The sequence below is a fragment of the Pseudomonas lactis genome (genome assembly GCF_001439845.1).
Taxonomy (GTDB): Bacteria; Pseudomonadota; Gammaproteobacteria; order Pseudomonadales; family Pseudomonadaceae; genus Aquipseudomonas; species Aquipseudomonas lactis.
Window position 1 is genome coordinate 1 of sequence record NZ_JYLO01000010.1, and the last position, 55441, is coordinate 55441.

The window sequence follows — 55441 nt, forward strand, 5'->3', positions numbered from 1 at the left end:
TCGATCTCGGCGATCTGCTCGTCGATCAGTGATTTAACCGGTGCGGTACTCATGCTGCGGCCCTCTTGAGCTGCTCGTTGCGCTCGACGAACTTGGCGTCCAGCGCATCGCGGTAACGGTTGGCGGTGGCGGCGTCGACCAGATCGGCGAACTCGGCCATTTCGATCATGCCCATGACGAAGGTGCGGTCCGGTACCGGGGTGCACGACTTCTTCATCTTGGCGATTTCCAGGCCCAGGCGGGCGAGGGCGGTAGGCGTGCTCATAGTTCGTCGTCCTCTGCCTGGGCGATCAGTGCGTCACTGACCAAGGGCTTCAATAGGGCCTCGGCGAGTTCGCCAAGCTTGCCGAATGGGTGGTCGCTGTGGCCCAGAAGCTCGGCGGCGGCCTCTTTGTCAGCCCGTCCGCAGTTATTGGCGATCATCAGCCAACCGAGTGCCGGTGTGCCGATGTCACAGTTCGCCTGTCGAGCGCTCACCAGCTCATCAGCTGCCAGTGCCAGTTGAGCGACCGTGACGCCCTGTGGCCTTCTCAGGCGCCGCTGGAACTTCACGTCACAGCCGAAGCGCACTAGTTGCTCCGTGGCGTTGTAAAGCCACTCAGCACGCGCCAGTTCCAGTGGGCTTTCGCTGACTGGAGGCGGCAGACGGTTGTCGAATTCACTTTGTGCAAGCGCTGTTGCGTTCATGCTGCCTCCAGGATGGCGTTATTCGGTGGGTTCGGTTGTTTTCCCAATGCCCACCGCTCTGGATGGGCATCAGTGAAAAGGTCCGTCATGCTGCCTGTGGGGTTGGCGTGAAAACTTCCCACCAGTCAGGCAATTCACCAGCAGCCTCAAGCGCTGCTATCGCCTTCTGCGCCTCTTCTGCGCTTTCGTACACATCGTCTGAGTAGCGGATAACGCCATCGGCATCAGTAAACAAAATGTCGTGGACGCCTTCGTTCTCGCCTTCCGGGTCGATCTTGTGAAGATCGCGCACTTGGAATTTCGAATTGCTCATGGTCTTGCCCTCCGTTGATTTCCAATGCCGCCTCATAGAAGCGGCATCAGTAAATCTGTGGGTGTTCTTCTCCACCACGCGCATCGCCCGATTCATATCTCTGGCCAGGTCACACATTTCGTGTCCGGTGTTCTTCCTGGCTGGCTTGCGTGGTTTCGCGTACTCACATGAGGGAGTACGGCAGCTATCCAGAGGCTGCATGGGCGGCGGTTTAGCTTCTTCCGACCCAGGTAATTGCCTGGGTACGTCGCGGTGGTCACGTCTGGTTGTTAAAGAGCGGTTGGCCTCATATACAAGCAGACTTGCATTAATAAAAGCATGCTTGTGTCTCATATGCAAGTAACCTTGTGTATTTTCTTCGGGACGAAAAAAAGCCCGCTCAGTGGCGGGCCTCTAATCTTTGCTAATTACTTGGTGGGGAAGCAGTCGCGCTGGCTGACTTCAAATCTGCCAATCGCAGATCCGTTTTCTCGCGAGTAGACGTAGGCATAGGTTAAGCCGAGTGAAAGAGGCGACTTTCCACCGCTACCTTTTTTGTTGCAGGCATTTTGAGTTGCAGCCAATTTGACTCTATCTAAGCTGAAATCCTTGGCGTAGGAGTCGTAGTTTTCTAGCGTGTAATAAGTCGTCAGCTTGCTGCCCATCGTTGCCTCTGCCCGAACGAGGGTCGTAATTTCATCAACCTTCTTAGGTGCCTGGGCGTTGATCTGGGCAGCTGCCTGGGTTGTCAGCTTTCTTAAGGTTTCAGCCTTGCTTGGCTTGAAGATCTCGCCGCCGAGCTGCTTGCCTATAGACCCAGCGATCACTACGAGAAATATACCGACAGTCCAATAAATTGCCTTCCTTGCTTTCTTCCACATCTCACAGCTTCCTTGCGTTCCACGCCAGCAGCACGCGGGCGTGAATGATCATGTCTGCAAGCTCTGCGCCCTTGATGTCGTAGGGCGGGAAAGTCTCATTGTCCGAAATCATGCGCAGCATCTTCGGCAGGCGTTGTAGGCGCTTGATGTACAGCATCCCATCGAGCGTAAAGACGTAAACACCGTCAACCACAACCTCGTTGATTCCCTGGTCAACGATTAATGGGTCACCGCTTGAAAATGTAGCGCCCATGCTTTCGCCGAAGCCGGTAATCACTGAAAGGTTGTCACCGTGGGTATAGGTGATTCCCTGTTCCCGCAGGTACTCGGTACGAACCGTAATATTGCGCACGGTCTCGATGTATTCCTTGGGTAAAACCTGGCCTGGTCCCATTGATGCCACAACATCATATTGGGGGATTGAAAGCTCATCTTCCTTTGGCTGGCGGGTGAAATCGCCTATCACTACGTTGTCCATGGCACGCCTCGGTGGTTCGCCAGCGCCATCCAGCAGCCAGTCGACCGTGGTATCCAGTCCCCGAGCCAGCGCCAGCAGGTTGTGGTTTTTTATATTCCCGGTGTCCCCGGCGAACCATTGGCGTACAGCCTCATAGCTCACGTCGCAAGTCGTTGCGATGAGCCGCTTTACGCCACGTACGCCGGTTTCAGGCTTCCGTGCCAATACAAGTTTCGTCATTCGATCTGTGATGTTCATTTGCCAAATCTACAAGTTCGCTTGGCAAGCATGCTTGCTTATTAAATACAAGCATGCTTGAATTTGGCGTAACAGCATTGGAGGTGCCTATGAAACGCCAGACAGCGATTGATTATTACGGCTCCATCCCCAAGCTGGCGCAGGCCCTCAAGATTACTTATGAGGCCGTGCGGCAGTGGGGGGATGAAGTCCCAGAGTTACGCCAGTACCAACTGGAAAAGCTCACCGATGGCAAATTGAAAGCCGGCCAAAAAAGCCGGCCTCAGTCGGTGGCATGACCATGTCCACGAGCCCATTAAGCCAAGAAGGCGATGAAACCGCACGGGAGACGGAAACCCTGATCTTGCAGCGGGTTTTGTCTGTCGGCCAGAAAGAGATAGCCCGTGAAACCGGGTTGAGTGAGTCGACGGTCTCGCGCTGGAATGAGGGCGAGTACGCAAGATGGGCCAAGGTGCTTTCGTTCCTGGGCCTGCGTGTCGTTCCTCAGTCAGCCATGCTCGTGACGCCGGCCTACCTGCACTCCCTGGAAACCCTGGCTGAAATCGGGTTGAAGGCCGAGAAGAAGCGGCCCGGCCCGCTGGGGTGGGACTGATCATGCAGTACACCGTGACGATCAATCAGGCCAAGGCGCTGGAGTGGGGGTTGAACGCTCAACAGGCGCTGCTGTTCGCGTTTGTCTACGAGTGCCCGAGCTGGGCCAACAAAGTCAAGACTGACGGCGGGGAGTTTTTCGCCCTGAGCAAAGCCAAGATCGTCGAGGAATTACCGCTACTGACGGACAAGCCTGATACAGCCTATCGCCTTCTGATTGCCCTGCGTGATGCGGGTCTGATCGATCTTTCCAGCACTTCCAATATCACCTTGATACGTCTGACGGTGAAGGCGAAAGAGTGGAACCGCAAGCTTGATGGGTCGGAAAAATATCCGACCTCAGATAAGGCAGAGGGTCGGAAAAATCTCCGAGGTAGGTCGGAAAAAAATCCGAGCAAGGTCGGAGAAAAATCCGAGCAGGGTCGGAAAAAAATCCGAAGAGGGTCGGAAAAATCTCCGACAAATCAGGTTACCAGTAATCAGGGTACCAATCAGGTAACCAGTAATCAGGATTTGCCGGAAGGCTCTGACAAGCCGAACCAAGCCGGCACGCTGGTGCTGGTGGTGGATCAAGCCAGTGGCCCCCGCGTCGAGATTCCCGCCGATATGCCGGGGCCGAAAGACCAGACCTGTAAAACGTTCAAGGCTTGGGCGAACTACGCCATGGCTTACCGCAAGCGTTACCAGTGCTGGCCGGTGTGGAACGCAGCCGCCGGCGGAATGCTCGGCAAGCTGGTTGACCTTCTGGGGGCCGACGTTGCCCACAGCGTGGCCGCGTACTACCTGACGATCAACGACGCTCGGCTGATCAACGATTACCACAGCCTGAAAACCCTCATCGCCAAAGCAGGCGCGTACCACACCCAGTGGATGACCGGCCGGCAGATGAACTCCCGCACTGCCCGCCAAATTGAAGACACCCAGGCCAACATGAACGCCGCGCAGGAAGCTGCCCGGGCAATTCTCGATGGGGAGAAACGTAATGCTTTCCTCTGAAAACCTCGCAGAACTGGCCGCAGGAATCTGCGCCACCGCCGAGACGCTAGGCCAGACCATCAGCGCCACCGCCGCCAGGCTGATGGCCGAGGATCTGTCTGTGTTCCCGCCGCAGGACATCCGCAAGGCCCTGCAATCGTGCCGCCGGGAACTGACCGGAAAGTTCACCCTGGGGGCTGTGATGCAGCGTATCCAGGCTGAGGACGGGCGCCCAGGCAAAGACGAAGCATGGGCAATCGCTGTCATGGCCAACGACGAATTCGAAACCGTGGTGATGACCGACGAAATCCAGCTGGCCCTGACCGCTGCCCGTCCAGTGCTGGAGTCTGGCGACAAGATCGGCGCCCGCATGGTGTTCATCAACGCCTACGAGCGGTTCGTACTCCACGCCCGCGAGGCCGCCAAGCCGGTCAACTGGCACGTTTCCATTGGCTATGACGCCAACCGCCGCGCAACCGCCATCGAGAAGGCGGTGCAGATGCAGCGCATCCCACACGAACACGGCCAGAAGTACCTGGCAGACCTGCGCATTGCGCCAGTCACCGAAGACGGCCGCGCCCTGGCCGGGCTGATCACCGGCACCGTTACAAGGCCATCGCCAGACGTTAGCGAAAGGCTACAGGGCGTCAAGGAATCCATGTTGGCAGTGCGCAAGGCCAATGCAGACCGCAAGCAGCAGATCCGCGAAGAGGCCGAGCAGCAGTTTGCCGAACGCCGCGCCGAGCTGATGCGCCAGGTTGAACAGCTGCAATCCCAGGGAGCGATCCAATGACCAAAAAACAACCGACGTGCGATGTCTGCGGGAATCGTAACTGTAAGGGATGGCAGGAGGGCGAAACGGTTCACGAGTATCGCGGCAAGGGAAGCTGGAACCTCGGCTGCCATTGCGCGGGCTGTACCCAGGCTCGCAACGAGTCCGGCGGATTCTTCGGCGCTCTCGCTGATGCGCTCAACCCTGGAAATAAGGGGGCTAACCATGGCTGAACTCGCATTGATCCGTACAGCCCAGGGCCTGGTGCCAGCCACCGAGGCCGACCGGGAGGTAACCCAAAAATGGAAGCTTGGCCAGGTAGTCCACGGCAAATTCACCCGTATGCGCAATGCCAAGTTCCACGGCAAGTTCTTCTCGATGCTGGATCTGGCGTGGGAATACTGGGAACCGGTGGGTGGCCTGGTGCCGCGTCAGGAAATGCGCGGCATTCTTGGGCTCGCCAAGTTCTTTGAGGCCGCCAGCGGCAAGCCACGTCAGCTATCGGACGCCGTTGCTGCGTACATCGCCCAATTGGAAGCCGAGCGCGCCGAGCGATTCCCAGCCGTGGACAAGTCCCGCGAGGCTTTCCGTGAGTGGGTGACGATTGAGGCCGGCCACTTCCACCTGGTGCGCACTCCCGATGGTGTACGCAAGGAAGCCAAGTCGATCAGTTGGGCATCCATGGACGATACAGCCTTCGAACCCCTTTACCGCGACGTGTTCAACGCCTGCTGGCGCCTGGTCCTGTCCGCCCACTTTGAATCAGAAGCGGCGGCATTGAGCGCTGCTGACCAGATCGGGAGCTACGCATGAAGCGCACGCCACTACAGCGCAAAACCCCGCTTACGTCAGGTGGCCCCCGCCGCAAGCGCTGCCCGTCCTGCCGGGTGATGTTCGTGCCTGCTCGCGACAAGCAAGCCGTGTGTGGGGAGATTGAGTGCGCCATTGCTTACAGCAAGTCGGAGAAGGGGCAGGCAACCGCTCGAAAGGCTTTTGCCGAACTGGGCCGCAAAGAGCTGCGAGCGTCCAAGGAGCGCATTAAAACGAGAGGGCAATACATGCGTGAGGCTCAGGCTGCGTTTAACGCCTGGGTGCGCGCCAGGGACGCCAGCCAGCCATGCATCAGCTGTGGTCGGCACCATGAAGGCAAGTACGACGCCGGGCATTACCGCACCGTGGGCAGTAATCCCGCGCTGCGCTTCGAGCCACTCAACTGCCACAAGCAATGCGTCCCGTGCAATCAGCACAAATCTGGCGACATTGTGAATTACCGCATGAGCCTGGTGCTGCGCATAGGCCAGGACAAAGTTGATTGGTTGGAAGGTCCACACGAGCCACAGCGCTACACCATCGAAGAGCTGAAAACCATTCGGTCCGAATACCAAGCAAAGACCAAAGCACTTAAAGGGGCCAGAGCATGAACTATGACGCCGAAGAGCTTCTAACTCAGTGGGGCAGGTGGGTATGGCAAGGTGCTGGTGTTCCTGGTTATGGGGTGTCCCAAATCTACGCAATCATCCGGGACAATGTGGAGCAGCCTACGTCAAACCTTCCCGCTGCGATTACCGATGATGAAGCGCTGATGATCGATAGGGCTGTTGCTGCGTTATGGAAACGTTACCCCACGACGGCTGATTGTCTGAGGATTTATTACTGTACCGGCATGACCATGCAGGGCGTGGGTAACATGCTCGACTTGACCAGGTTGAAGGTGCGCGAAATGATCATTGCCGGGAATAACTATGTTCAGGCCTGCTTGGATATGAAGGTCGCGGCTTAATTTCTTGACGTGTTAACACGGTAGTGGCACATTAGCGCCAGATTGCGGTTTTACCGCTTAGGAACAAGCCCGGCCATTGAGTCGGGCTTTTTTGTGTCCTTAATTCAACCTTTAGCCTCGCCACTGTGCGGGGCTTTTTGCATCTGGAGGCCCGAATGGCAGCCCCAGGCAGGAGCAGAAGTATGGCCAACCCGACGCCCGAGAGCATCGTAGAGGTGGTGGGTGCGTCAGTGGCCAATAAGGGCATGATCGTCGGCGGCGCTGCTGGCATGGTGGGTTGGCTGTCGCAAGTCAACTGGATAGGTATCGCCGGTGTGGCGGTGGCGGTGGTGGGCCTGCTGATCAATCTGTTCTTCCAGGTCCGCAAGGATCGCCGCGAGTCCATCGAAAGCGCTGCACGCTTGGAAGCCCTGAAAGAGCGGGCGCGGGCATGAATCCCCAACTACGCCAGCGCATCGCCGTCACGGTGTTGAGCCTGAGCGCCGCCGGCTTCGCCACCTGGCAGGCAAGCGAAGGGTTTACCCCTGTTGCCGTGATCCCCACCAAGGGCGACGTGCCCACCATCGGCCACGGCTCCACTCGTTACGAAGACGGCTCGCCGGTCCGCATGGGCGACACCATCACCCCGGCCCGCGCCGAAGTCCTGGCCCGCAACCTGAACAGCCAGGCGGAAAAGCAGTTCGCTGCATCACTCCCAGGCGTGAAGCTTCATCAGGTCGAGTTTGATCTGTACATGGACTTCGTGGGCCAGTACGGCATTGGCACCTGGCTCAAGGGTTCGCCTCGTCGTGACCTGCTGGCCGGCAACTACGCCCAGGCTTGCAATGACTTGCTCAAGTATCGCTATGCCGCTGGCTTCGACTGCTCGACACCGGGCAACAAACGCTGCGCCGGCGTCTGGACTCGCCAGCTTGAGCGTCACGCCAAGTGCATGGCCGCGCAATGAATCCCCCAACCCCCGAGGCAATCACCGTGAACGACCAAGCAATCGAACAGGAAATCCAGGCCAAAGGCTTGACCGCACCGCGTGTCACCCCCGCCGACCTGCAAGCCAATATCGCGCACGAACACTACTTCACCGCCGCAGACGGCGTTCAGGCTGCTGGTGCTGTGCATCTGCCGGCGGGTGAGGGTTGGACGCTGGGTTCGCTGCAACTGCTGACCATCTGTGTCTTGGTGCTGCGCAATGGCTTCACTGTCACCGGTGAGAGCGCCTGCGCCAGCCCGGAGAACTTCGACGCCGAAATGGGCCGCAAGATTGCCCGCGACAATGCTGTCGCCAAGGTTTGGCCGCTGATGGGCTACGCGCTCAAGCAGCAACTGCACGAAGCCAAGTAAGGAATCCAGCCATGACCCGCTACCTGATCGCCGCCATTGCTGTTCTGGTGATCGTGGCGGGCATCCAAACACACCGTCTGGATAACGCGCAGACCGATCACGCGCAGTACGTTGCCAACATCGCCACCCAGGCCCAGGAGGCCAGCGAGAAGGCCCGCCAGGCCGAACAGCAACACCAACGAATAATTGACCAGGTACGCACCGATGCAGCCAATCAAAAGATCAGTGATGACGCTCACGCTGCTGAGCTTGTTGCTGTGGGTGTCAGCCTGCGCGAGCAACAAACCAGCCTGCTTGCCGACCGCGCCGCCCTACGTGCCCGCCTTGCCGCAAGAGGCAAGACAATCGACGACCTTAGCGATTTGCTCGCCGAACTGCGCACAGAAGCTGACAACCATGCGGGCGAACTGGCAACAGCGCTTGACGCAAGTCGCCGGGCCGGATTTGCCTGTGAACGTTCCTACGACGCCATGAGGGCATCCAAATGATTAAGTACCACGTCAAATCGGCCGGCGAAGTGCATGAAGTAATGGCTTCAACGTTCGTGCAGGGCAACGATCTGCGCCTTATTGGCGATGGCGGCGCAGTTGTAGCCATCTTCGGTTCATTCGAATGGCTCAAGGTTGTGCCTGTTGTGACTGCGCCAGTCGTGGAGGGTGAGCCCTCTACCGAAAAGCCCGAACTGGTGGGTGAGCAATGACTGATAAGCAGCCAACCGACTGGGAGCGCATTGAACAGCTCTACCGTGCCGGCCTGCTTTCAGTGCGTGAAATCGCTGCAACGTGTGGTGTGTCCCATACCGCGATCAATAAGCGGGCCAAGGCTGGTAGCTGGGATAGAGACCTGAAAGCGAAGATCCAGGCCAAGGCTGATTCGCTGGTTTCCAAAGCCGAGGTTTCCAAAGAGGTTTCCACGCAAGCACTGGCAACCGAGCGCGGGATCGTTGAAGCCAATGCTCAGGTCATTGCAAACATTCGCATTGCCCACCGAACTGACATTGGCCGCTCACGTCGCCTGGCCAACAAGCTGCTGGATGAGCTGGAAGGGCTGACCGACAACCGCGACCTGTTCGACCGGTTGGGAGAGTTGCTGCGTGATGAGGACGACAAGGGCCAGGACAAGCGCAACGACTTGTACATGAAGGTCATTGATCTGCCCGCCCGCACCAAGACCATGAAGGAACTGGCCGAAACGTTGAAGAACCTGATCGCCCTGGAGCGCCAGGCTTATGACGTTGGCGCCGAGAAGCAAGGCGATGACCGCAGCCAACTGACGGAAGAAGAACTTGATCGCAGAATCGCCAAGCTCGCAGGCCAGGGCTGACAAGCTTGAGCTATTGGCGTTGCTTGAGGAAAAGGCGCGCCGGGATGCACAGAGGCGTCACCTGCTCCAGTTCGAAACTCTGTATGAGTGGCAGCGCAAGTTCGTAAAGGCCACGGCCGACCACACGTCATGCATGTTGATGGCGGCAAACCGGGTGGGCAAGACACGCACCGGGTTGACCATCGATGCAATGCACCTGCTGGGCGATTACCCCGAGGACTGGGAAGGCCACGCATTCGACCATGCGCCGATGTGCTGGCTGCTGGGGTTCTCGATGGAGAAAACCCGTGACCTGCTCCAAACGCCTTTGTTCGGCACGCTGGAGGGGGGCAAGTGGACTGGTGGGTTAATCCCCGCTGACCGAATCATTGCGCATCTGTCCGCTACCGGCACATCCGGCGCCATGCGACAGATCACCGTCCGGCACAAGTCCGGCAGTCAATCCACGGTGCAGTTCTGGTCCTACAGCCAGGGCCAGCACGCAATCATGGGCGACAGCGTCGACTGGTACCACATCGACGAAGAGCCACGCGACAAAGCGATCTACCCGCAGGTGCTGACCCGAACCGCGACTGGTGACGGTGGTCGGGGTGGTCGCGGCATTTTGACGTTCACCCCCGAGAACGGGCGCACCGAACTGGTTATCCAGTTCATGGACTGCCCAGCCGAGGGCCAATACATCCAGCGCGCCACCTGGGCCGATGCACCGCACTTGACTGCTGACACGCAGCGCAAGTTGTTGGGCATGTATCCCGAGTGGCAGCGCGACATGCGTTCCAAGGGGATGCCATTGCTCGGCACTGGTTTGATATTCGACTTCGGCGACGAAACGATCAAATGCCAGCCGTTCCCGTGCCCGCCGCACTTCTGGATTATCAACGGGATGGATTTCGGGTGGGATCACCCGCAGGCCCACATCCAGCTCTGGATTGATATGGACTCTGACGTTATCTACCTGGCCCATGCCTGGAAGAAATCCCGCGTCACGCCATCGACCGTGTGGGGCACCGTCAAATCATGGGCGCAGCACATACCAACAGCCTGGCCATCTGACGGCTTGCAGTCTGAGAAGTCGTCGGGCGAGCAGCAGAAGAAAGCCTATGTGGACGCCGGATGGCAAATGCTGTCGCAGCACGCAACGTGGCCTGATGGCGGGGTGGGCGTTGAGATTGGCCTTGTTGAACTCTATGAGCGCATGACCACTGGCCGCTTCAAGGTGTTCTCACACCTAACCGACTTCTTCGACGAGAAGATGAGCTATCACCGCGACGAGAACGGGAAGATCGTCAAGTTGAACGACGACATCCTTTCAGCCGTTCGTTACGCCTACATGATGCGCAGGCTCGCAAGGCCGCGCTGGAAACTTGGTACGCCACCTGGTGGCAACTACCAATCCGACTATGACCCCTACGCGAGCAACTGACATGTGCGGAAAGAGTATTAAGAAACTGGTAAACAAGGTGGTGGAGCTAGATCCGCTGCGCGGCGGTGACGTCATCCTTGAGGGGATGGGCTTGCCGAACATGTTTGGCGAGAACACCGGCATGTTCAACAAGGCCGAGCGCGAGAAGGCAGCGGCAAAGGCAGCAGCCGAAGCGGCGGGCTCAACGTCTCCAGGTGCGGCACCTACCACCTCCAGCGACTCAGTGCAGGCCGCTGTAGAGGCGGAACGCAAGCGCCGCCTGGCCCAGTCCGGCCAGAACGGTACGATCCTGACCGGTTCGTCTGGCGTGCTTGGCGGTGCCAACACCAGCCAGAAAACGCTGTTGGGGGTGTAAGTTGGCCGACTCCCTGCGTTCACAGCTGGACAAGCGGCTGACGCGCCTCAAGTCCGAGCGCGATAGCAACTGGCTGCCCGAGTGGCGCGACCTGAGTGATTACATTCTGCCCAGGGCTGGCCGGTTCAACACCTCTGACGTGAACAAGGGGCAGCGCCGCGACAAGAAGATCATCAACCCGCGTGCCACCTTCGCCGCCCGCACCCTGGCAGCTGGTATGCACAGCGGCATGACCAGCCCCGCATCCCCATGGTTCAAGCTCGGCACGCCTGATCCTGGCCTGATGCAGTACGGACCAGTCAAGGAATGGCTGTACGCGGTAGAGAAGGCCATGCGCGAAGTTATGGCGCGTTCCAACCTCTATAACGTCCTGCCCACCATCTACGGTGAGGAAGGTGTATTTGGCACTGCCGCCATGGCCGCACTGCCAGACGAGCGCGATACCGTGCGCTTCTACCCGTTCACCGTGGGCAGCTACATGATCGCCAACAGCGACCGTCAGCAGGTCGACACGCTCTACCGCGAATTCAAGATGACCGCCCGCCAGATGGAACAGCAATTCGGCAAATCGGCGTTGAGCGGCACCACGCAGCAACTGCTTAGCACCAACTCCGAAGCCTGGATTGAGGTCTGCCACGCCACCCAGCCCAACGAGAGCCGCGAGCATGGCCGCAAGGACAACACGAACATGGCCTACCAGTCCGCGTACTGGGAGAAGGGCGGCGATAACGACAAGCTGTTGCGCCAGTCGGGGTTCCAAGAGTTCCCGGTGATGGCGCCGCGCTGGGATGTGCTGGGCGAGGATGTGTATGGCACCGGTCCGGGCTCGCAGTGCATTGGCTCCACACGAGCGCTGCAACTGATGGAGCGCCGCAAGGCTGAGCTGGTGGAGAAGGGTGTGCGCCCGCCGATGGGTGCGCCGGCCAGCCTGCAAGTGCAGAAAGCCTCAATCCTGCCGGGCAGCATCACCTATCTGGACGACATGCAGCAGGGCGCCAAGTTCGCGCCGTTGTGGGACGTGAACCCGGCCTGGCTGGGCCAGTTGCGCGGGGAGATTGCCGCAGAAGAGCAGATTGCAGACACGGCATTCTTCGTTGACCTGTTCCTGATGATCAGCCAGTTGGACGGTGAGCGCACAGCCTACGAAATCGCCACCCGCAAAGAAGAGAAAATGCTGATGCTCGGCCCTGTGCTGGAGCGCCAGAACGATGACCTGCTGGACCCATGCGTTGACCAGGTGTTCCACCTGATGGTTGAGCAGTCCATTCCGCGCTGGATGGGCTTGCTTCCGGGTAACCCTCTGTTGCCACCACCACCCAAGGAAATGGGCGGCCTTGATCTGCGCATTGAGTACACCAGCATCCTGGCCCAGGCCCAGCGCGCCGTCGAAGGCTCGGCCATTGAACGCGCTATCGGGTTCGCGGGCACCGTGGCCAACATCAAGCAAGACCCATCGTCCCTGGACCTGCTGGATACCGACAACGCATTGCGCGAGTACTTCAAGGTCACCGCCGTGCCACCCGCGCTCATTCGCTCCGACGACGCTGTGCAGGCCATCCGCGAGCAGCGTGCCCAAGCCCAGCAGCAGGCAGAAATGCAACAGCAACTGGGCAGCGCCATCGAAGGCGTCAAGGTGCTGAGCCAGGCCGACACCGGCGGCAACAACGCCCTGACTCAAATCACGGGGATGATGTGATGGTTGGCGATGAGCAGCAATCCCGCCAGGACTTGGAAAAGCAGGTAGCTATCGAGCAGCGCGAAGCCGACTTTCGCTGGCTGATGGCTGATCCCCGCGGGCGCCGCTTCATGTGGGCAACACTCGGAGATTACGGGTTGTTTCGAACATCGTTCAACCATCTGCCCGGACAGACAGAATTCAACGAAGGCCAGCGCAATGCTGGCCTTCTTCTTTTGGGGCGCATCAACAGGCTGTGCCCTGAGCAATACGGGGTTATGGCAGCCGAGAACGCGCCCAAGCCAACCGAACCTTCGAACGATCAGGAGACTGATGAATGAACGCTTTGATGATGAAACTGCTGGGCCGCGTGCTGATGAATGAGGTTCCAGCCGATGGGGGCCAGGGCGGTGGTGCTGATTCGCCGGCTCCTGCGGCTGATGCTCCAGCACCAGCCGCCGAAGGGTCGGTATTGACGCCGGCCGCAACTGACGCGCCACCAGTGGCCGATGCCAAGACCCCGGAGCAAACCCAGCAAGAAGCTGACGCGGCAAAGGACAAGACAGAAGCCGACGCCAAGCTCACCGGCGCGCCGGAAGCCTATGAGGACTTCACTCTGCCCGAAGGCATGGAAATGGACGCTGATGTCCTGGGCGAGTTCAAGGGCCTGGCCAAGGAACTGAACATTCCGCAAGCAAAGGCGCAGCAGTTAATCGACTTCCAGACCCAATTGGCTACCAAGCAGGCCGAGGCATACCAGGCCGCCGTGACCAAGCAGGCCCAGGACTGGGCGGCATCCATCAAGAACGACCCTGAAATTGGCGGTGCGAACTACGACAAGAACGTCGAAAGCGCGATCAAGGTCATTCAGTCCTTCGGTGACCCGGCATTAACCGAGTTGCTGAATACCTCCGGATTGGGCAACCACCCGGCGCTGTTCAAGTTCTGCCACCGCATCAGCTCGGCTATCTCGGAAGACAAGTTTGTCTTGCCTGGCAGCCAGTCATCCACAGGCCGCAAGTCGAACGAAGACGTTTTCTACGGCAGCAATTCCTAAACCACGGAGTACCAACAAATGGGCGTTATCGCGAACACTGCCATCACCCTGGCGGACTGGGCCAAGCGTCAAGACCCGGACAACAAACAGGCCCGCATCGTTGAGATGCTGGACCAAACCAACGAAATTTTGACCGACATGCTTTGGCTTGAGGGCAATCTGCCCACCGGCCACCGCACCACCGCACGTACCGGCTTGCCTAAGGGCACCTGGCGGGCGCTAAACGGCGGTATCGCTACCGGTAAATCCACCACAGCGCAGATTGATGAAACTTGCGCGATGCTGGAAAACCTCGGGGTGGTAGACGTTGCGCTAGCTGAGCTGAACGGTAACACCGCCGTGTTTCGCCTCTCGGAGAACTCCGCTTTCATCGAGGGCATGAACCAGGACATGGCTACTGGCCTGTTCTACAACAACGACGCGCTCGCCCCCGCCCAGTTCCTCGGCATGGCACCGCGTTACAGCGACAGCACCGCAAAGAACGGCCAAAACATCATCAAGATGGGCGGCGCTGGCTCCGACAACACCTCAATCTGGTTGATTGTTTGGGGTGACCAGTGTGTTCACGGTATCTACCCCAAGGGTTCGAAAGCCGGTATCGAACACAACGACATGGGCATTGAGCTTGTGGACGACGGGGAAGGCAAGAAATTCCGCGCTTACCGTGACCACTACAAGTGGGTTCCGGGTATCGCCTTGCGTGACTGGCGCTATGCGGTGCGCATTTGCAACATCGATACATCTGACCTGGTGGCCGATACCGACGGCACCAGCGTGAAGATCATCGAAGCCATGATCCGCGCAGTTCACCGCATCCCGAACCTGAAAATGGGCCGTGCTGCGTTTTACATGAACCGCACCATCGCCGAGTGTCTGGATATTCAGGCGATGAACAAGAAAAACGTTCAGCTCAAGATCAGCGAATACGACGGTGAGTTCATCACCAGCCTGCGCGGCGTGCCTTTCCGCACCGTCGATGCCCTTCTCAACACCGAGGCGCCAGTAGTCTAAGACTGCTGGTCCCCTGGCTCATTGGAGACCGAAACATGATCACCGACAAACTCAACACGTTCAGCGCCGCTCAGGACGTTACCGCCTCGGCGGCATCGACTGATGTACTTGACCTGGGCCCGCTGACCCACGGCAACACCCGCCGCGATATCGGCGCCGGCGAGCCGATCTATCTGGTGGTAGCAACCTTGATTGCCGCCGCCGCCGCCGGCGCCGCCACCACCAACATCCAGTTGCAGACCAGCGACGACAATGCCACTTGGGTGACGCTGTTCGATTCCGGTTCGCTGGCATTGTCCAGCCTGACCGCTGGCACCCGCCCGGTACAGGTCGCCGTTCCGCGTGGCGTTCGTCGCTACCTGCGCGTGAACTACGTGATCGGTACCGGTCCACTCACCGCTGGCCGCTTCTGGGCTGGCTTGGTCAAAGACGTACAGGACAACACCAAGTACGCCAGCGGCTTCTCGATTCTGTAAGGGGGCGTCATGGAAGTTACAGCGAAAGAGCGCGGCTATTACGGCGGCTGCATCAAAGAGGTTGGTGAGACCTTTACCATCCAAAGCAAGAAGCACCTCGGTTCATGGATGGTTGAGGGTGGCGAGTTGCCGGAGCATGGCACCGAGACCTTCACCGGCTACGTTGCAGCCCGCAGTGCCGCCGGCAAATTTGTGGTCAAGGACGCCGCCGGCCAAATGGTGGGCGCGTTCATCGGCACCAAGGAAGAAGCCGAAACCGAGGCGCAACGCCTCAACGATGGCGGCGAAATCGCCTGATCCACAGCAGTAACCCTAAGGGCCCTCACGGGCCCTTTCTCATTTCTGAGGTTCCCGAATGTCCAGCGACGTAGAGATTTGCAACATCGCCCTGTCGCGGGTTGCGTACACCCAGCCGATTGTGTCGTTTACGGAAAAGAGCAAAGCGGCCGAGCTGTGCCGGGTGTTCTACGGCCCGCTTCGTGAGCTGGTGTTGCAGGCCTTCCCCTGGCCATTCGCGGAATCAATCGTTGCCTTGGCGAGCCTTGGCAGCCCTGCGCCTGGCTGGGCGTTCCGGTATCGCTACCCGGCCGACTGCCTCAAGGTGCGCAACATCGTTGTGCCTGGCCAGCGCATGACCATGACCAGTGATCAGCGTATTCCGTACAAGATCGGTTATGACTCTGGCGGCCGGGTGATCCATACCGACCAGATTGACGCTGCGTGCCGCTTCACTTTCAAAGTCGAGGACTCCACGTTCTTTGATCCGGCCTTTGCCGACGTTCTGGCCTGGCGCTTGGCCATGGATCTGGCGTTGCCGCTGAGTTCGAAATCAGACCTGCAGCAATTCGCCACCCAGCAGTACAACCTGGCCCTGTCGATTGCCAAGGGGGCAGCCTTTCAAGAGTCCCAGGATGATCCTGATCCTGAGGCTGAATTCATCAGGGTGCGTTCATGAGCGGAATACTTCAACCGACCTTCGCGGCAGGTGAACTGTCGCCATCTGCCAGCGCTCGCACTGACATTGCCCGCTACTACACGGGGCTCAAGCTGTGCCGTAACTTCATGGTCATGCCTTACGGTGGCGTGCGTAACCGTGCTGGCACGCGCCTTGTGGCCGAGGTCAAGGATTCAACCAAGCTTTGCCGCCTGGTCCCGTTCCAGTTCAACGATGTGCAGACCTACATTCTGGCGTTTGGCGACTTGAACATGCGGGTTATCAAGGACGGTGGCCAGGTGCTGTACAGCGCCGGCCCCAGCATCGGTACGCCCTTCGAGCTGGCCATGCCGTACACGCAATATGACCTGGCATCCCTGAATTACACCCAGTCCGCCGACGTGATGACGTTCGCGCAGCCAGGGTACAAGCCGCGTGAGCTGAACCGGCTGGCACATGACAACTGGACCACCGCCGAAATCAACCTGGCCCCGCGCATCGCCGCTCCAGCATCTGCCACGGCGGTAAGTGGTGGCGGCACTGGCACGGCGCAAACCTGGCGCTACCAGGTCACCGCCGTGCTGGATGACGGCAACACCCTGGATGAGTCCCTGCCAGCGACCTCCAACCCGGTCACGACCCATACAGATGTTGGTTCGGCAACTATCACCTGGCCCGCCGTCACGGGCGCTACGTACTACATCATCTACAAGGACAACGCCGGCGCGGGGATATACGGGTTCATCGGGCGCGCCACCGGCACCACCTTCACGGACCAGAACATCACGGCCGTCAAGACCGACACGCCACCGAACGGCAACGACCCATTTGTTGGCGCCGGTAACTTCCCGGGCGCCGTGGTGTATTACCAGCAGCGCCTGATATTTGCCGGTAGCAATTTGCAGCCACAGACCGTGTGGACGAGCAAGACCGGCCTGTTCAAGAACTTCGGTTATTCCGTCCCGAACAAGGATGATGATGCGATCACCTTCACTTTGAGCAGTAACAAGGTGAACCGGGTTCGCCACCTCTTGGGGCTGCGCAAGCTTCTGGCGCTCACCACAGGCGCGGAGTTCACTATCTCGGGCGGCGACACGGGTTTGTCTGCAAAGACCGTGCAGGCCGTTCCAGAGGGCTACGACGGCACAGCCATTGTCCCGCCGGTGGTGGTGGGCAATAGCGCCGTGTACGTCCAGGCCCGTGGCAATCGGGTTTCCTCGTTCGGCTACTCCCTGAATGCCGACGGGTTTGCTGCAGATGACCTGACGCTATTCAGCGCGCATCTGTTCAAGGGCAAGGAATTGACGAACGTCGCCTACCAGAAGGTGCCCGACTCGATTGTTTGGTACGTGCGAGATGACGGCGTGCTACTGGGCCTGACCTACGTTCCCGAACAGCAGCTGGTGGGCTGGCATTGGCACGACACTGACGGTTTCGTCGAGTCAATCGCCTGCATTCCAGAAGGCCAGGAGGATGTTCTGTACATGGTTGTGCGCCGCACCATCGGCGGCGTGCAGAAGCGTTACATAGAGCGCATGGAAAGCCGGCAGATATCCAGCATTGAGGACGCTTTCTTTGTTGATTGCGGCCTGACCTATGACGGGCGCAATACCGACGCCGCCAAGACTTTCACGTTATCCGGCGGCACAACCTGGCAGTTTCCCGAAGTCATCACCATGACGGCGGTGGGCCACACCCCATTCACCGCGGGGAGCGTGGGCGCTGATTATTCATTGAAGCGCCAAGTGATCGACGAGAACGGCGACCCTGCTACAAAAATTGTGCGGGTTGAGGTGGTCGGTTACACCAGCACCAGCGTGGTAACGGTCAAGCTGCTGATCATCTGCCCGGTATCGCTGCGCGGTGTGGCCGTATCTGCCTGGGCCCGCCAGGTTAAAACGTTGTCCGGCCTGGGCCACCTGGAAGGAAAGACTGTTTCAATCCTGGCTGACGGTAGTGTGCACCCCCAGCGCGTGGTTACGGGCGGTTCTGTTGCGTTGCAGGAAGCCGCAGGCATCGCCCACGTAGGCCTCCAATACATATCCGACATGGAAACCCTCGACCTTGAGTTGAAAAACGCCAACGAGACGGTGCTAGACAAGAAGATCTCTGTCACTGGCCTGACCGTACGTGTCGAGGAATCACGGGGCATCTTTGCTGGCAAGGATAAAAACAGCCTGTACGAACACAAGACCGACCGGGACGACTACGAGTCGCCTATCGAGTTGTTGACGGGGCAAGCCGATATCCCGATTTCAAACAACTGGCAAGGCAAGGGGCGCGTATTCATTCGACAGTCCGACCCGCTGCCGCTGACCGTGCTGGCGGTGATCCCGGAGGTGACCATTGGCGGTCGCTGACGTTTTGCCCATTGAGCCAGAGGATATCCCGGCGATCCTGCGTGACGTGCGCCAGGCCGACATCGACGAGATTGTCGAGGGCCTGGGTGTCTCGCTCGAGCGGGAACTACTGGAAGGCATCAACGACAGCCTGAACGCCAGCAAGATCGTGGTGGACGGGCACATTGTCGCGGTGTTCGGTGACGCAGTGCACAGCGTTCTGGGGTCGGTTGGCGTGCCCTGGCTGATCAGTACCACCCACGTCGAGCACCATGCCCGCGCGTTCCTCAAGGTCTGCAAGCCAGAGGTGCAAGGGATGCTTACTCGGCACCGCCACCTCATTAACTACGTCGACGCCCGCAACACCTCGACCATTCGCTGGCTGAAATGGCTGGGCTTCGACTTTGGCGAGGCCGTCCCGTATGGGCCTAAGCGCCTGCCGTTCTATCCCTTCACCCTGAACCGAGAGGAATAACCATGTGCTGGATGGCATTGATACCCGTCGCCATTGGCTTGGCCGGCAGCATGATGCAGGCCCAGGGCCAGAAGCAAAACGCACAGTTCCAGTCTGGAATGATGGAGCAGAACGCCGCGTTCAAGCGACAAACCGCTGACGAAACGATCAACGCCGGCAACACCTCGGCGGACTGGCAGCGCGTGCGCACCGGGCAGGCAGTCGGCACCCAGCGCAGCGTGCAGGCCGCCAACGGGATCGACGTGAACAGCGGCAGTTCGGCCCAGTTGCAGGACGACACCGCCATGCTCGGCGAGCTGGACGCGCTGACGATCCAGAACAACGCCGCCCGCGAAGCATACGGCTACCGCGTGCAGGCCAAGCAAGACTTGCTCAATGCCAACCAGACCGTGCAGAACGGCAAGACCGCCGCCATGGGCTCAATCCTCGGCGGCATCGGTGGTGCATTCGGTTCGTTCGCGGGGGCTCGCTAATGCCACGGGTACCGACATACGACACGGCGCAGGTCCAGCAGCAGCCCACCCGGCCCATACAGTTGCAGGGCGTTGCACCTGATACCACCTCGATTGCCCAGGGCTTGCAGAGTTTTCAGCGTGGCGCGGAAATCCTGGCCAACAAGTCCAGGGAGCAGGCCGATACCGCCTCGATCATGGATGCTGACCGCAAGCTGACCGAGTGGCAGCAGAACACCATGTTCAACCCGGAAGGCGGCGTATACACGCGCAAGGGTGGCGCTGCGCTCGATATCACCAACCAGACGCTGGGCCAGTTCGAAGAGGCCCAGGCCAAGATTGCCGAGACGCTGACCAGTGAGCAGCAGAAAGCGCGGTATGCACAGATTGTCGCCAGCCGCCGTAACTCACTGTCTAACGAACTGAACAAATACGAGTTCGCCCAACGGGAGAAACATCACGACGATATGGCTGAGGGGCAACGCCAAAGCGCCATTCAAGGCGCAGCACTGTACGCCGACAACCCTGAGCAGCTTGCCTATAACCAGTCCAAGCTGAACCTGGTAGAGCGATACGAGGCGCAACGCAAAGGGCTTCCGCCGGAATTAGCCGAACAGAAGCGGCTTGAATCGAATACCCGTTTGAATGCCGCAGTGATTGAACAACTGGCTGCGCGTGACCCGATGAAGGCAAAGCAATACTTCATGGATAACGCTATCAGCATGACCGCCGACGCACAGCTCCGGGCGGCCTCAATGCTCAAGCCGCTTATTGATCGCCAGGTTGGCGTCAGCGTGGGCAGCCAGGCCGTGCAGGATGTCAGCAGCCAGGACAACCGGGTGTTCGCCTCAATCCTGCAGGCTGAAAGCGGCGGCAAGCAGTTCGACCGCAACGGCCAGCCGATGACGTCCAGCCGTGGAGCCATTGGTACTGCTCAGATCATGCCCAGCACCGGACCAGAAGCGGCAAAGCTTGCCGGTGTTGAATGGGATGAAAACCGCTTTCGCAATGATCCGGACTACAACCGTCAGCTCGGCCAAGCCTATTTCCAGAAGCTGACCAACGATTTCAAGTCGCCGGCGCTGGCCGTGGCTGCCTACAACGCTGGCCCAGGCATGGTTAACGACTGGATCAATGGCACCAACACCACCGGCAAGAACGCAAGCAAGCTCAAGCTTGGCGACCCGCGTACAGGCGAAATCAGCCAGGCCGAGTTCCTGGACAAGATCCCGTTCAAAGAGACCCGCGAATACACCGAAAAGGTGCTGGGCAAAGCATTGCAGGCTCATGAACCCAGCTTCGGCCAGGTGGCGCAAGCCATTGATGCGCGTGACGATCTGACAGCCGACCAGAAGTCTATTGCGCTGACAGCCGCAAAGCAGCGCATCGACTGGCAAGCCGAGCAGCGCAAGCAACAGGATGCGCAGAACCTGGAGTCCGCATGGGATGTGGTGTTGCAGGGTAATAGCTGGGACACGATTCCGGCCGCCACCTGGGCCGCGCTGCCCGCCGAAGGCCGCAAACAGATTATGGATTACAAGCCAGGCCGCCCAACAGACCAGGAAGTCTATTACCGCGCCCGCGACGAGATTGTCAGCGGTAACGAGCTGAATCTATTGGGGATGCGCGCCAAGCTTTCCGACACCGACTTTCAGGAATTGACGAAGCTTCAGCAGGATCGGCGCGAGAAGGGCGCCGAATCCACGGCATCGATCGGTTCCAACGACGAAATATTCAAGGAAGCGCTCCGTGTGTCCGGTATCGATCCGAGCGCCAAAGCAGGCAAGCGCGACGCCAAGTCTGTGGCCGCTGCACGCCGATACGTCGACACGCAGATCCGCGCCCTGGAGCAGGACCAAGGCAAGAAGGCCACTCCCGACCAGGTGCAGAAGGTCGTAGACCGGGCATTCATCCAGGGGGATGTGCCGGGCTCCGGCTTCCTGGGGATGTTCTCGTCCAAGAAGCGAGCCTTCGAACGTGAGCCCGGCGATCAGGTGATTGTCCGGGACATCAAGCAAATTCCAGCAGACGAACACCAGCAGATCGTCGAAGCGCTCAAGCGCCATGGCCGCGTGCCCAATGACGCCGACATCTTGAAACTGTTCAATGAGGCCAATCAATGAATCGCTACGACGAAATTCTCACCAGCACCGGTGAGCAGGCCGCCGCTGAACCCAACAAATACGACGCAGTGATTCAGCGCCAGCGCGACCTACCTAACCCGCGCAACACCTTAAGCTATGTTGCGGACACCAACCCCGACGAGCAGGCGAACATCCAGCGCCTGGCAGAACTGACCGGGCTGGCGCCGGAAATGGTCTCGCGCAACCGGCCGGAGATTGAGCGCAAGGCGAAGCTCGACGCCGTGGACTATGACGCGCTGTTGAGTCGGGCGCCGGTTACCAACCAGTTTTTGACCGACCCGAATAACGCGGGCGTGGCCCACGACGATATCGACGGTCTGTCGAACGTTGAGGGGGCTTTCGATAGCTTCGTGAAAGAGTCGGGTCAGCAGCACTCCACCGGCACCTTGGATGCGCTTTCCCGTGGCGTCGGCCAGCTTGGATTGATCGGTGAGGCCGGGGCCAACCTGCTTGACCGGTCGCTTTCCTCGGTCGGCGGCTTCTTCGTCAACATGCTGGCCCCGCAAAGTGCCCTCGATCGCAACGGTACGGATGAGCCGAACTACACCGGACAGACTGACAACAACGTCGTCAGCGCTGTTGAGGGCTACATGGCTATGCCTCGGGACCAGCGCATTGCCTTCGCTGGCCAGGTGTTTGATCAGGCGCGTTCTGGTGGTGCTGGCTTTGGTAGTGCGGCGGCGGACACCGGCGTTTACGCACTGCGCAACCCAGGACTCATTGGTAGCGCGCTGACTGAGGCATTGCCAAGCCTGGTGGCCGGCGGTGGGTTAGGTGGGCTTGCAGCGCAACCGGTGAAGAACTTTGCTGTCAGCCGGTTGGCCAGCACCTTCGCCCAGCGCGCCGCAGAGAAAGCCATTGTGGTGGGCGGCGTGAACTTCGGCGCCGGCGTTGCTGGTGGTGCCGGTGAGAACCTGGCTGAGGGCTTCAAGAAAACCGGTGATATCGACCAGTCCTACGCCTACAGCCTCAAGCGCACGTTGGCCGAAGCCTCTGTAAACGCACTGGGCGGGATGCTACCCATCCCATTTGCTGGGCGCGGCATTGGCGGGAAGCTGGGCAATGTCGCCGCCGAAGGTGCGGCACAGGCGGCCGGTGGTGCAGGTGGTGCAGCAGCAGGCGCCGCCGCCGTGGGCGAAGAGGCGAGCGGGGGAGAGATGTTCCTGAATGCCGCCCTGGGTCTGGCGACCGCACCGGTTGACGTGGCGATTGCCGGCGTCAGCTCTGGCCGGCGGTACTGGCAGATCGAGCAAGACCTGGCCGCAGTCCAGCGCCTGGGTGATATGGCGAAAAGCTCCAAGATGTTCCAGCGCTCGCCACAACGCGCCGAGGCTTTGATTGCGCGCTTGAAGGAGCAGGCTGGCGGGAACGTCGAAAACATCCTGGTCCCGGCTGAACAGTTCCAGCGCTACTTTCAGGAAAACAACCTTGACCCTGAGCAGTTCGCCACGGCGGCCACCGGCAACGCTAACACCCTTGGTGAGGCCTTGACCCTGGGCGGTGACATCTCGATCCCGCTGGAAAAATGGGCATCTGTTATCGCAAAGGATGGTCACCACCGCGGGCTGGAACAGGATATGCGCGCTACCCCTGACGCGATGACCTTGCGTGAGCTGGCCGAATTCCAGCAGCGTGTGCCGGAAGAGCTGGACCGCCTGCGCGACCGCGTTGAACAGGACACCGTTGCAGCCTCAGACCGCCGGGTATTTGAGGACGTGCGCGGGCAGTTGCTGGGCATTGGCCGCGAGGCGCAGACGGCCGACCGCGAGGCGTCGCTGTATCAATCGGCCTTCCGGTCCCTCGGCGAGCGCTCCGGTATTGACCCTTACGACCTGTTCAACCAGTACCAGCTCCGTGTTGGCCGGGACATTCCCGAGGTTCTACGCAGCCCGGCAGGCGCGGACCAGCTGGATTTGCTGCTGGATCGCCTGCGCGCCGGTGACATTCCCGACGACGCCACGGTCAACGGCCCATCGCTGATGGACTTCATTCGCGAGCGCGGCGGCATCAATGATGAAGGCGGCGAGCTGGCCGCCCGTGATATCGACGTGGGTCGGCGTGGTGTCAACCGTATCGCAAGGAAAGGCGGGCGCAGTCTTGACGATATGGCTGCCCAGGCGGCCGAGGCCGGCTACTTTGGCAACGTTCCGACCGCGACCCCTGACATGCTACTGGCTTCGCTCGACAAAGAGTCGCGCGGGCAACGCCAGTCCGCTCCTGGCAACCTCGATCAGGAACAATTCAACACGCGTGCAACCCTGGACGAATTGCAGCGCGCCGTCGACCAGTCAGGGCTCGACCTGAACGCGATGGATAACGCCGCAGTGCGCAAGGCGCTGCTCGGCAGTGATGCTGTGCGGTTCGACCAAGCAGAAGACGGTGCGCGCGGCTTCATCCAGTTTGGCGCCGACAGAAAATTCAATATCAAACTGACCGACAAGGCCAACCTGTCCACGTTCCTGCATGAAACCGGGCACTTTTACCTTGAGGTGATGGGCGACCTGGCTGCCAGGGAAGATGTGCCCGGCCAGGTGAAGGAGGATTACCAGACCATCCTCGACTGGTTCGGCGTCAGCGACCGTTCAGCGATAAAGGTCGACCAGCACGAACAGTTTGCCCGTGGCTTCGAGGCATACCTGCGTGAAGGCAAGGCGCCCAGCGCGGCGCTGCAATCAGCGTTTTCCCGGTTCAAGGCATGGCTGACTCAGATCTACCGCGATGCCAGCCGCCTGAATGTGAAACTCAATGATGATGTGCGCCGCGTGTTCGACCGACTGCTGGCGACCGACGATGAGATCGCCGTGGCCCAGGCTCCATTCCGCTCCCTGTTCACCGACGCCAAAGCTGCCGGCATGTCGCAGGCTGAGTTCGATGTGTACCGGGCCAGCGCTGACAAGGCTGGCCAGGCCGCCGAGGAACGGCTGACGGCCGAAGCGCTGCATGAACTCACCCGCGAGCAGCAGAAGTGGTGGAAGGATGCGCGCGCCGTGATGCAGGACACGGTGTCGAAAGAGGTCGACGCCCAGCCGGTTTACCGCGTGCAGGATCTGCTGCGCAAAGGCCTGCAGACGGATGGAACTGTGGGCGATCCGGTGAAGCTGTCGCGTGGGCCGCTGGTGGAGCGCTACGGCAAGCCAGTGGTATCTCGCCTGCGCGGCATGACCAGTGATGACGGTATTCATCCCGATATCGTGGCCGAGCAGTTCGGGTACACGTCGGGCGATGAGATGGTGCAGGCCTTGGTGGGCGCCCGTGGGCGCAAGGAGCTTATCCAGGCCGAGACCGATGCCAGGATGCGCGCCGAGTACGGCGACATGCTCAACGATGGCTCGCTGGCTGACCGCGCTATTGATGCGGTGCACAATGACGACCGCGCCGAGGTTTTACGCGAAGAGCTGCGCGCCATTGACCGCCTGCGCCGCCAGGTTGAGAAAGTCCAGCGTGCGCAGGATGGCAACTCGCGGGCACTTCGCAACGACGCCTACGACGCAATCCCGTCCCTGAAAGACATTCGCGCCGTGTCGCAACAGGTGATCGCCGACAAGGTGGTGCGTGATATTCAGCCGCACCTGTATCTGAACGCAGAGCGCAAGGCCAACCGAGACGCCTTCAACTTCGCGACCAAAAACCGCTGGCAAGAAGCCGCCGAGGCCAAGCAGCGGGAGTTGCTGAACCACTACCTTTACCGGGAGGCGACCGCAGCACGCGCCGAAGAGGAAAAAATCTACACCTTCATGCGCCGTTTCGAAAAACCGTCGACGCGCGAGCGTATCGGCAAGGCCGGCGCCAGTTACCTGGAGCAGATCGAGGGGCTGCTCGATCAGTACGAATTTCGCAAGGTCAGCGGCACGCAAATTGAGCGTCGTCGCAGCCTAGCTCAGTTCGTCAGCGAGCAGGAAGCGGCCGGCAACGTGGTCACCGTGCCGCAGCACCTGATAGAGCAAAGCGCCCGGGTCAACTATCGCGACCTGACGTTCGAAGAACTCAACGGCGTGCGGGATGCGGTGGTGAACATCGAACACCTTGCCAGGCTGAAAAACAAACTGCTGAACCGCAAGGACAAGCGCGACTACGAACAGGCCCGCAGTGATCTGATCGGCGCGCTAAACGACAATGTGCCCGTCGACGCGCGGAAGGTGGCCACCTCAGAAAGCAGCGAGACAACCGCCGACAAAGCGTTCGGGGCACTGGCCGGCCTCGACGCTTCGTTGACCCGCATGGAAAACGTGATCAACCGCCTGGACGGCAAGAACACCAGCGGCCCATGGCATGCGCTGGTTTGGAATCCGCTCGCCGAGGCGCAGGCCAACGAGCGCACGCTATTCAAAAATGGCATTCGGTCCATTGTTGAGCGCTTCGCCGGGATGGATTCCAAGCGCCTGGCCGACCGCTTCTATATAGCTAGCGCTGGGAAGTCGTTCAACCGCCGTGAAATCCTGATGCACGCGCTCAACACCGGTAACGAGTCGAACCGTACCAAGCTGATCAAGGGCAACAAGCTGAATGATGCGGCACTGGCCGACATGCTGGGGCGCCTGGACAAACAGGATTGGGACCTGGTGCAGTCGGTGTGGGATTCCTTTGACAATCTCTGGCCTGACATCGCGGCGATGTACAAGCGCCTGTCAGGCGTGGCGCCGCCGCGTATTGAACCGAAGCCAGTCAGCACCGCGTTTGGTGAATACCGCGGCGGCTACTTCCCGATCATGTACGACCGCAAGCGGGCAGGTGCACCGCCTGCTGCCGTGGGCGGCGAGCTGTTCAATGAGGGTTTCGAGGGCGCGCTCCCGTCGAACGGGTTCACCAATCAGCGTAACGATAAAGCCAGCGGCCCGTTATTGTTGGACCTGAGCGCCATTCCCCAACGCCTCGCCCAGCACGTCCACGACCTGACCCACCGCGAAGCATTGCAGGACGCCCACCGGCTGACCAAAGATCCGCAGATAAGGGCGGTGTTGATCGACAAGCTGGGGCCGCGCGGCGCAGATTCTTTCCTGCCGTGGTTGAAGGCAATAGCCAATGACCGAAACCCGCCAGAAACCGGCAACTTCAACCGGTTCCTCGACGCGGCCAGAACGAATACGTCCATCGTCGGCCTGGGCCTTTCCAGTACAACACTACTTGCTCAGGTGGGCGGGTTGATTCCTGGGCTGCTGTACGTGAAACCCCAGCTTCTTGCCAAAAGCCTTCTCGATGGAATCCGATCACCTGTTGAAACGTATCGGATGATCACCGACGCATCTCCGGCAATGCGCCTTCGCTGGGATACCGAGGATGGTCGCCTGGCTTCCAGCATGGACGACCTCATCGGCAAGAACGCCTTTTTCCGCAAGCGTGACGACCTGGTACGGTTCTCCTTCAACCTGCTGGGTTACCTGGACCGTGGGATTTCCGGCGCTATCTGGATGGCCAGCTATCGCGAAGGGCTGGCGGCCGGCAAGGACTCGGCGGCGGCGGCGCTCGATGGCGACAAGGCTGTACGCCTTTCGCAGGGCGGCACCGGGGCAATGGATATTGCAGCCATCCAGCGCAAGGACCAGGGCGCCGCCATGCGCCTGCTGACGATGTTCTACACGCCGTTCAGCGCCTACTACAACCAGAATCGAGACCTTGCCTTTGAGGCCAAGCAGGGTTCGCGCACGGTGGCCAGCGCCGCCGCCGCCATGCTGGCCGTGGCGTTCTTCCAGGGTGTGGTGGGCGATCTGCTCACCGGTAAGGGGCCCGACGAAGATGAGAACACTGCCGCCTGGATGGCAAAAAGTACGCTTGGGTTTGGCGTGTCCGGCTTCCCCGTTATCCGCGACACCCTCGGGGCCGCCCTCAGTGGTCACGCGGGCTCACTGTCTCCAGCCTGGCAAGCGATCAATGCCGGCCGGCAAGCAGGTGCGGCAGTTGCTGGGCTGGCTACTGGTGAAAAGGAAGCTGGCGCGGCGGCCAAGTCGGTCGTTACTGCCGGCGGCTACCTGCTGGGCGTGCCTACCAAACCATTAACCCGCCAAGGCTCATACCTCTACAACGTCGCAGTAGGCGAGGAAACCCCCGAAGACGCGGCCGAGTTCATCAAGGCCCTGTTACACGGCGCCCCGAAAAAATAACAGCGAAGCACCCCACCGAATCCCGCCATTGAGCGGGATTTTTTTTGCCCCCAGGAAAGGAGTCACACCCGTGACCGTCAGCACAATAGGCAGCGTTGCAGAGTTCGATACCAACGGGGTAACCACCAACTACCCGTTTTATTTCAAGTTCCTGGCCAATGAGGATCTGGTTGTTACCTATGTGAATCCGGCCGGTGTCAGTTCCGTTCTCACGCTCGGCACGAACTACACCGTCAACGGCGCAGGCAATGAGCAGGGCGGGAGCATCGTCACTACGTCGGCGCTCGCTGGCCCCGGGCAGTTGATTGTTTCCAGGGAAATGGATGCCTTCCAACAGACCAGCCTGCGCAATCAGGGGAAGTTCCTGGCGGAAACCCATGAAGACGTTTTCGACAAGCTGACGATGCTCATTCAGCAGGGTTTCGCTATTTTTAAACGGGCACTAACTCGACCATATGGCCGTGACTATTTTTTCGCTGAGAACCGCAGGATCACCGCCGTTAAGGACCCTGTAGACGCCCAGGACGCAGCCACAAAGCTGTGGGCTGAAACCTACGTGGGCGCCGTCGTTGAAGGCATGACTGGCAATCCCAACCTGGCGTCGAACGTTTTCTACCTGGGGCCTGACGGTGTGCCGCACGTCGTTCAGGATATGTCGGGGCCTGGTGGCGCCGGGCTTATTGGGTTCGATCCGGCGCAGATCTTCCCGCCAAACAGTGTCGGCTCGGCGATCTACTACAACCGCAGAATAACTGTTAAGTCGCGTGGTGGCGTGGGCAACGGTGTCACGAACGATACAGCGGCGGTCAAGGCAGCAATTGCTGCAGCCGGCCCATACGGCATGGTCGTGTTTGATGAGGCATCAGAATTTTTGGTTACGGAGACCATCGTTCAGCCGACGGGCCAGCAGTGGCTTGGCCAGGGTGGGCAGCGGTCTGCTCGATTGAAAAAGGGGTTCAACGGCGACTTGGTTTCTATGGGCAGCCTGGGCGCAATAAGCGATCTGACCCTAAACAATAACGGCACGAACTTCACCGGCCGCGGAATTTATGTCCCGTCCGGGTTTTCACAGACGATCTTCCGTGTTCGGTCGGTCCAGTCAAAAGGCCCGAGCCTTGAATTTGCCGTGGATGCAGGTGGTGGCTGCAACGTTGTGGCCTTTGAAGGTGACACAATTGATCAGGACACCGTTGGCGCGATTAAGCTTGCTGGTGACACAGGGCCGCATCCGAGGTTGTTTAATGGGATTTGGCTGAGTGGCGGGTTCCTCGATATTGCATCTCCAGGGGCTGGTAACGGCTGCAGCATGAGCAACTTCTACATCAGGAATATTAAGACCGTCGGCCCTGTTGCGACGGGAAGCGCACTTATGCACTTTTCGAATGGTCGGGTCGCGACCATCGCTGATACAACTACCCTCTCAGGGTCTGACCTGTCATTGGTCGGCGTTGCGTTCAGCGGTCCGGTAGTTCTGTTGAACATGCAGGGCCTGCGGGCGGAAGCCTGTACGTTTGGCGCGGGCATTACCGAGGATTTCGCGACCTGCCGATTTAACTCATACAGCGATCAGGTCAAAACGTTTTCTCCAACCTGGTCCCAGGCCTCTGGAGCTCAGCCAGCAATTGGCAATGGATCGCTGACCGGTAAATATTCTCGCCAAGGTTTCTTGGTGAAGTTTGAAATGTCTCTAACGGTTGGGTCGACTACGACATTTGGGAACTCGGCATCTCCCTATTTGTTCAGTCTTCCAATCGGAGGCACGCAGAACTCCACTCAGGACTTCCTGGCCGGACAGTGCTTCGATGCGTCCGTATCGACTGACTTTCTGGTTAACGGGCAGATTACGGCAGGCTCGAACTCAATAGTTCTATCCAGAAATGGGGCGGCAGTAAGGGACGCCTTCCCCTTCGCCTGGGCGGTTGGGGACTCCATAAAATTAAGCTGCTGCTATATGGCCATCTGAATAATGGCGCCATAACGGCGCCATTTTCATTATTTGCCTTTAATTGCTTCTATTAGTTTTGGAACTATTTGCTTGCTAACGCGCATAGAGCCGGCGATTGATAGATGCACTAAATCTGAATACATCAGCTCTCCATCCTGAAACTTACGGCATGTCCCGTCGGGGCATAATGAGTCCGACGGGTCAATATAAAACGTATCTGTAGAGCTTTCGGCGAAGCTGCGAAGCCTTTTGTTAATCTCAAAGGCTGGCGAGTCTTTCGGGTCGAAATTGAAACTTAAATCACAGGGCTGTGATATGAATCTAGGGCGCAGCAAGCATGATGCTGCTGAATGGCTTGAGTTGGTGTAAGGCTGAACGCCAACTATTATAAGTGGGCGATTGCCAATTTCCTGGCGAAACTCGCCAATGTTCTTGATGATGAAATCAATGTAAGCATTATCATCTTTAAGCACTATGTATTTGCTGTTTTTGTCTCCAAGCATATTTCTATATACGGTCCAGGCAGATGCGTATATTAGCGGCTTGCTATCAGATTTTATTGTGTTAAGCACCTGCTGGTAATGATCCAGGCAGGGCGTGGCAATAGCGCCGTTTTCTATTTTTGTATAGTTGGATGACAGATAACATCCCTGCCTAACAAGTGACGCCACTTGAATATTTTCAGGTGCGAGATAGTGGTCCAGACCGCTGGCGTATTGCAAGGCGAAGCTATCGCCCACCAGATACGCGTCCGGCTCGCTCTTTTTTGCACCTAATTTTGCGAAGTTATCGAACGGGTAACCGCCATAATTCTTGGTGTGAAAGTTCGCCGGATCATCCGTAATACTTTTATAGGCTTGTGGTGTTCTGAAGCTATAGCCACCAGAAGTTACTGTTTTGTGAGCTGCAAATGAAATTAAAGAGGCCGCGATAATCGTAATGCAAAAACCATAAATTCGTTTTTTGTAGTCCTTCGACATAAAGGATTTTTCAATAGTGTGGTGCATGATCGCGCCGACAATAATCGCTACTGCAAGTAAGCAAACTTTCTCGACTGTTTCCAGATCTCTGAATATATAGTATTTGTAAAATACAATGATTGGCCAATGGACTAGGTAGACGGAATAGGAGATTAGCCCGATATACACCACAGGCTTGATACGCAGAGCCTTGCCCAGCCCAGGAGACCGCCCGGCATAAATGCACGCCGCCGCACCAAGGCAGGGAACGAGCGCGCGCAGGCCTGGAAACGGGTCAGTCGAGTCAATGAGAAAAGCTGCTGCCACGATAAGTGCCACGCCCACCGCAAGAACGCATGACTCGACAGCTCTTCCTGCGCGGTGGTTGTTGATGAATACCAGCAGCGCGCCAATGGACAATTCAAATACACGAAACGGCATCATGAAGTATGCAGCTGACGAATCGTATGAAAGCATCCACTGAGACGCCGCCAGAGACACCACAGTCATTACCGCCAACAGGCCGGCCAGGAATCTTGGAGATACCTTTAGCGCCGCCCAAACAACGAATGGCCAGACCACATAAAATTGCCATTCGGCCGCCAGCGACCAAGTGTGCAGCAGGGGTTGTGTAAGCGCGTCAGCATCAAAATATCCTTGGTGCATCCAAAAATAAAAATTAGATGCTGAAAATATGGCGTAGCTGCTTGCGCTGGCAAGTGTGCTAAATGATGCCGGGTCCATCAGCAGGTATCCGGCGCCCAAGCAAAGCGCGACGGTTGCAAGAAGTGCAGGGTGTAGGCGAAGCAATCGTCTGACGTAAAAGTCAGAGAATGTGAACTGCTTCTTCGAGATTGAGTTTTTTATAACCTCGGTAATTAGAAATCCTGAAATAACAAAAAAAACATCCACCCCTATAAACCCGCCGGGCACACCAAGGCCGAAATGGAATAGGAGGACAAGAACAACAGCGATTGCGCGCAGTCCGTCAATGTCGGGTCGATAGCTTGTGTTTTTACTGTGCATGACTTCCCTTTCTTCGGCAGTGCCGGGGGTGAATTAATATCGCGGCGATTCTACAGGCGATCACCTGGTGTGTGTTTCGTCTTGCTACTCGGCATTTACCTTCGCCTTGAACTGGTTGCGCTGCGCCTCGGTCATGCCGTCGCGCAGCGCGTCGAGATAGTCGGCGTACCACTGCACCATCTTCTGGCGCTGGGGCAAATAGATTGCCTTGTCATAAACGCCTTTGAGCCCCGCCTTTTTGTGGGCCAGGTGCATGTCCCGCCAATTCTCATCCCAGCCAAATTCGGATAGCAGTGTTTCGCAGGTGTGCCGGCTGCCATGGCCAGTCATCCTCCCTTTGTACCCGATCAGTGCAAAGCACTTGTTGATCGACGCGTCTGAAATAACCGGCACCTTCTCGCCCGATGATGGGAACAGGTAGCGCGACCGACCAGTAAGCCTATGCAGATCCCTGATCAGCTCCACGGCCTGAGTGGGTAGCGGCACGATGTGGTCACGCCGCATTTTCATCTTCACGCCTGGCACCGTCCACAGGCCAGCATCAAGATCAACCTCAGTCCATTCGGCCCAGCGCGTCATGCCTGGCCGTGAGGCGGTCAGCAGTGTCAGCCATGCGGCAGTGCGAACGATTGTGCCGCTGCGTGATTCAGCCATCGCCCGCAAGAACTCTGGCAGCTCCGACTCCAAGAGGTGCGGGTATTGCGACTCCTCTGGCGCCTTTTCCGCAATGTCGATCAAGTTGCTGGCTGGGTTGTTCTCGGTCATGCCCTTGCCGATGGCCAGGCCAAATATCTGATTCACCCACACGCGCACCTTCTCGGCGGTGTTGTGGGCACCGCGGCTCTCGATGCTTGCCTGGAGGTTGGCGCAATCCGCCCTGGTGATCCTGCTCAGGGGCTTGCTACCAAGGGCCGGGAGTATGTCGTTGGTCAGCGCGCCTTTGATTCCGGCCAGGGTCTTTTCGGCCCGACCGTCCTTGATCTTTTTATCAAGCCATAGATCGGCGGCAGCTTTGAACGTGTTCGCCTCGGCTGCATCCCTTGAAGCCTTCAGCGTCGCTTTATGGGTGATGGGGTCTACGCCTTCGGCATTGAGCCTCTGCGCTTCCTGCGCTTTCTCTCTGGCCTTTTTGGCGGTCACGTCCGGATAGGCGCCCAGGCCGTGCCATCCCCATATACCGTTGGGCTTCTTGAATCGAAGCTCCCAGCGTTTACGGCCCGTGCTGCTGACCACGAAATAGAGCCGGTCAATTCCATAGTTCTCGCGGTATTCCTTTTCCTCTGGCTCAAGGGAGGCCAGCACCGTGTCGGCCAGTGGCCTGCGCTTTATTTCGGATCGCTTCATGCTGGATTCTTGTATGGTTTGGTTCGATGTTGTGCGCACCATACATTGCGCCATACACAGAATCAAGGATAAGCGGACACAAAGGGGAATAGTAGGGATTAGCGGGGATTGGGTGTTGTTCAGTGTTTGCGGGGGTTTAGTGTGTAGCGGGAGGGTGTGGGACGGGGAGGGAATAAGAATGTGGAGCGGGTAGAGGGAATCGAACCCTCAACTAAAGCTTGGGAAGCTTTCGTTTTGCCACTAAACTATACCCGCTCAGAGCGGCTGACTTTGTACCAGATGTTCGGCTGGATTTGAAGTTTTTCTTTGAAAAATGTGAGAGTTGCGTGTGGCGAGCAAGCTTGCTCGCCACAGTGTCAGGCTTGATTTCAAAGCGCCCATGCATGCTGCGCCTGGCCCTGGCTATATCGCAACGGGCTGGCGGGCCGCTGCCCTTTCAAGAAGCCCACCACGGCCTCACGGCTATCGCGGCATGCGGCTTTATGTTCCATGTCCAAGAAGTGTCCCGTCGCCTGGATGGTGCTGAAGCTGCTCTTGGCGACATGCTGGCCAAACAGCTTGGCGTCGTCTGCGCTGGTGTATTCGTCCCATTCTCCGTTCAAGAACAGCACCGGAATGTCGATCTGTCTGGCGGCCTTGAGGTAGCACTGCCGGTCGCTGTTGAGCGCGTGGCTGATGTGAAAATGCATCTGCCCATATTCGTGTGCGGCCAGGCTGCTGACATGGCGGTAGTTGAAGCGCTTGAACAGCGACGGCAGGTGCTTGCCGAGGGTGCTGTTGACAAGGTGGCCGACACGGTCGCGGTCGAGGTTGCCCAGGTAGTCGACGCCACGTTCGAGGTAGTCACGCATGGGCGCATTGATCACCGGCGAGAATGAGCTGATCACGGCTTTTTCCACCCGACGGGGTCGCTGGGCGAGGGCAACCAACGTGGCTGCGCCGCCCCAGGAGAAGGACAACACGTGTTCAGCGGCGAAGTGGTCGAGCAGTTCCAGGAGGATCTGGCCTTCGACTTCCTTGGTCAGCATGTGCTCATGACGGTTGTGGATTTTGGAACGGCCAGCGTAGGGCTGGTCGTACAACACCACATTGAATTGCGGGTACAGGCTTTTCACGGTTTGAGCGAAGGACGCTGTGGTCGCCATGGAGCCGTTAACCAGGACGATGGTCTTGGCCGCTGCGTCCGCGCGATAGAACTCCGTGTACACCCGAAACTGACCCTGTATATCCAGCACAGCGATTTCTGGCCTCATGTCGTAAGACTCCTGGCAAGCGGGTAGTGCGCGCAGATCACTCTGCACGAGCTTTATGACAGGTAGGCATACGCCTGGAAAATGAGGGCCCATGTCGGTCCGATGACGGCTGGCCGGCGGGTGTTGTTATGGCGGGCGGTTTGCCGGGAAGGCCCGGGTATCAAGCGCGGGCGAGGCAAGGTGTTTCTTGGAGGTTATAGGGCGACTCGTCAGTCATCATCTGGCTGAAGCCTTGATTCAAGCAGCACCGAAAGCAGGTCGCAAGGCAAGCGGCTGGTTTTTTGCCATCACCGGCTGAACGGTCGTCAGACTTGTCGGATTTCGTCGTCAGTCAGTGGCCGATACTGACCCGGCGCAAGCGACGTATCCAGCACCAAGGGCCCCATTCGCTCGCGGTGCAGGCCGACCACCTTATTATCAAAGTGCCCGAACATGCGCTTCACCTGATGATAGCGGCCTTCGATGATGCTCAACCGGGCCGCTCTGGGGCTCAGCAGTTCAAGTTCGGCAGGTTGGGTAGTGAGATCTTCAAAAGCGAAATACACGCCTGCCGCGAACGTCTGCGCGTACTGCGGGCCGATGTCCTGTTCGGTGCGCACGTGGTACACCTTGGGCAACTTGGTCTGCGGTTGGGTGAGGCGCCGCGACCATTGGCCGTCGTTGGTGATCAGCATCAGGCCGGTGGTGTTGAAATCCAGGCGCCCGGCGATATGCAGGTCGGCTTTGTCCGGTTCGTCCAGCAGGTCCAGGACCGTGGGGTGTTGCGGGTCTGATGTGGCGCTGACGCAACCCTGAGGTTTGTGCAGCATGAAATAACGCGCCGGCTTGCCCGCTTGCAGGATTTCACCGTCCACGCAGACCTGGCTGAATTCACGTACGTGATGGTGCGGATCGCTGACTGCAACACCCTCGACGGTTACCCGGCGCTCCGCCAGCAACAGGCGCACTTGCTTGCGATTGAACTGTGGCAGGTTGCTGAGGAAGCGATCAACGCGCATGGCGGTTACGCAACTGTTCGTCCACTTGGGCACAGCGTGGGCACAGGCAGGCTTTATTGCGCAACTCATCCGGCAGGGCTTCAAGCACCGCCGGGTTGATGATGACGCTGTAGCACCAGCAGGCCTGGTCGACGGTACGCGGGTCGGCCAGGGAGCAGTCGTTGCGGGCACCGCAGGCGGGGCAGAGGGTCGGTGTGGTCATGGGTCGGTTCAGAAGGGAATCGGGTAGGGCGCGTTAGTTATTGCACGATACAGCGCGGCTGCGCGGCATTCCATCACCATGGCTTTTGGGCGAGGCTTCACTTCGTCTGAAACAGATGTTTCCACTTGTGTCGCGAACGCACCAGATTCGGTTTTTGATGTCAGATGTTTCGTCATTCAGTGAAGGCTGAATGCCGCTCGCCAGCGTCGCTGGAGGAGCTCTTCCGCGGTCCAGGAGGCCGCTATGTATCGACGACTGCTGCTTATCGCTTTGCTCGGCCTGACCCTTTCAGCCTGCGTGCCCTACTACGATGGAGGCGCTACCTACTATCGCTCCGAGGTCTACACCGCACCGGCGCCAGCCTACTACTACGGCGGCCCGCGTTATTACCCTTCTGGGCGCAGCTATTACGCGCCAGCGCCTCGCTACTATGCGCCGCAGCCTCGCTACTATTCGGCGCCGCGCTACTACCAACCGGCCCCGCGCTATTACCCTCGCGCCGGCTACCGGCCCTACCCAAACCAGGGGTGGGGCGACCGCTGGGGCAATGGCGGGCGTGGACGTGGTTCCGACCACGGAGGTGGCCGCGGCGGTCACCGTTAAATATCTTGAAAAACAAGCGGCGCATCATGCGCCGTTTTTTATAGGTACCGTATGTCCGTACTGTCAGATTTAACAGCTATCTTTGAGGCGCTAGCTGTACTTCACTAACGAGAAGCCTTGTGCTTTTGCGTGGTGAGACTGAGCAGATGGAATCCCTATGTTCAAACAATTGATTTGCGTGCTCCTGCTGATGAGCGGCTTCATTGCATCGGCAAGAGCGGAGCAGGGCTGTCCTTATACGACGCAGATCGTGTACGCCGATGGCCATTATCGCGCCCAGGACAATGGCCTGCGCTGGCAAAGTCCGAAGGTAGCGTCGCGTGGTGTTGTCGACGGGTTCATTGGCGCAGTCTTCATGCCGGGCGACGGCGAGGAGAGAGGAAACGGCTACATGGACAAGTGCATCTACCGCACCAGCTGGAACGGGGTAGTAGTGTTGAGGCCAAGCAGGGGCAATGAGATTATCAACATGTCGTTGACCAGCTCCTTGTATTGGAAGCTGCAGCCCGATGCGTTCGAGTTGCCGGTGTATACGTGCGTGGACAGCCAACCGGACAATTGCGCGTTCAAGGTCAACGACAAACGTACAGACCTGTCAGTAGTCAGATAAATCTGCCAGAGGATTCCTACCTTCCCAAGCCTTGTCAAAGTGCGCTTGCACCACTGCATCCGGCAGTGTGTTGATATCCGGCCAGTGCCAATGAGGCGTCTGGTCTTTGTCGATCAGGCGCGCCCTAACGCCTTCGGCGAACTCCGGATGACGGCAGCAGTTGAGGCTCAGGGTGTATTCCATCTCGAACACCTGGGCCAGGGATAGGTGGCGCGCGCGCTGGAGCTGTTCCCACACCAGATGCGCCGTCAGCGGGCAGCCCTCGCTGAGGGTTTTGCCGGCGCGGTTCAATAGCGGGTCGCTGTGGTCGCGCAGCAGGCTCAAGGCACGCCAGGCACAGCGTACATCTCCGACATCCAGCCATTCGTCGATTTGTGCGCGGCGCGGTAGCCATTGCGCTTCGGGTTGATCGCTGACCGCCTCCTGGCCCAGGGCCTTTAGCAGGCTGTTGAGTTGCATCGCGCTCTGTTCCTGCCAGTTCAGTTGCAACAGGCCATCGAGCAATTCGTCTTGCTGGTCATCGCGCAGGAAACGATCGGCCAGGCCCAAGTCCAGCGCGTCACGACCGTTGATATGGGCGCCGGTGAGGCCCAGGAACAGGCCGAGTTTGCCTGGCAGGCGGGATAGGAACCAACTGGCCCCCACATCCGGGTACAAGCCAATGCTGATCTCGGGCATGGCCAAACGACTGCTCGGCGTAACGATACGCACGGCGGCGCTTTGCAACAGGCCCATGCCACCGCCCAATACATAACCGTGGCCCCAGCAGATCAACGGTTTGGGGTAGGTGTGCAGGCGGTAGTCAAGACGATATTCAGCGGCAAAAAACTGCGCGGCCAGAGCCGGAACTTCGCCGGGCTGCTCACGGCATGCCTGGGCCAGGCTGCGCACTTCGCCACCGGCGCAAAAGGCTTTGGGGCCGTTGCCGCGCAGCAGCACGCAGACGATCTGCGGGTCTTTGGCCCAAGCCTCCATGCGCTCATCCAGGGCCAGGATCATCGGCAGGGAGAGGGCATTGAGGGACTTTGGCGCGTCCAGGCTGGCGATGCCGATGCGAGCGCCGCCACTGCCGGTCAGTTCTTCGAAATGCAGGTTCATCGTGACCTCAATCGAGAAGGTGAAGGATGAGTATGATCCCTTCGTGGGAAAGTGCCGGTGCTGTGTCAGATCAATTGACAAGCGGGGTCGGCTTTCCTAGGGTTCGCCTCATTCTTTTTTACAAGACAATTGAACTATGACCGATGGCGACCGTATCAAACTCGAACCCAGCTGGAAACACGCCCTGCGCGATGAGTTCGAGAAGCCCTACATGGCGCAATTGCGCGAGTTTCTGCGCCAGGAACATGCCGCTGGCAAAGAGATCTACCCGCCCGGCCCGTTGATTTTCAATGCCCTTAATTCCACGCCCCTGGACAAGGTCAAGGTGGTGATCCTCGGCCAAGACCCCTACCACGGCCCTGGCCAGGCCCACGGCCTGTGCTTCTCGGTACAACCGGGCGTGCCGGCGCCGCCGTCGCTGGTCAATATCTATAAAGAGCTCAAGCGCGACCTGAACATCGACATCCCCAACCACGGTTACCTGCAAAGCTGGGCCGACCAGGGCGTGCTGATGCTCAACACCACCATGACCGTGGAGCGCGCCAACGCCAACGCCCATGCGGGTAAGGGCTGGCAGTTTTTTACCGATCGAATCATCGAAGTGGTCAGCGAGCATCAGCCGCACTTGGTGTTCCTGCTGTGGGGCGCCCATGCTCAAAGCAAGCAGAAGCTCATCGATGCCACCAAGCATCTGGTGCTGACGTCGGTGCATCCGTCACCGTTGTCGGCGTATCGTGGGTTTCTGGGCTGCGGGCATTTCAGCCGGACCAACAAGTTCCTTGAGCAGAATGGCGAGGCCCCCATCGAGTGGCGTTTGCCACCGGTCTGAGGCCTGGCACATTCAGAATGTGGGAGGGTTTAGAGAGGGTCTGGCTGACGGTTCCAGTGCCGAAACAAAGGCTCGGCCAAAAACAGCACGAACAACAGGCGCATCACCTGCATCGCCGTCACCAAGGGCACCGACAGCTGCAGGGTTTCAGCCGTCAGGCTCATCTCAGCGATACCGCCTGGCATCATGCCCAGGGTCAGTGATCGCAGGTCGAGGTGAGTGAGGGCGCTCAAGCCCACCGCCGCCAATGTCGCCAGCAGCATGGTCAATGCCGTGCCAATCAAGGTGCGGCCCATGAACGATGGCGCGCGACGAAAGAACTGCCGATTGAAGTGGCAACCCAAACCGCTGCCGATCAACCATTGGCCGATCTGGCTGCCGCCGTCTGGCAGGCCGATGTGCAAATCCCAGGTCACGCTCGCCACCGCACTCACCAGCAATGGTCCGAACAACCAGGGGTTGGGTTGGCGCAAGCGTTGCCAGCCCCAGGCGACCAGCGCACCCACCGGAAACAGCAGGGCCAGCCAGGCCCAGTCTACGGGCGCCGGATGAAACTGCGGCGCGCCGCCTCCGAGCAAATACTTGAAGATCGCCGGCACACACAGCACCACCACCAGCACTCGCAGGCTTTGCCCGGCCGCAACCCGGCTGAGCACCGCGCCATTGCGGGCGCCGAGGTTGACCATCTCGCCGGAACCGCCCGGCATGCTGGAGAAAAACGCCGTGGCACGGTCTTCACCGCTGCGGCGCATCAACCACACGCCCACCACGCTCGACAAGCTGGTGACCAGTGCGCCGAAGAAGATCAGGCCGAAATGGCTCATCACCTGCTCGATCACCACCGGGGTGAAGTGCAGGCCGATGCCGATGCCCACCACCCATTGGCCGCATTTGCGCCCGCCGGGAATCTCCGCCAACTGCCAGGGCGTGAGGCACCGCACCAGGATGATCGCCAGCAACGAGCCGACCATGTACGGCAAAGGCCAGCCCACCAGGCTGGCCAGGTAACCGCCGGCCAGGCCGACCAGCGGTGTTCCCCACCAATGTTTAAAGGTGACCTCAGACATCGGCCAGGGCACGACGCTGTTGCACGCGTTTACGCCAGATACGCAGCAGCGGTACAAGCAGCATGATTGCGGTGAGTACCCAGACGCCAAAGGTGATCGGGCTCGACCACAGGATTTCCAGCGCACCGTTGGAGATCGACAGCGCACGGCGCAGGTTCTGCTCCATCAGGCCGCCGAGGATAAAGCCCAGCAGCAGCGGCGACAGCGGGAAGTCCAGCTTGCGCAGGATGTAGCCGAAGATGCCGATGGCGATCATCAGGAACAGATCGAAGGTGGTGGCATGCACGGCGTACACGCCAATCGCGGTGATGATGGCGATCACCGGCACCAGCGCCCAGTTCGGCACGGCGAGGATACGGGTGAAGATGCGGATCATCGGGATGTTGAGCACCACCAGCATGATGTTGGCAATGAACAACGACGCGATCAGGCCCCAGACAATGTCCGGTTGCTGTTGGAACAGCAGCGGGCCAGGAGTGATGTTGTACAGCGACAGGGCGCCGATCATCACCGCTGTGGTGCCCGAGCCCGGAACACCGAGGGTCAGCATCGGTACCATGGCGCCGCAAACCGATGCGCCAATCGCGGTTTCAGGGGCGGCCAGGCCGCGCATGTCGCCTTGGCCGAACTTGCCGCTCGCGCCTGCGATGCGTTTCTCGGTCATGTAGGCAACGGCCGACGCCATGGTCGCACCGGCACCCGGCAACACGCCGATGATAAAGCCCGACACGCCGCAACGCAGGTTCACGGTGAGTACCGACAAGGCTTCCTTGGCGTTGAACATCATGCGCCCGGTGGCTTTCACTGCTTCCTGGCCACGGTGGGTTTTTTCCAGCAGCAGCAGAATCTCGCTGATGGAGAACAGCCCCAGTACCAGCACCACGAACTGGATGCCGTCGGTCAGGTGAATATTGTCGCCGGTAAAGCGGTACACACCGCTGTTGGCGTCGATGCCCACGCAGGAAAGGAACAAGCCGATCAGCGCCGCAACAAAAGTCTTCAGCGGTTTGTCACCGGCCATGCCGCCCAGGCAGACAATCGCAAACACCATCAATACGAAGTATTCCGCCGGGCCGAACGCAATCGCCCACTTGGCCAGCAGCGGGGCGAACAGCACCATGCCGCAGGTGGCGATAAACGCGCCGATGAACGAACTCCAGGCCGACAACGACAGTGCCACGCCAGCCAGGCCTTTGCGGGCCATCGGGTAACCGTCGAGGGTGGTCATCACGGTGGACGCTTCGCCCGGGATGTTCAGCAGAATCGAACTGATGCGGCCACCGTATTCGCAGCCCAGGTACACGGCTGCCAGCAGGATCAGCGCCGACTCGGGCGGCAAGCCCAGGGCGAAGGCGATGGGGATCAACAGCGCCACTCCGTTGATCGGGCCCAGGCCCGGCAACAGGCCGACCACGGTGCCGATCAAGGTGCCGCACAACGCGGTCACCAGGTTATAGGGGCTCAGCGCAACGCCGAAACCCTGGCCCAAATAGCCAAAAGTATCCATATCAGTTCTCCAGAACGTCGAGCAGGCCGAGGGGCAACGGTACGTCCATGGTTTTATCGAACAGCAGATAAAGACCGACGCTCATCAAGGTGATGATCACCACGCTGGGCAACCAGCGGCCGCCATACAGCCGTGCCATCGGAATACCGATCAGCATGCTGCTGAGAATGAAGCCCAAGGATTCGAACGTGCCGGCAAACACCAGCAGCAGGGCCACACAGATGCCGATCTTGATCAACGTGGGTTGGTCCAGTGCGGGTTCATCGTCGGTGTGTTTGGTCGCCTGCGGGCGAATCATCATGTAGATGAGCGCCAGGCCCATCAGCCCGAGCAGCAGCAGGGGGAAGGCCCTGGGCCCCACGGGTTCGTAGGAAAAGGCCGCCTGATACGGCCAGGCCATCAGTGCCAGGCCGATACAGGCCAGTAACAGCACCGCGGCAAAAATGCGTTGTAAGAGCATAGAAAACTCCAAGGCCCCTCTTGTAGGAGCGAGCTTGCTCGCGAAAAACGTCAACGATGACGCCGGCCATCCTGGATGCACACGGTGTACTTGCGTTCTTCGCGAGCAAGCTCGCTCCTACAGGGGCATTACACAAAAAGAGGGGCGATTACTGGATCAGGCCGAACTCTTTGGCCAGCACTTTGTAGTCAGCCACCTGCTTCTTCACGTAGGTGTCCAGCTCCTGGCCGGTCATGGCAAACGGGAACAGCTCGCGCTGGTCACGCAGCTTGGCGAACTCCTCGGAAGCCAGCAGTTTGTCGAAGGCGGCTTTCCACCAGGCGTAGTCTTCATCGCTGACCTTTGGCCCCAGGTAGAAGCCACGCACCACCGGCCAGACGATGTCGTAGCCTTGCTCTTTGGCGGTCGGAATATCCTTCATTTCCGGCTCATCCAGGCGCTTCTCGGAGAACACTGCCAGCAGGCGCATGTCGCCGCTCTGGATATGTGGCATGGAGTCGGAGATGTCGGTACTGCCCACTTGGATGTGACCACCCAGCAAGGCTGTGGCGATTTCACCGCCGCCCTCAAGGGCGACGTAACGCAGCTCGCGCGGGTTGATCCCGGCGGCCTTGGCAATCAGTGCGGTTTGCATCCAGTCCTGGCTGCCGACGGTGCCGCCAGAGCCAATCACCACGCTGCCTGGGTCTTTCTTCAAGGCTTTGACCAGATCATCGAGGGTTTTGTAGGGCGAGTCGCTTCTCACAGCGATGGCGCCATAACTGGTGCCAACCGCCGCCAACCAGCGGACGGCGCTTTCATCAAAACGGCCGAACTTGCCCTGGGCCAGGTTCAACAGCGAACCGCTCGACCAGGCGACCAGGGTGCCGGCATCCGCAGGGCGCTGGGCGACGACCGCGTTGTAGGCCACCGCGCCCACGCCGCCTGGCATGTAGGTCACGCGCATCGGCTTGGTCAGCAGCTTTTGATTCACCAGCGCGCTTTGCGCCAGCTTGCAGGTCAGGTCAAAACCGCCGCCAGGCGAGGCTGGGGCAATACATTCCGGACGCTTGGGTTCGTCGGCGGCCAGCAGTTGGCCGGCGAACAGCATGCAGCCGGCGGCAAGGGCAAATTTACGCAGTGAAAGGGTCATGGTGATCTCCATCGTTGTTGTTATGAGGGGGTACTACCAAAGTGCGACGCTGTAGCTGACCAGCAAGCGCATTTCATCTGCGTCACGGGCCGAATAGTTGGAGCGATAGGTGGCGTTACGCAGGCGCACGGCCACATCTTTGAACGTGCCGCTTTGCACCACGTACTTGATCTCGCTGTTGCGTTCCCACTCCTTGCCGGTCTCGCCATTCTTGAGCTTGATGTTGTCACCCGAGAGGTAACGGCTCATGAAACTCAAGCCCGGAATGCCCAGCTTGGCGAAATCGTAGTCGTAACGTGCCTGCCAGGAGCGTTCTTCGGCGCCGGCAAAATCGTTGATCTGCACGAAGTTGACCAGGTACGGGTCACTGCCATCCACATACGGGAAGGCGCTGTCGCCGGACATGTGCTGGTAGCCGGCGCTGAGCTTGTGGCCATTGAGGGCATAGCTGAACAGGCCGTTGAGGGATTTGTTATCGATATTGCCGCCGCGCGCTGAGCCGGTGTCATCACTGATGGCTAGGCGCAGGTCGGCGGCGAAGGTGCCAGGGCCCATCGGGCGGGATGCGACCATGCCGAGGAAGTGCTGGCGGTAAACGTCGTCAAGTTGGGCGAAGTGGTAGCTGCCGGTGACCTTTTCGGCGAACTTGTAGTCCACGCCACCAAAGTTGAAGTGCTTGCCGGTGGCACCGCTGAGGAAGCGGCTGTTCTTGTTATTGAGCGCGATGTCTTCGTAGTTGGTGTCGTCGCGGTCCTTGGCTTTGTCCAGGCGGCCACCGGTGAACACCAGGTTCTTGAATTCCTTGGAAGTGATCAAGCCACCGTTGAAGGTCTGCGGCAGGATGCGCCCGTCGTTGGGCTTGAGGATCGGCAGTTCGGGGATCAGCGAGCCGATCTTAAGCTCAGTGGCGGAGATTTTCACTTTGCCGGTCAGGCCCAGCTTGGAGTACTCGTTGGCGGCGCGGCCGTCATCGTGGGTCGGCAGCAGGCCGGTGCCGGTGCGGTCGGGGCTGGAGTCGAGCTTGACGCCGAGCATGCCCAGCGCATCCACGCCAAAGCCGACGGTGCCGTCGGTGTAGCCCGATTGCACATTGAGCATGAAGCCTTGTGCCCATTCGTCGCGCTTGGATTGCTGCGCACTGGTACCGTCGCGAAAGTCGCGGTTGAAGTACATGTTGCGGGTTTCCAGGGTCGCGCTACTGTCTTCGAAGAAGGCAGCCTGGCTGAGCGGCGCAAAGCCGGCAAGGGCGGCGGCACTGGCGAGGGCGGTATGGGTCAGGCGGGAAGAGCGAACAGGCGCGCAAGCCTGTGGCTGGGTCGACAGCATCGTGGTGTACTCCGTTATTGTTCTTATTTTGGCGAAAACGCTTCGAGGCGTTTTTCGGGCGCTACGGGTCAGGCAACTCGGCGGGCATAGACCACCGTGCTTAGATCCTAAAGGGCGAAGCTTTCACTAACCTTTCAATCGCCTTTCAATGTTTTCGGGCTTCACAGGCCAGGTTGCGGCTGTAAACTGCCGGGCAAAGCGTGGCGCCGACCACCCCTGAATGAGGTAGAAATCCATGCGTGTCCTGTTGGTTGAAGACCATCTGCAGCTCGCCGAAAGTGTCGCCCAAGCGCTCAAGAGCATGGGTTTGACCGTTGATGTGTTGCATGACGGCGTGGCGGCGGACCTGGCCTTGAGCAGCGAGGAATACGCCGCGGTGATCCTGGACGTAGGGTTGCCGCGCCTGGATGGCTTCGAGGTGCTCGCGCGTTTGCGGGCACGTGGAAAAAACCTGCCGGTGCTGATGCTGACTGCTCGCAGTGATGTAAAAGACCGCGTGCACGGCCTGAACCTGGGCGCCGATGACTACCTGGCCAAGCCGTTTGAACTCTCGGAGCTTGAAGCACGGGTCAAGGCACTGTTGCGGCGCAGCGTGTTGGGCGGCGAGCGCCAGCAGACCTGCGGTGTACTGGTGTACGACCTCGACACCCGGCGCTTCACGGTCGCAGGCGAACTGATGACCTTGACCTCCCGAGAGCAAGCGGTGCTCGAAGCCTTGATTGCCCGGCCGGGTCGCGTGATGAGCAAGGAACAATTGGCTTCCCAGGTATTTGGCCTGGACGAGGAGGCCAGCCCTGACGCCATCGAAATTTACGTGCATCGCCTGCGCAAGAAGCTCGATGGCCAGCCCATCGCCATTGTTACCTTCCGTGGCCTTGGCTACTTGCTGGAAGCCCGTGATGCATAAGCCCAGCAGCCTGCGCTGGCGCTTGCTGTGCAACCTGGCGCTGTTGCTGGTGCTGTTGATGCTCGCCAGCGGCATGAGCGCTTATTGGAACGGTCGCGAAGCCGCCGACACCGCCTATGACCGCACGCTGCTGGCCTCGGCGCGAACCATTGCCGCCGGCTTGACCCAGGTGGACGGCACCCTCAGCGCCAATGTGCCTTATGTAGCCCTGGACACCTTTGCCTACGACAGTGCCGGGCGCATTTATTATCAGGTCAATGACATTGATCAGAAGCTGATTTCCGGTTACGAAAACCTGCCCGGCCCGCCGCCCGGCACGCCCCGCACCGACGATTACCCAGCCTTGGCGCGGTTCTACAACGCCATGTACCTGGGCCAGCACGTACGGGTGGTGAGCCTGCTCAAGGCCGTCTCGGAGCCGAACATGAATGGCATGGCCGAAATTCGTGTCGCGGAGACCGACGAAGCGCGGGTGGCCATGGCCCGAAGCCTGATGGCTGACACCCTGCTGCGCCTGGGCATGCTCGCCATCGGCGCATTGTTGCTGGTGTGGTTCGCGGTAAGCGCCGCCCTGCGCCCGCTGGAACGCCTGCGCACGGCGGTGGAAGAGCGCCAGCCCGATGACCTGCGGCCCCTGCCTTTGGTGGAAGTTCAGGACGAGTTCGGCCCACTGGTGCGCTCGCTCAACCATTTCACCGAACGCCTGCGCGGGCAGTTCGAGCGTCAGGCGCAGTTTATTGCCGATGCTGCCCACGAACTGCGCACACCCCTGGCGGCGCTCAAGGCCAGGCTGGAACTGGGCCTGCGTGCCGAAGAACCGGCCACCTGGCGCAGCACCCTGGAAACGGCCGCCCAGGGCACCGACCGCTTGACGCACCTGGCCAATCAATTGTTGTCCCTGGCCCGCATCGAAAACGGTGCCCGGGCCATTGCCGAAGGTGGTGCGCAGTTGCTCGATTTAAGCCAGTTGGCCCGTGAGCTCGGTATGGCCATGGCGCCGCTGGCCCACGCGCGGGGCGTGGCGCTGGCGCTGGAGGCCGATGAGCCGGTATGGCTGCGTGGCGAACCGACGCTGCTCAATGAGCTGCTGAGCAACCTGGTGGACAACGCCTTGGCCCATACGCCACCCGGCGGCAATGTGATTCTGCGGGTGACGGCCCCGGCGGTGCTGGAGGTGGAAGATGACGGCCCCGGTATCCCGCTGGATGAGCGGGACCGGGTGTTCGAGCGCTTTTATCGACGCAGCCAGCAGGGCATGGGCTCGGGCTTGGGGTTGGCGATTGTCGGGGAGATTTGCCGTGCGCACCTGGCGCAGATCAGCCTGCATGATGGCGAGCTGGCGGGGCTTAAGGTACGCGTGAGTTTTATCGCGGGTTGATCAGTAAAACATCGAGCGGGCTTCGTCCAGTTCGCTGCGCAGGGCGTCGCTGTGCAGGTCTATGCGTAACTTCATGAGAGCCGGCAATGTGGCAAGCGGCACGGTGCCCAGGGGATGGTCGGTGCCGCGGTGGCAGTACAGCGCGGCGACTTGCACCAGGTCGACGTAATCCAGGCTGGCAGAGTCGCGTGTCAGGTCCAGGTATTGGCCCGGCACGTTCACCAGCATCTCGGGGAAGTCCCACACCCGTAGCAGCTTGTCCCCCAGCACCGGGTGAATGCTGTCGATGACGTGGTTGAGGCTGACGGGGTCGGCCAGCAGCTCATAATGGTCCTCGGCATACGTGAGGATCGGCAGCACGCCGATCTGATGCACCAGGCCGCCCAGCGCCGCCTGGTCCGGCTTGAGCTGGCTGTGGCGACGGCACAAGGCGTAGCTCACGCCCGCCACCTCCAGGCTGCGGCGCCACACGTCGCGCATTTTCTGTTCGACCACCTCGGAGCGGGCGTGAAAGATCTGCTCCATCACCAGGCCGATAGCCAGGTTGCTGCTGTAGTTGGTACCGAGCCGGGTGATGGCGGTGTGCAGGTCGGTGACTTCCTGGCTGGCCCGCAGCAACGGGCTGTTGACCACTTTGATCAGGCGCGCCGACAGGGCCGTGTCACGACTGATCACTTTGCTCAGGTGGCTGATGCTGATCTCCGGGTCTTCGGCGGCCTGGCGAATTTTCAGGGCCACCTCCGGCAATGTCGGCAGAACCAGGTCATCGTTGTCGATGGCCGTTACCAACGCTTGTTGGACTTTTTCCGCCAGCTTGTTCATTCATGCTCTCTAGGGTGCTGCAAAAAAGTACGGCGATTAACGCTGGATCTCGCGATCTCGGTCCAGTTGGTAGGGCAGGTCAAGCAAGTGCAGGCCTGGGCCTTCCAAGGTGCCCAAGCGCACGTCGCCACTGTCGGCAGCTTCGGCTTGCAGCACAGCGAGAAGTTCAATCGACTGGTCAGCTTTTGCGGCGATGACCACTTCGCCGATTGCGCTGTTATGGCTGGGGGAAAACAGTGGAGTACCTGGCTCGGGGAGTTCGGCAGCCTCCAGGTTCAGGCGATACAGACGCCGCTTGAGTTTGCCCAGGTACTGCATGCGCGCGACGATTTCCTGGCCGGTGTAGCAGCCTTTCTTGAAGCTGACGCCACCCACGGCCTGCAGGTTGAGCATCTGCGGGATGAACAGCTCGCGCGTCTGGGGCATCACCTGGCCGATACCGGCACGGATCTGGCCAAGTAGCCAGGCATTCAATTCAGACTGTTGCAACTGCGCGGCCAATTGGCTGCGCACGGCGTCGGCGTGTTCGGCAGGTACCCAGAGTTCGGCACGGCCCTGGGAAACGCGGACGGCGATCAATGCCTCGTTGCGTGCCACGCTGTCGGTCTCGACCGGCAGTTCCAGGCCCAGAGCGGTCAAGGCCGCGTCTGCGTTAGCCAGGCCGAAGCGCGCCCAGGCAGCGCTTTCGTCGGTGAGCTTGGATTTAGAGAACACCGCGTACTTTTTCAAATCTGCCAGCTGCGGTTCAAGCAACTCGGTGGCCATGGCCAGGAGTACGCCATCCCCCTGCAGCAGGATGCGGAAGCTCGACTGCATCCGGCCTTTTTGCGTGCAGCGCGCGCCCAGGCTGGCCTGGGTTTCACTCAGGTAATTGAGGTTGCAGGTCAGTTGGCCCTGCAGGAACTTGGCAGCATCAGAGCCGCGGACGGCGAGAACGCCTTCGTGGGACAGGGAGCAGAAAAAAGCGGAGTCAGCCATGGGTCATCGCAGGTCAAAAAGTCATGGGTGCATCATAGAGGGGCGTCCGGCAAATGCATAGTTTCCATATAGGGCGACCAAAGCCGACTGTTCCAGTGTCGTCGGGGCTGTATACTTGCGCTCTATTTTAGGAGGGCTCCATGGTCGAAGATGTAGAAATCAATCGCCTCTACTGGCACAGCCGTCGCGGCATGCTGGAGCTGGATGTGTTGCTGGTGCCTTTCACCAAAGAGGTGTACGCGACGCTCAATCAGGTGGACCGCGACCTCTACGTCAGGTTGCTCGAGTGCGAAGACCAGGACATGTTTGGCTGGTTCATGGAGCGCGCCGAATCCGAAGACCCGGAGCTGCAGCGCATGGTTCGGATGATCCTGGACCGTGTCCAGCCCAAGTAATCGTTTCGAATGCCGCTGGCAGGCCTCGCGGCTGTTGCTGGCGGCCTATGTGCTTGCCCAACTGATCGCGCTGGGCAGCCTGCTGGTTCTAAACCTGCCTTACTCAAGCCTGGGCATCCTGTTATGCCTGGCTCATTGTGCCTGGGTGTTACCGCGGCAAATTCTGCTCACTCACCGTTCGTCGATTCGTGGCCTGCGCCGTGACGACGATGGCTGGCAATTATGGAGCGCCGCACGCGGGTGGCACCCTGTGCAACTGCGGCCCGACAGCCTGGCGTTGCCGCTCATCGTGGTGTTGCGTTACCGGGCGCAGGGTGAACGGCGAGTGCGGTCCATCTGCGTGCCAAGGGATGCACAGGCCGCCGATGTGCACCGGCGCCTGCGGGTACGCCTGAAGTTCAGCCGGCGTAGGTGGTTGGCACCAGGATAGTGTCCCGGGCTTCGGGCAGCATCTGTGGATAGTCGAGGGTGTAATGCAAGCCGCGGCTTTCCTTGCGCTCCATGGCCGACCGGATCATCAGCTCGGCCACTTGGGCCAGGTTGCGCAATTCGATCAGGTCGCGGCTGACCTTGTAGTTGCTGTAGAACTCGTCGATCTCATCCAGCAGCAAGCGCACCCGATGTTGCGCCCTTTGCAGGCGCTTGTTGGTGCGCACGATGCCCACATAGTCCCACATGAAGCGTCGCAGCTCGTCCCAGTTGTGAGCGATGATCACGTCTTCGTCCGAATCAGTGACCTGGCTCGCATCCCAGCGGGGCAGGGCGGCTGGTACCGGGATGCGCGGCAGTTGCTCAAGAATGTCCGCTGCCGCCGAGCGGGCATACACGAAGCATTCGAGCAATGAATTGCTGGCCATGCGGTTGGCGCCGTGCAGGCCAGTGAAGCTGGTTTCGCCGATGGCATACAGGCCCGGCACGTCGGTGCGGCCATGCTGATCGACCATCACGCCACCGCAGGTGTAGTGCGCGGCCGGCACCACGGGGATCGGGCCCTTGGTGATGTCGATATTGAAGGTCAGGCAGCGTTCGTAGACGGTCGGGAAGTGGGTCTTGATGAAGGCTTCGGGCTTGTGGCTGATGTCCAGATACACGCAGTCGATACCCAGGCGCTTCATTTCGTGGTCGATGGCGCGGGCGACGATATCGCGTGGTGCCAGCTCGGCGCGTGGGTCGAAGCGCTGCATGAAGCGTTCGCCATTGGGCAGCTTCAAATGTGCGCCTTCGCCGCGCAGGGCTTCGGTGATCAAAAAGCTCTTGGCCTGCGGGTGATACAGGCACGTGGGGTGGAATTGGTTGAACTCCAGGTTGGCGACCCGGCAGCCCGAGCGCCAGGCCATCGCAATGCCGTCGCCGCACGCACCGTCGGGGTTGCTGGTATAGAGGTAGACTTTGGCGGCGCCGCCCGAGGCGAGAATGGTGAAGCGTGCGCCATAGGTATCGACTTCACCGCTGGTGCGGTTCAGTACGTAGGCGCCCAGGCAGCGTTCGCCCGGCAGGCCCAGGCGTTTTTCGGTGATCAGGTCGACGGCGACGCGCTGCTCCAGCAATTGGATGTTGGGGCGTTGGCGGGCCTGATCGAGCAGGGTCTTGAAAATCGCGGCCCCGGTGGCATCGGCAGCGTGAATGATTCGGCGATGGCTGTGGCCGCCTTCGCGGGTCAGGTGGAACTCAAAGCCACCGTCGTCGCTGCCGGCATGTTCATCGCGGGTGAAGGGCACACCTTGGTCGATCAACCATTGGATGGCTTCCCGGCTGTGCTCGACGGTGAAGCGCACGGCGTCTTCGTTGCACAGGCCACCGCCGGCGTTAAGGGTGTCTTCGACGTGGGATTGCACGGTGTCTGTGTCGTCCAGCACCGCAGCCACGCCGCCCTGGGCCCAGAAGGTCGAGCCGTTGGCCAGGTCGCCTTTGCTCAAAACCGCTATACGCAAATGGCTGGGCAGGGTCAGGGCCAGGCTCAAGCCGGCGGCGCCGCTGCCGATGACGAGGACATCGTGTTGAAACTGTTGGCTCATTTGACGGATTCCGCAAAAAGCGATCCAAAGGGGGGCGCAAACAGGACGCCTGGATCGGCGAATCAAAGGGTCACACGGGCCACTAGTATATAGAGGGGTGGAGCGGCACAATAGCCACGCCTTCGTGGCATTGTGAGATTATGCTGCGCAGCGTTGGGAAACGGCCGGTTGGCGGGACGGGAACTTTTTGCATAAGCCCCGACTCAATAGCAGGTTGCCCGAAAGCTGGGAAAACGTTGAGTTTATTGGCCCGTCGGGAGCATTGGACGCGTCACGAAACCGGCGACAAGATTATTCGCGCAGCCGGCACCGACCGTGCTGCGTTTTTCGTGTGTGCCAAATCAGTGCATGCCGGAAACTTGCTTGAAGGGGGAGAACTTTTGCGAAAAGCCCGAGTCTATGTTTGCAAGCCTGATCGTTTAGTTATGCAAGCCTCCTTCAAGTACAACGAGGAGTGTTCATGCTAACCCAGGAAGAGGATCAGCAGCTGGTCGAGCGCGTACAGCGCGGTGATAAGCGAGCATTTGATCTGCTAGTGCTGAAATACCAGCACAAAATTCTCGGGTTGATCGTGCGGTTTGTGCACGACACCCATGAAGCGCAGGACGTTGCACAGGAAGCCTTTATCAAGGCTTACCGTGCACTTGGAAATTTCCGCGGTGACAGTGCGTTTTATACTTGGCTGTACCGCATCGCCATTAACACGGCGAAAAACTATCTGGTGTCACGCGGTCGCCGCCCACCAGACAGTGATGTCAGTTCAGAAGATGCAGAATTTTACGATGGTGATCACGGCCTCAAAGATCTCGAGTCGCCGGAGCGTGCATTGCTGCGCGACGAGATCGAAGGCACCGTTCATCGCACTATTCAGCAACTGCCAGAAGATTTGCGTACGGCGTTAACTTTACGTGAATTCGATGGTCTGAGTTACGAAGACATTGCGAGCGTCATGCAATGTCCGGTGGGGACTGTGAGGTCACGGATTTTCCGGGCCCGAGAAGCCATCGACAAAGCCTTGCAACCGTTGTTGCAGGAAAACTAAAGACAGCGGCGACAGCCAAGAGAGGAACCGCCATGAGTCGTGATGCCCTGCAGGAATCGCTGTCCGCAGTGATGGATAACGAAGCGGATGAACTGGAACTTCGTCGAGTGCTCAACGCATTTGATGACGCCGAAACCCGTGATACCTGGTCTCGTTACCAAGTCGCTCGGGCGGTGATGCACAAGGATCTCCTAATCCCTCGTCTGGATATTGCTGCGGCCGTTTCTGCTGCACTGGCGGATGAAGCCGTTCCGGCAAAAGCCTCGCGTGGTCCATGGCGCAGCCTGGGTCGTCTGGCAGTGGCCGCTTCGGTGACCGTTGCTGTGTTGGCAGGTGTTCGCCTGTACAACCAGGACGAGATCGCAGGCAACGAGCTGGCCCAACAGACTCAGCAACCGGTCATGGCCGGTCCGCAAGTCAAGGGCCCGGCCGTGCTGGCTGGCTACAAGGAAAGCACCGATACCACCGGCCCTATGGCCAATGGTGTACTTCAGGGGCAATCCGGTTGGCAGGATCAGCGCCTTCCAGGCTACCTGCGTCAACATGCGCAGGAATCGGCCGCCAAAGGCACTGAAAGCGCTCTGCCATACGCTCGTGCAGCAAGCCAGGAAAACCGCTGATTCGCTAAGGAGCCCTATGCGCGCCATACCGCTCCTTACGCTTTTGCTCAGTAGTTGGTTTGCACTATCCGCCCATGCCGATGAAGCCCAAGACTGGCTGACTCGACTTGGGCGTGCAGAGCAGCAGCAAAGCTTTGAAGGTACGTTTGTCTACGAACGTAACGGCAGTTTTTCCACCCATGACATCTGGCATCGCGTCCAGGAGGGTCATGTCCGTGAACGCTTGTTGCAGCTTGACGGCTCCGCCCAAGAAGCGGTTCGGATAGACGGCCGGGCGCAATGCGTCAGTGGCACGTTGGTTGCCAGCCTCGGTCATTCTTCTGATGCACCCTCGCGTATTCTCGATCCCAAAAAACTCAATCCATTCTATGAACTGGCCGTCATTGGCAAATCCCGCGTGGCTGGTCGTAATGCGGTGATTGTGTCGATCAGTCCGCGTGACCCTTACCGTTATGGGTTTGAATTACACCTGGATCGTGAGACTGCGCTGCCGCTCAAGTCCTTGCTGCTCAACGATCAAGGGCAGTTGTTGGAGCGTTTCCAGTTCACGCGCCTGGACCCCTCGGCCATTCCTTCTGACCAGGACTTGCAGCCCAGCAGCGACTGTTCGCCGGTAACAATGTCGTCCGCCGCTAAAGCACCTGACTTGTCTGCCACGCAAAGGTGGCATCTGGACTGGCTACCGCCAGGTTTCCAACAGATCAGCAGCGCCACGCGCAAAGATACCCAAACGAAATCTACCGTCGACAGCCTGATGTATGACGATGGGCTCGCGCGTTTTTCGGTGTTTCTTGAGTCAGCCAGCGGCGCTGACGTGAATGAAACCCGTGCTCAGCTTGGGCCGACCGTGGCAGTCTCGCGGCGCTTGAATACGGTGGATGGCGAAATGATTGTCACGGTGGTCGGCGAAATTCCCATTGGCACTGCTGAGCGTATCGCGTTGTCGGTGCGTGGTGAAAAGGCCGCCGCCAAGCCCTGAGATTGTTAATCTTATGTTCATCCTGTTCTTTCAATCTGAGCCCGAATTTGGTTGGGGGCTGGGTGTATGAAATCTCTGGATCAGCATTTTCACTTGCAAAAACTTCCCATGTTTTTTATAGGTCAGGGTTTGATGGCTCTGGCCTTGTTTGTTCGCGGAACAAAAAATGCCGGTCGCAGTGCCCGGCATTTATTGAACCCTGTCGCTTAACCCTGCTCGTCGTAACGGGAGCTGTATGTCGATACCACGTTTGAAGTCTTACTTATCCATAGTCGCCACAGTGCTGGTGCTGGGTCAGGCCTTACCTGCGCAAGCGGTCGAGTTGCCTGACTTCACCCAACTGGTGGAGCAGGCCTCGCCTGCCGTGGTGAACATCAGTACCACGCAGAAGCTGCCGGATCGCAAAGTCTCGAACCAGCAGATGCCCGACCTGGAAGGCTTGCCGCCCATGCTGCGCGAGTTCTTCGAACGAGGGATGCCGCAACCACGCTCCCCCCGTGGCGGCGGTGGCCAGCGCGAAGCCCAATCCCTGGGCTCCGGCTTCATCATTTCGCCTGACGGCTATATCCTCACCAACAACCATGTGATTGCCGATGCTGACGAGATTCTCGTGCGCCTGGCCGACCGCAGTGAACTCAAGGCCAAGCTGATTGGCACCGATCCACGTTCCGACGTGGCCTTGCTTAAAATCGAGGGCAAGGACTTGCCGGTGCTTAAGCTGGGCAAGTCCCAGGACCTGAAGGCCGGTCAGTGGGTGGTCGCGATCGGTTCGCCGTTCGGCTTTGACCACACCGTTACCCAAGGCATCGTCAGCGCCATCGGTCGCAGCCTGCCGAACGAAAACTACGTACCGTTCATCCAGACCGACGTGCCGATCAACCCAGGCAACTCCGGTGGCCCGCTGTTCAACCTGGCCGGTGAGGTGGTGGGCATCAACTCGCAGATCTACACCCGCTCCGGTGGCTTCATGGGCGTGTCCTTCGCGATCCCGATCGATGTGGCGATGGACGTCTCCAATCAGCTCAAAAGCGGCGGCAAGGTCAGCCGTGGCTGGTTGGGCGTGGTGATCCAGGAAGTGAACAAGGACCTGGCTGAGTCCTTCGGTCTCGACAAGCCGGCGGGTGCCCTGGTTGCGCAGATTCAGGACAATGGCCCTGCGGCCAAAGGCGGCCTGAAAGTGGGTGACGTCATCCTGAGCATGAACGGCCAGCCGATCATCATGTCGGCGGACTTGCCTCATCTGGTCGGCGCGCTCAAGGCCGGCGGCAAAGCCAAGCTGGAAGTGATTCGTGATGGCAAGCGCCAGAACGTCGAACTGACCGTAGGTGCCATCCCGGAAGAAGGCGCGACCCTGGATGCCCTGGGCAACGCCAAGCCCGGTGCCGAGCGCAGCAGTAACCGCCTGGGTATCGCCGTGGTTGAACTGACCGCCGAGCAGAAGAAAACCTTCGACCTGCAAAGCGGTGTGGTGATCAAGGAAGTTCAGGACGGCCCAGCCGCCTTGATCGGCCTGCAACCGGGTGACGTGATCACTCACTTGAACAACCAGGCAATCGATACCACCAAGGAATTCGCCGACATCGCCAAGGCGTTGCCGAAGAATCGCTCGGTGTCGATGCGCGTCCTGCGTCAAGGCCGTGCCAGCTTCATTACCTTCAAGCTGGCTGAGTAATCCGTTAGACCTATAAAAAAGCCCCGCTGCCGGTTAACGGCGGCGGGGCTTTTTTGTGGGCGGCGGGTTCAGCTCATCATGCCTTTCACCAGGCGCTCCTGTTCGATCAGTTCACGCTGACGGGCGTCGATGCGCGAGGACAGCGGGAAGTTATTGCCAGCACGCCGCTTGGCAAAGTCCAACTGCTGGATGGCTTGCTGGAAATCCCCCACCAGTGCGAAATATTCGGCACGGGCCTGATGCAGGCCAATGATGTTGCCGGACAAGCCGCGTGTTTCGGCGACCTGATACCACACGTCCGGATCGTCCGGGCGCGATTTGAGCAGCCCGTCCAGCGCCTTTTCTGCATCGGCGGTACGGTTCTGTTTAAGCAACAGGTCTACCCGCACCTGATTCAGCGGATAGTTGCTGGGGTATTGGGTGAGCATTCGGTCGGTGCGTTGCTGCGCATCGGGCATGCGGTTGCTGGTAATGTCCAGTTCGA

Annotated in this window: 60 protein-coding genes and 1 tRNA gene (1 of these 61 cut by a window edge); 40 read left to right on the plus strand and 21 right to left on the minus strand. The window is 59.5% G+C overall.

Annotation, left to right across the window (positions count from 1 at the left end; translation table 11 throughout):
- Nucleotides 1-49 precede the first annotated feature (49 nt).
- The 5 genes from TX24_RS17900 to TX24_RS17920 all read right to left on the minus strand — a co-directional run bounded on the left by TX24_RS17900 (nucleotide 50) and on the right by TX24_RS17920 (nucleotide 2575).
- The gene (locus tag TX24_RS17900; protein ID WP_057710786.1) at nucleotides 50-265 is read right to left on the minus strand and encodes a hypothetical protein; all 216 of its coding nucleotides are present in this window, start codon (nucleotides 263-265) and stop codon (nucleotides 50-52) included.
- The gene (locus tag TX24_RS17905; protein WP_057710787.1) at nucleotides 262-687 is read right to left on the minus strand and encodes a hypothetical protein; all 426 of its coding nucleotides are present in this window, start codon (nucleotides 685-687) and stop codon (nucleotides 262-264) included. Before TX24_RS17905 ends, TX24_RS17900 begins: the two co-directional genes overlap by 4 nt.
- Nucleotides 688-772: 85 nt before the next feature.
- Nucleotides 773-1117: a hypothetical protein gene (locus TX24_RS17910; RefSeq protein ID WP_057710788.1), complete on the minus strand. Its 345-nt coding sequence runs from the start codon at nucleotides 1115-1117 to the stop codon at nucleotides 773-775.
- Nucleotides 1118-1407: 290 nt separating this feature from the next.
- On the minus strand, nucleotides 1408-1860 hold the full coding sequence (locus TX24_RS17915) for a hypothetical protein (RefSeq protein WP_057710789.1): 453 nt from the start codon (nucleotides 1858-1860) through the stop codon (nucleotides 1408-1410).
- Between the two features lies 1 nt (nucleotide 1861).
- Nucleotides 1862-2575 (minus strand): S24 family peptidase, encoded by a 714-nt coding sequence (locus TX24_RS17920; RefSeq protein ID WP_082628824.1) that lies wholly within the window; start codon nucleotides 2573-2575, stop codon nucleotides 1862-1864.
- Between the two features lie 89 nt (nucleotides 2576-2664).
- On the opposite strand from TX24_RS17920, the gene TX24_RS17925 reads away from it, so the two are divergent.
- The 29 genes from TX24_RS17925 (at nucleotide 2665) to TX24_RS18060 (ending at nucleotide 29753) form a co-directional block, all read left to right on the plus strand.
- On the plus strand, nucleotides 2665-2853 hold the full coding sequence (locus TX24_RS17925) for a Cro/CI family transcriptional regulator (protein ID WP_057710791.1): 189 nt from the start codon (nucleotides 2665-2667) through the stop codon (nucleotides 2851-2853).
- A gap of 2 nt (nucleotides 2854-2855) precedes the next feature.
- A complete protein-coding gene (locus TX24_RS17930) occupies nucleotides 2856-3167 on the plus strand; it encodes a helix-turn-helix domain-containing protein (RefSeq protein WP_057710913.1) in 312 nt (103 codons plus the stop codon).
- 2 nt (nucleotides 3168-3169) lie between these two features.
- Complete coding sequence (locus TX24_RS17935) at nucleotides 3170-4162, plus strand: hypothetical protein (protein WP_057710792.1); 993 nt, start codon at nucleotides 3170-3172, stop codon at nucleotides 4160-4162.
- Nucleotides 4149-4934 (plus strand): hypothetical protein, encoded by a 786-nt coding sequence (locus TX24_RS17940; RefSeq protein ID WP_057710793.1) that lies wholly within the window; start codon nucleotides 4149-4151, stop codon nucleotides 4932-4934. The genes TX24_RS17935 and TX24_RS17940 overlap by 14 nt, the downstream gene beginning before the upstream one ends.
- Nucleotides 4931-5146, plus strand: a complete 216-nt coding sequence (locus TX24_RS31895; RefSeq protein WP_157255555.1) for a hypothetical protein — start codon at nucleotides 4931-4933, stop codon at nucleotides 5144-5146. Before TX24_RS17940 ends, TX24_RS31895 begins: the two co-directional genes overlap by 4 nt.
- Nucleotides 5139-5726, plus strand: coding sequence for a DUF1367 family protein (locus TX24_RS17945; protein ID WP_057710794.1), 588 nt, complete (start codon nucleotides 5139-5141; stop codon nucleotides 5724-5726). The genes TX24_RS31895 and TX24_RS17945 overlap by 8 nt, the downstream gene beginning before the upstream one ends.
- Nucleotides 5723-6334, plus strand: coding sequence for a recombination protein NinG (locus TX24_RS17950; protein WP_057710795.1), 612 nt, complete (start codon nucleotides 5723-5725; stop codon nucleotides 6332-6334). The genes TX24_RS17945 and TX24_RS17950 overlap by 4 nt, the downstream gene beginning before the upstream one ends.
- Nucleotides 6331-6693, plus strand: coding sequence for an antiterminator Q family protein (locus TX24_RS17955; RefSeq protein ID WP_057710796.1), 363 nt, complete (start codon nucleotides 6331-6333; stop codon nucleotides 6691-6693). Before TX24_RS17950 ends, TX24_RS17955 begins: the two co-directional genes overlap by 4 nt.
- Nucleotides 6694-6875: 182 nt before the next feature.
- Entirely contained in the window at nucleotides 6876-7127 is a 252-nt protein-coding gene (locus TX24_RS17960; protein ID WP_057710797.1) for a holin, read from the plus strand.
- On the plus strand, nucleotides 7124-7639 hold the full coding sequence (locus tag TX24_RS17965; protein ID WP_057710798.1) for a glycoside hydrolase family protein: 516 nt from the start codon (nucleotides 7124-7126) through the stop codon (nucleotides 7637-7639). Before TX24_RS17960 ends, TX24_RS17965 begins: the two co-directional genes overlap by 4 nt.
- Before the next feature lie 26 nt (nucleotides 7640-7665).
- A complete protein-coding gene (locus TX24_RS17970; protein ID WP_169878787.1) occupies nucleotides 7666-8031 on the plus strand; it encodes a Gp49 family protein in 366 nt (121 codons plus the stop codon).
- Nucleotides 8032-8042: 11 nt separating this feature from the next.
- Complete coding sequence (locus tag TX24_RS17975) at nucleotides 8043-8519, plus strand: DUF2514 family protein (RefSeq protein WP_057710800.1); 477 nt, start codon at nucleotides 8043-8045, stop codon at nucleotides 8517-8519.
- Nucleotides 8516-8731 (plus strand): hypothetical protein, encoded by a 216-nt coding sequence (locus tag TX24_RS17980; RefSeq protein WP_057710801.1) that lies wholly within the window; start codon nucleotides 8516-8518, stop codon nucleotides 8729-8731. The genes TX24_RS17975 and TX24_RS17980 overlap by 4 nt, the downstream gene beginning before the upstream one ends.
- A complete protein-coding gene (locus TX24_RS17985; RefSeq protein ID WP_057710802.1) occupies nucleotides 8728-9354 on the plus strand; it encodes a hypothetical protein in 627 nt (208 codons plus the stop codon). Before TX24_RS17980 ends, TX24_RS17985 begins: the two co-directional genes overlap by 4 nt.
- Complete coding sequence (locus TX24_RS17990) at nucleotides 9317-10777, plus strand: phage terminase large subunit family protein (protein WP_222937975.1); 1461 nt, start codon at nucleotides 9317-9319, stop codon at nucleotides 10775-10777. Before TX24_RS17985 ends, TX24_RS17990 begins: the two co-directional genes overlap by 38 nt.
- Before the next feature lies 1 nt (nucleotide 10778).
- A complete protein-coding gene (locus tag TX24_RS17995; protein WP_057710803.1) occupies nucleotides 10779-11132 on the plus strand; it encodes a hypothetical protein in 354 nt (117 codons plus the stop codon).
- Nucleotide 11133: 1 nt separating this feature from the next.
- Nucleotides 11134-12828 (plus strand): portal protein, encoded by a 1695-nt coding sequence (locus TX24_RS18000; protein ID WP_057710804.1) that lies wholly within the window; start codon nucleotides 11134-11136, stop codon nucleotides 12826-12828.
- Nucleotides 12828-13148 carry a Bbp19 family protein gene (locus TX24_RS18005; RefSeq protein WP_057710805.1) on the plus strand — a complete coding sequence of 107 codons (321 nt, stop codon included), beginning with the start codon at nucleotides 12828-12830 and terminating at the stop codon, nucleotides 13146-13148. The genes TX24_RS18000 and TX24_RS18005 overlap by 1 nt, the downstream gene beginning before the upstream one ends.
- Nucleotides 13145-13864 carry a hypothetical protein gene (locus tag TX24_RS18010; protein WP_057710806.1) on the plus strand — a complete coding sequence of 240 codons (720 nt, stop codon included), beginning with the start codon at nucleotides 13145-13147 and terminating at the stop codon, nucleotides 13862-13864. The genes TX24_RS18005 and TX24_RS18010 overlap by 4 nt, the downstream gene beginning before the upstream one ends.
- Before the next feature lie 18 nt (nucleotides 13865-13882).
- Nucleotides 13883-14875, plus strand: a complete 993-nt coding sequence (locus TX24_RS18015; protein ID WP_057710807.1) for a major capsid protein — start codon at nucleotides 13883-13885, stop codon at nucleotides 14873-14875.
- A 35-nt stretch (nucleotides 14876-14910) separates the two neighbouring features.
- Nucleotides 14911-15351: a Bbp16 family capsid cement protein gene (locus TX24_RS18020; protein ID WP_057710808.1), complete on the plus strand. Its 441-nt coding sequence runs from the start codon at nucleotides 14911-14913 to the stop codon at nucleotides 15349-15351.
- Nucleotides 15352-15360: 9 nt separating this feature from the next.
- Entirely contained in the window at nucleotides 15361-15648 is a 288-nt protein-coding gene (locus tag TX24_RS18025; protein WP_057710809.1) for a hypothetical protein, read from the plus strand.
- A gap of 58 nt (nucleotides 15649-15706) precedes the next feature.
- A complete protein-coding gene (locus tag TX24_RS18030; RefSeq protein ID WP_057710810.1) occupies nucleotides 15707-16306 on the plus strand; it encodes a phage connector family protein in 600 nt (199 codons plus the stop codon).
- Nucleotides 16303-18645: a phage tail protein gene (locus TX24_RS18035; RefSeq protein ID WP_057710811.1), complete on the plus strand. Its 2343-nt coding sequence runs from the start codon at nucleotides 16303-16305 to the stop codon at nucleotides 18643-18645. Before TX24_RS18030 ends, TX24_RS18035 begins: the two co-directional genes overlap by 4 nt.
- Nucleotides 18632-19099 carry a phage protein Gp13 family protein gene (locus TX24_RS18040; RefSeq protein WP_057710812.1) on the plus strand — a complete coding sequence of 156 codons (468 nt, stop codon included), beginning with the start codon at nucleotides 18632-18634 and terminating at the stop codon, nucleotides 19097-19099. The genes TX24_RS18035 and TX24_RS18040 overlap by 14 nt, the downstream gene beginning before the upstream one ends.
- A gap of 11 nt (nucleotides 19100-19110) precedes the next feature.
- Entirely contained in the window at nucleotides 19111-19572 is a 462-nt protein-coding gene (locus TX24_RS18045; protein WP_143192531.1) for a hypothetical protein, read from the plus strand.
- The gene (locus TX24_RS18050) at nucleotides 19572-21674 is read left to right on the plus strand and encodes a transglycosylase SLT domain-containing protein (protein ID WP_057710814.1); all 2103 of its coding nucleotides are present in this window, start codon (nucleotides 19572-19574) and stop codon (nucleotides 21672-21674) included. The genes TX24_RS18045 and TX24_RS18050 overlap by 1 nt, the downstream gene beginning before the upstream one ends.
- Complete coding sequence (locus TX24_RS18055; RefSeq protein WP_057710815.1) at nucleotides 21671-27790, plus strand: hypothetical protein; 6120 nt, start codon at nucleotides 21671-21673, stop codon at nucleotides 27788-27790. Before TX24_RS18050 ends, TX24_RS18055 begins: the two co-directional genes overlap by 4 nt.
- 70 nt (nucleotides 27791-27860) lie before the next feature.
- Nucleotides 27861-29753 (plus strand): hypothetical protein, encoded by a 1893-nt coding sequence (locus tag TX24_RS18060; RefSeq protein WP_057710816.1) that lies wholly within the window; start codon nucleotides 27861-27863, stop codon nucleotides 29751-29753.
- A gap of 29 nt (nucleotides 29754-29782) precedes the next feature.
- Here TX24_RS18060 and TX24_RS18065 read toward each other — a convergent pair whose 3' ends face one another.
- The 6 genes from TX24_RS18065 to TX24_RS18090 all read right to left on the minus strand — a co-directional run bounded on the left by TX24_RS18065 (nucleotide 29783) and on the right by TX24_RS18090 (nucleotide 35517).
- Nucleotides 29783-31720 carry an acyltransferase family protein gene (locus TX24_RS18065; RefSeq protein WP_057710817.1) on the minus strand — a complete coding sequence of 646 codons (1938 nt, stop codon included), beginning with the start codon at nucleotides 31718-31720 and terminating at the stop codon, nucleotides 29783-29785.
- Between the two features lie 84 nt (nucleotides 31721-31804).
- Nucleotides 31805-33064, minus strand: coding sequence for a tyrosine-type recombinase/integrase (locus tag TX24_RS18070; protein WP_057710818.1), 1260 nt, complete (start codon nucleotides 33062-33064; stop codon nucleotides 31805-31807).
- A 181-nt stretch (nucleotides 33065-33245) separates the two neighbouring features.
- Nucleotides 33246-33319 (minus strand) — tRNA-Gly (locus TX24_RS18075).
- A 113-nt stretch (nucleotides 33320-33432) separates the two neighbouring features.
- Nucleotides 33433-34317, minus strand: coding sequence for an alpha/beta fold hydrolase (locus TX24_RS18080; protein ID WP_057710819.1), 885 nt, complete (start codon nucleotides 34315-34317; stop codon nucleotides 33433-33435).
- 305 nt (nucleotides 34318-34622) lie between these two features.
- Nucleotides 34623-35315 (minus strand): pseudouridine synthase, encoded by a 693-nt coding sequence (locus tag TX24_RS18085; protein WP_057710820.1) that lies wholly within the window; start codon nucleotides 35313-35315, stop codon nucleotides 34623-34625.
- Nucleotides 35305-35517 carry a cysteine-rich CWC family protein gene (locus tag TX24_RS18090; RefSeq protein WP_057710821.1) on the minus strand — a complete coding sequence of 71 codons (213 nt, stop codon included), beginning with the start codon at nucleotides 35515-35517 and terminating at the stop codon, nucleotides 35305-35307. Before TX24_RS18090 ends, TX24_RS18085 begins: the two co-directional genes overlap by 11 nt.
- A 243-nt stretch (nucleotides 35518-35760) precedes the next feature.
- Between TX24_RS18090 and TX24_RS18095 the strand changes: the two genes are divergently transcribed.
- Nucleotides 35761-36120 carry a hypothetical protein gene (locus tag TX24_RS18095; RefSeq protein ID WP_019818497.1) on the plus strand — a complete coding sequence of 120 codons (360 nt, stop codon included), beginning with the start codon at nucleotides 35761-35763 and terminating at the stop codon, nucleotides 36118-36120.
- Nucleotides 36121-36277: 157 nt separating this feature from the next.
- Entirely contained in the window at nucleotides 36278-36730 is a 453-nt protein-coding gene (locus tag TX24_RS18100; RefSeq protein ID WP_032900451.1) for a DUF3757 domain-containing protein, read from the plus strand.
- Here TX24_RS18100 and TX24_RS18105 read toward each other — a convergent pair.
- Entirely contained in the window at nucleotides 36716-37828 is a 1113-nt protein-coding gene (locus TX24_RS18105) for an enoyl-CoA hydratase/isomerase family protein (protein ID WP_003189421.1), read from the minus strand. The two genes, TX24_RS18100 and TX24_RS18105, sit on opposite strands and share 15 nt — an antisense overlap.
- 136 nt (nucleotides 37829-37964) lie before the next feature.
- Here TX24_RS18105 and ung point away from each other — a divergent pair, with 136 nt between their 5' ends.
- Nucleotides 37965-38657 (plus strand): uracil-DNA glycosylase, encoded by a 693-nt coding sequence (gene ung / locus TX24_RS18110; protein ID WP_003189424.1) that lies wholly within the window; start codon nucleotides 37965-37967, stop codon nucleotides 38655-38657.
- Nucleotides 38658-38686: 29 nt separating this feature from the next.
- Here ung and TX24_RS18115 read toward each other — a convergent pair whose 3' ends face one another.
- From TX24_RS18115 to TX24_RS18135, 5 genes are all read right to left on the minus strand, one after another.
- Nucleotides 38687-39724 (minus strand): AbrB family transcriptional regulator, encoded by a 1038-nt coding sequence (locus TX24_RS18115; RefSeq protein ID WP_003189426.1) that lies wholly within the window; start codon nucleotides 39722-39724, stop codon nucleotides 38687-38689.
- Nucleotides 39717-41231 (minus strand): tripartite tricarboxylate transporter permease, encoded by a 1515-nt coding sequence (locus tag TX24_RS18120; protein WP_003189428.1) that lies wholly within the window; start codon nucleotides 41229-41231, stop codon nucleotides 39717-39719. The genes TX24_RS18115 and TX24_RS18120 overlap by 8 nt, the downstream gene beginning before the upstream one ends.
- 1 nt (nucleotide 41232) lies before the next feature.
- Nucleotides 41233-41691 carry a tripartite tricarboxylate transporter TctB family protein gene (locus tag TX24_RS18125; protein WP_003189430.1) on the minus strand — a complete coding sequence of 153 codons (459 nt, stop codon included), beginning with the start codon at nucleotides 41689-41691 and terminating at the stop codon, nucleotides 41233-41235.
- 148 nt (nucleotides 41692-41839) lie between these two features.
- On the minus strand, nucleotides 41840-42829 hold the full coding sequence (locus TX24_RS18130; protein ID WP_169878791.1) for a Bug family tripartite tricarboxylate transporter substrate binding protein: 990 nt from the start codon (nucleotides 42827-42829) through the stop codon (nucleotides 41840-41842).
- A 27-nt stretch (nucleotides 42830-42856) separates the two neighbouring features.
- Nucleotides 42857-44149, minus strand: a complete 1293-nt coding sequence (locus TX24_RS18135; protein WP_034135076.1) for an OprD family porin — start codon at nucleotides 44147-44149, stop codon at nucleotides 42857-42859.
- A 235-nt stretch (nucleotides 44150-44384) separates the two neighbouring features.
- On the opposite strand from TX24_RS18135, the gene TX24_RS18140 reads away from it, so the two are divergent.
- Both TX24_RS18140 and TX24_RS18145 read left to right on the plus strand, forming a co-directional pair.
- On the plus strand, nucleotides 44385-45056 hold the full coding sequence (locus TX24_RS18140; protein ID WP_003189437.1) for a response regulator: 672 nt from the start codon (nucleotides 44385-44387) through the stop codon (nucleotides 45054-45056).
- Nucleotides 45049-46434, plus strand: a complete 1386-nt coding sequence (locus TX24_RS18145; RefSeq protein WP_003189439.1) for a sensor histidine kinase — start codon at nucleotides 45049-45051, stop codon at nucleotides 46432-46434. Before TX24_RS18140 ends, TX24_RS18145 begins: the two co-directional genes overlap by 8 nt.
- Here the strand turns inward: TX24_RS18145 and TX24_RS18150 are convergent, their stop codons facing one another.
- Together TX24_RS18150 and ygfZ are read right to left on the minus strand one after the other, a co-directional pair.
- Entirely contained in the window at nucleotides 46435-47256 is an 822-nt protein-coding gene (locus TX24_RS18150; RefSeq protein ID WP_003189441.1) for an HDOD domain-containing protein, read from the minus strand.
- Nucleotides 47257-47292: 36 nt separating this feature from the next.
- Entirely contained in the window at nucleotides 47293-48234 is a 942-nt protein-coding gene (ygfZ, locus tag TX24_RS18155) for a CAF17-like 4Fe-4S cluster assembly/insertion protein YgfZ (protein WP_003189442.1), read from the minus strand.
- A gap of 140 nt (nucleotides 48235-48374) precedes the next feature.
- Between ygfZ and TX24_RS18160 the strand changes: the two genes are divergently transcribed.
- Entirely contained in the window at nucleotides 48375-48629 is a 255-nt protein-coding gene (locus tag TX24_RS18160) for an FAD assembly factor SdhE (protein ID WP_003189444.1), read from the plus strand.
- The gene (locus tag TX24_RS18165) at nucleotides 48613-49059 is read left to right on the plus strand and encodes a protein YgfX (RefSeq protein ID WP_003189446.1); all 447 of its coding nucleotides are present in this window, start codon (nucleotides 48613-48615) and stop codon (nucleotides 49057-49059) included. The genes TX24_RS18160 and TX24_RS18165 overlap by 17 nt, the downstream gene beginning before the upstream one ends.
- Here TX24_RS18165 and nadB read toward each other — a convergent pair.
- Nucleotides 49028-50644, minus strand: coding sequence for an L-aspartate oxidase (gene nadB, locus TX24_RS18170; protein ID WP_003189449.1), 1617 nt, complete (start codon nucleotides 50642-50644; stop codon nucleotides 49028-49030). The two genes, TX24_RS18165 and nadB, sit on opposite strands and share 32 nt — an antisense overlap.
- Nucleotides 50645-51104: 460 nt before the next feature.
- Between nadB and rpoE the strand changes: the two genes are divergently transcribed.
- The 4 genes from rpoE to TX24_RS18190 all read left to right on the plus strand — a co-directional run bounded on the left by rpoE (nucleotide 51105) and on the right by TX24_RS18190 (nucleotide 54957).
- Nucleotides 51105-51686, plus strand: a complete 582-nt coding sequence (gene rpoE, locus TX24_RS18175) for an RNA polymerase sigma factor RpoE/AlgU (protein ID WP_003172477.1) — start codon at nucleotides 51105-51107, stop codon at nucleotides 51684-51686.
- Nucleotides 51687-51718: 32 nt separating this feature from the next.
- Nucleotides 51719-52306, plus strand: a complete 588-nt coding sequence (locus TX24_RS18180) for a sigma-E factor negative regulatory protein (RefSeq protein ID WP_003189451.1) — start codon at nucleotides 51719-51721, stop codon at nucleotides 52304-52306.
- Nucleotides 52307-52322: 16 nt separating this feature from the next.
- A complete protein-coding gene (locus tag TX24_RS18185; protein WP_057710823.1) occupies nucleotides 52323-53285 on the plus strand; it encodes a MucB/RseB C-terminal domain-containing protein in 963 nt (320 codons plus the stop codon).
- 235 nt (nucleotides 53286-53520) lie between these two features.
- A complete protein-coding gene (locus tag TX24_RS18190) occupies nucleotides 53521-54957 on the plus strand; it encodes a DegQ family serine endoprotease (RefSeq protein ID WP_003189456.1) in 1437 nt (478 codons plus the stop codon).
- Nucleotides 54958-55025: 68 nt separating this feature from the next.
- On the opposite strand, the gene TX24_RS18195 is transcribed toward TX24_RS18190, so the two are convergent.
- A protein-coding gene (locus TX24_RS18195; protein WP_003189458.1) for a M48 family metalloprotease crosses the window boundary here: on the minus strand, nucleotides 55026-55441 show its 3' end. The gene runs 1018 nt beyond the window's last position; 416 of the gene's 1434 nt are visible here — the last part of the coding sequence; its start codon lies off the right edge, out of view — the gene reads right to left on this strand; its stop codon occupies nucleotides 55026-55028.

Bases quoted from the DNA above. Each gene is read 5' to 3' on its own strand.
- ung (WP_003189424.1), top strand. From the start codon at position 37,965: ATGACCGATGGCGACCGTATCAAACTCGAACCCAGCTGGAAACACGCC.
- TX24_RS18070 (WP_057710818.1), bottom strand. From the start codon at position 33,064: ATGAAGCGATCCGAAATAAAGCGCAGGCCACTGGCCGACACGGTGCTG.
- TX24_RS18125 (WP_003189430.1), bottom strand. From the start codon at position 41,691: ATGCTCTTACAACGCATTTTTGCCGCGGTGCTGTTACTGGCCTGTATC.
- TX24_RS17910 (WP_057710788.1), bottom strand. From the start codon at position 1,117: ATGTGTGACCTGGCCAGAGATATGAATCGGGCGATGCGCGTGGTGGAG.
- TX24_RS17965 (WP_057710798.1), top strand. From the start codon at position 7,124: ATGAATCCCCAACTACGCCAGCGCATCGCCGTCACGGTGTTGAGCCTG.
- TX24_RS17950 (WP_057710795.1), top strand. From the start codon at position 5,723: ATGAAGCGCACGCCACTACAGCGCAAAACCCCGCTTACGTCAGGTGGC.
- TX24_RS18050 (WP_057710814.1), top strand. From the start codon at position 19,572: ATGCCACGGGTACCGACATACGACACGGCGCAGGTCCAGCAGCAGCCC.
- TX24_RS18065 (WP_057710817.1), bottom strand. From the start codon at position 31,720: ATGCACAGTAAAAACACAAGCTATCGACCCGACATTGACGGACTGCGC.
- TX24_RS18150 (WP_003189441.1), bottom strand. From the start codon at position 47,256: ATGAACAAGCTGGCGGAAAAAGTCCAACAAGCGTTGGTAACGGCCATC.
- TX24_RS17995 (WP_057710803.1), top strand. From the start codon at position 10,779: ATGTGCGGAAAGAGTATTAAGAAACTGGTAAACAAGGTGGTGGAGCTA.
- TX24_RS18055 (WP_057710815.1), top strand. From the start codon at position 21,671: ATGAATCGCTACGACGAAATTCTCACCAGCACCGGTGAGCAGGCCGCC.
- TX24_RS18015 (WP_057710807.1), top strand. From the start codon at position 13,883: ATGGGCGTTATCGCGAACACTGCCATCACCCTGGCGGACTGGGCCAAG.
- TX24_RS18080 (WP_057710819.1), bottom strand. From the start codon at position 34,317: ATGAGGCCAGAAATCGCTGTGCTGGATATACAGGGTCAGTTTCGGGTG.
- TX24_RS18095 (WP_019818497.1), top strand. From the start codon at position 35,761: ATGTATCGACGACTGCTGCTTATCGCTTTGCTCGGCCTGACCCTTTCA.
- TX24_RS18185 (WP_057710823.1), top strand. From the start codon at position 52,323: ATGCGCGCCATACCGCTCCTTACGCTTTTGCTCAGTAGTTGGTTTGCA.
- nadB (WP_003189449.1), bottom strand. From the start codon at position 50,644: ATGAGCCAACAGTTTCAACACGATGTCCTCGTCATCGGCAGCGGCGCC.
- TX24_RS17955 (WP_057710796.1), top strand. From the start codon at position 6,331: ATGAACTATGACGCCGAAGAGCTTCTAACTCAGTGGGGCAGGTGGGTA.
- ygfZ (WP_003189442.1), bottom strand. From the start codon at position 48,234: ATGGCTGACTCCGCTTTTTTCTGCTCCCTGTCCCACGAAGGCGTTCTC.
- TX24_RS18085 (WP_057710820.1), bottom strand. From the start codon at position 35,315: ATGCGCGTTGATCGCTTCCTCAGCAACCTGCCACAGTTCAATCGCAAG.
- TX24_RS18140 (WP_003189437.1), top strand. From the start codon at position 44,385: ATGCGTGTCCTGTTGGTTGAAGACCATCTGCAGCTCGCCGAAAGTGTC.
- TX24_RS18010 (WP_057710806.1), top strand. From the start codon at position 13,145: ATGAACGCTTTGATGATGAAACTGCTGGGCCGCGTGCTGATGAATGAG.
- TX24_RS17915 (WP_057710789.1), bottom strand. From the start codon at position 1,860: ATGTGGAAGAAAGCAAGGAAGGCAATTTATTGGACTGTCGGTATATTT.
- TX24_RS18120 (WP_003189428.1), bottom strand. From the start codon at position 41,231: ATGGATACTTTTGGCTATTTGGGCCAGGGTTTCGGCGTTGCGCTGAGC.
- TX24_RS17980 (WP_057710801.1), top strand. From the start codon at position 8,516: ATGATTAAGTACCACGTCAAATCGGCCGGCGAAGTGCATGAAGTAATG.
- TX24_RS17945 (WP_057710794.1), top strand. From the start codon at position 5,139: ATGGCTGAACTCGCATTGATCCGTACAGCCCAGGGCCTGGTGCCAGCC.
- TX24_RS18025 (WP_057710809.1), top strand. From the start codon at position 15,361: ATGGAAGTTACAGCGAAAGAGCGCGGCTATTACGGCGGCTGCATCAAA.
- TX24_RS31895 (WP_157255555.1), top strand. From the start codon at position 4,931: ATGACCAAAAAACAACCGACGTGCGATGTCTGCGGGAATCGTAACTGT.
- TX24_RS18100 (WP_032900451.1), top strand. From the start codon at position 36,278: ATGTTCAAACAATTGATTTGCGTGCTCCTGCTGATGAGCGGCTTCATT.
- TX24_RS18020 (WP_057710808.1), top strand. From the start codon at position 14,911: ATGATCACCGACAAACTCAACACGTTCAGCGCCGCTCAGGACGTTACC.
- TX24_RS18090 (WP_057710821.1), bottom strand. From the start codon at position 35,517: ATGACCACACCGACCCTCTGCCCCGCCTGCGGTGCCCGCAACGACTGC.
- TX24_RS17920 (WP_082628824.1), bottom strand. From the start codon at position 2,575: ATGAACATCACAGATCGAATGACGAAACTTGTATTGGCACGGAAGCCT.
- TX24_RS17935 (WP_057710792.1), top strand. From the start codon at position 3,170: ATGCAGTACACCGTGACGATCAATCAGGCCAAGGCGCTGGAGTGGGGG.
- TX24_RS17905 (WP_057710787.1), bottom strand. From the start codon at position 687: ATGAACGCAACAGCGCTTGCACAAAGTGAATTCGACAACCGTCTGCCG.
- TX24_RS18135 (WP_034135076.1), bottom strand. From the start codon at position 44,149: ATGCTGTCGACCCAGCCACAGGCTTGCGCGCCTGTTCGCTCTTCCCGC.
- TX24_RS17985 (WP_057710802.1), top strand. From the start codon at position 8,728: ATGACTGATAAGCAGCCAACCGACTGGGAGCGCATTGAACAGCTCTAC.
- TX24_RS18190 (WP_003189456.1), top strand. From the start codon at position 53,521: ATGTCGATACCACGTTTGAAGTCTTACTTATCCATAGTCGCCACAGTG.
- rpoE (WP_003172477.1), top strand. From the start codon at position 51,105: ATGCTAACCCAGGAAGAGGATCAGCAGCTGGTCGAGCGCGTACAGCGC.
- TX24_RS17975 (WP_057710800.1), top strand. From the start codon at position 8,043: ATGACCCGCTACCTGATCGCCGCCATTGCTGTTCTGGTGATCGTGGCG.
- TX24_RS17900 (WP_057710786.1), bottom strand. From the start codon at position 265: ATGAGCACGCCTACCGCCCTCGCCCGCCTGGGCCTGGAAATCGCCAAG.
- TX24_RS18045 (WP_143192531.1), top strand. From the start codon at position 19,111: ATGGCATTGATACCCGTCGCCATTGGCTTGGCCGGCAGCATGATGCAG.
- TX24_RS17960 (WP_057710797.1), top strand. From the start codon at position 6,876: ATGGCCAACCCGACGCCCGAGAGCATCGTAGAGGTGGTGGGTGCGTCA.
- TX24_RS18160 (WP_003189444.1), top strand. From the start codon at position 48,375: ATGGTCGAAGATGTAGAAATCAATCGCCTCTACTGGCACAGCCGTCGC.
- TX24_RS18105 (WP_003189421.1), bottom strand. From the start codon at position 37,828: ATGAACCTGCATTTCGAAGAACTGACCGGCAGTGGCGGCGCTCGCATC.
- TX24_RS17940 (WP_057710793.1), top strand. From the start codon at position 4,149: ATGCTTTCCTCTGAAAACCTCGCAGAACTGGCCGCAGGAATCTGCGCC.
- TX24_RS18115 (WP_003189426.1), bottom strand. From the start codon at position 39,724: ATGTCTGAGGTCACCTTTAAACATTGGTGGGGAACACCGCTGGTCGGC.
- TX24_RS18035 (WP_057710811.1), top strand. From the start codon at position 16,303: ATGAGCGGAATACTTCAACCGACCTTCGCGGCAGGTGAACTGTCGCCA.
- TX24_RS18180 (WP_003189451.1), top strand. From the start codon at position 51,719: ATGAGTCGTGATGCCCTGCAGGAATCGCTGTCCGCAGTGATGGATAAC.
- TX24_RS18005 (WP_057710805.1), top strand. From the start codon at position 12,828: ATGGTTGGCGATGAGCAGCAATCCCGCCAGGACTTGGAAAAGCAGGTA.
- TX24_RS17925 (WP_057710791.1), top strand. From the start codon at position 2,665: ATGAAACGCCAGACAGCGATTGATTATTACGGCTCCATCCCCAAGCTG.
- TX24_RS17930 (WP_057710913.1), top strand. From the start codon at position 2,856: ATGTCCACGAGCCCATTAAGCCAAGAAGGCGATGAAACCGCACGGGAG.
- TX24_RS18145 (WP_003189439.1), top strand. From the start codon at position 45,049: ATGCATAAGCCCAGCAGCCTGCGCTGGCGCTTGCTGTGCAACCTGGCG.
- TX24_RS18030 (WP_057710810.1), top strand. From the start codon at position 15,707: ATGTCCAGCGACGTAGAGATTTGCAACATCGCCCTGTCGCGGGTTGCG.